The organism is Agromyces subbeticus DSM 16689, from assembly GCF_000421565.1.
GTDB lineage: Bacteria > Actinomycetota > Actinomycetes > Actinomycetales > Microbacteriaceae > Agromyces > Agromyces subbeticus.
In genome coordinates this window covers 57672-115342 of sequence record NZ_ATXG01000010.1, presented here as the reverse complement: position 1 = coordinate 115342, position 57671 = coordinate 57672, and the positions used below count along the sequence as shown (strand labels likewise).

Annotated in this window: 52 protein-coding genes (2 of these 52 cut by a window edge); 31 read left to right on the top strand and 21 right to left on the bottom strand. The window is 67.7% G+C overall.

Annotated features, from left to right (window positions below):
• The 4 genes in view from H521_RS0114005 to H521_RS0113990 are tightly spaced (at most 19 nt apart) and all read left to right on the top strand, a layout consistent with a single transcriptional unit that may run on beyond the window.
• Positions 1-439: the 3' end of a class I SAM-dependent RNA methyltransferase gene (locus tag H521_RS0114005; protein WP_022893658.1), read on the top strand. 815 nt of this gene lie to the left of the window's left edge; 439 of the gene's 1254 nt are visible here — the last part of the coding sequence; the start codon falls outside the window, past its left edge; its stop codon occupies positions 437-439.
• A 19-nt stretch (positions 440-458) separates the two neighbouring features.
• Positions 459-1148 carry a response regulator gene (locus tag H521_RS0114000; RefSeq protein WP_022893657.1) on the top strand — a complete coding sequence of 230 codons (690 nt, stop codon included), beginning with the start codon at positions 459-461 and terminating at the stop codon, positions 1146-1148.
• On the top strand, positions 1135-2367 hold the full coding sequence (locus tag H521_RS23465; RefSeq protein WP_156891461.1) for an ATP-binding protein: 1233 nt from the start codon (positions 1135-1137) through the stop codon (positions 2365-2367). The genes H521_RS0114000 and H521_RS23465 overlap by 14 nt, the downstream gene beginning before the upstream one ends.
• Positions 2364-3368, top strand: coding sequence for a hypothetical protein (locus tag H521_RS0113990; RefSeq protein WP_022893655.1), 1005 nt, complete (start codon positions 2364-2366; stop codon positions 3366-3368). The genes H521_RS23465 and H521_RS0113990 overlap by 4 nt, the downstream gene beginning before the upstream one ends.
• 335 nt (positions 3369-3703) lie before the next feature.
• Here H521_RS0113990 and H521_RS0113985 read toward each other — a convergent pair whose 3' ends face one another.
• Positions 3704-3934 (bottom strand): acyl-CoA carboxylase epsilon subunit, encoded by a 231-nt coding sequence (locus H521_RS0113985; RefSeq protein WP_022893654.1) that lies wholly within the window; start codon positions 3932-3934, stop codon positions 3704-3706.
• 8 nt (positions 3935-3942) lie between these two features.
• On the bottom strand, positions 3943-5550 hold the full coding sequence (locus H521_RS0113980) for an acyl-CoA carboxylase subunit beta (RefSeq protein ID WP_022893653.1): 1608 nt from the start codon (positions 5548-5550) through the stop codon (positions 3943-3945).
• A 113-nt stretch (positions 5551-5663) separates the two neighbouring features.
• Here H521_RS0113980 and H521_RS0113975 point away from each other — a divergent pair, with 113 nt between their 5' ends.
• The 3 genes from H521_RS0113975 (at position 5664) to H521_RS0113965 (ending at position 8109) form a co-directional block, all read left to right on the top strand.
• Positions 5664-6584, top strand: coding sequence for a biotin--[acetyl-CoA-carboxylase] ligase (locus H521_RS0113975; RefSeq protein ID WP_022893652.1), 921 nt, complete (start codon positions 5664-5666; stop codon positions 6582-6584).
• A 6-nt stretch (positions 6585-6590) separates the two neighbouring features.
• A complete protein-coding gene (locus tag H521_RS0113970) occupies positions 6591-7154 on the top strand; it encodes a PH domain-containing protein (RefSeq protein WP_022893651.1) in 564 nt (187 codons plus the stop codon).
• 118 nt (positions 7155-7272) lie between these two features.
• Positions 7273-8109, top strand: a complete 837-nt coding sequence (locus tag H521_RS0113965; protein ID WP_022893650.1) for a DarT ssDNA thymidine ADP-ribosyltransferase family protein — start codon at positions 7273-7275, stop codon at positions 8107-8109.
• A 54-nt stretch (positions 8110-8163) separates the two neighbouring features.
• Here H521_RS0113965 and H521_RS23460 read toward each other — a convergent pair whose 3' ends face one another.
• Positions 8164-8703 carry a GtrA family protein gene (locus tag H521_RS23460; protein ID WP_022893649.1) on the bottom strand — a complete coding sequence of 180 codons (540 nt, stop codon included), beginning with the start codon at positions 8701-8703 and terminating at the stop codon, positions 8164-8166.
• A gap of 49 nt (positions 8704-8752) precedes the next feature.
• On the opposite strand from H521_RS23460, the gene H521_RS0113955 reads away from it, so the two are divergent.
• The 3 genes from H521_RS0113955 (at position 8753) to H521_RS0113945 (ending at position 11870) form a co-directional block, all read left to right on the top strand.
• Positions 8753-9922 (top strand): 5-(carboxyamino)imidazole ribonucleotide synthase, encoded by a 1170-nt coding sequence (locus tag H521_RS0113955; RefSeq protein ID WP_022893648.1) that lies wholly within the window; start codon positions 8753-8755, stop codon positions 9920-9922.
• Positions 9923-10035: 113 nt separating this feature from the next.
• Positions 10036-10503: a 5-(carboxyamino)imidazole ribonucleotide mutase gene (purE, locus tag H521_RS0113950; RefSeq protein ID WP_051159313.1), complete on the top strand. Its 468-nt coding sequence runs from the start codon at positions 10036-10038 to the stop codon at positions 10501-10503.
• Complete coding sequence (locus H521_RS0113945) at positions 10500-11870, top strand: LCP family protein (protein ID WP_022893646.1); 1371 nt, start codon at positions 10500-10502, stop codon at positions 11868-11870. The genes purE and H521_RS0113945 overlap by 4 nt, the downstream gene beginning before the upstream one ends.
• 46 nt (positions 11871-11916) lie before the next feature.
• On the opposite strand, the gene H521_RS0113940 is transcribed toward H521_RS0113945, so the two are convergent.
• Positions 11917-13065, bottom strand: a complete 1149-nt coding sequence (locus tag H521_RS0113940) for a glycosyltransferase family 4 protein (protein WP_026482290.1) — start codon at positions 13063-13065, stop codon at positions 11917-11919.
• Positions 13066-13215: 150 nt separating this feature from the next.
• Here H521_RS0113940 and H521_RS0113935 point away from each other — a divergent pair, with 150 nt between their 5' ends.
• From H521_RS0113935 to H521_RS0113915, 5 genes are all read left to right on the top strand, one after another.
• On the top strand, positions 13216-14166 hold the full coding sequence (locus H521_RS0113935; RefSeq protein WP_026482289.1) for a glycosyltransferase: 951 nt from the start codon (positions 13216-13218) through the stop codon (positions 14164-14166).
• A complete protein-coding gene (locus H521_RS23455) occupies positions 14163-15002 on the top strand; it encodes a glycosyltransferase (RefSeq protein WP_040424711.1) in 840 nt (279 codons plus the stop codon). The genes H521_RS0113935 and H521_RS23455 overlap by 4 nt, the downstream gene beginning before the upstream one ends.
• Positions 15003-15132: 130 nt before the next feature.
• Positions 15133-17481 (top strand): FG-GAP repeat domain-containing protein, encoded by a 2349-nt coding sequence (locus tag H521_RS25100; RefSeq protein ID WP_156891457.1) that lies wholly within the window; start codon positions 15133-15135, stop codon positions 17479-17481.
• 104 nt (positions 17482-17585) lie between these two features.
• Positions 17586-18548 (top strand): UDP-glucose 4-epimerase GalE, encoded by a 963-nt coding sequence (gene galE / locus H521_RS0113920; protein WP_022893643.1) that lies wholly within the window; start codon positions 17586-17588, stop codon positions 18546-18548.
• 100 nt (positions 18549-18648) lie between these two features.
• Entirely contained in the window at positions 18649-20598 is a 1950-nt protein-coding gene (locus tag H521_RS0113915) for a DUF6541 family protein (RefSeq protein ID WP_022893642.1), read from the top strand.
• Here H521_RS0113915 and H521_RS23440 read toward each other — a convergent pair.
• Both H521_RS23440 and H521_RS0113905 read right to left on the bottom strand, forming a co-directional pair.
• Complete coding sequence (locus tag H521_RS23440) at positions 20595-20957, bottom strand: DUF2304 domain-containing protein (RefSeq protein ID WP_022893641.1); 363 nt, start codon at positions 20955-20957, stop codon at positions 20595-20597. The genes H521_RS0113915 and H521_RS23440 overlap by 4 nt on opposite strands.
• Positions 20954-21664, bottom strand: coding sequence for a glycosyltransferase family 2 protein (locus H521_RS0113905; RefSeq protein ID WP_022893640.1), 711 nt, complete (start codon positions 21662-21664; stop codon positions 20954-20956). The genes H521_RS23440 and H521_RS0113905 overlap by 4 nt, the downstream gene beginning before the upstream one ends.
• A 69-nt stretch (positions 21665-21733) precedes the next feature.
• Between H521_RS0113905 and H521_RS0113900 the strand changes: the two genes are divergently transcribed.
• Genes H521_RS0113900 through H521_RS0113885 form a run of 4 tightly spaced genes read left to right on the top strand, consistent with a single transcriptional unit; the run spans position 21734 to position 26240 of the window.
• Positions 21734-22345, top strand: a complete 612-nt coding sequence (locus H521_RS0113900; RefSeq protein WP_040424710.1) for an acyltransferase — start codon at positions 21734-21736, stop codon at positions 22343-22345.
• On the top strand, positions 22335-23438 hold the full coding sequence (locus H521_RS0113895) for a DegT/DnrJ/EryC1/StrS family aminotransferase (protein WP_022893638.1): 1104 nt from the start codon (positions 22335-22337) through the stop codon (positions 23436-23438). The genes H521_RS0113900 and H521_RS0113895 overlap by 11 nt, the downstream gene beginning before the upstream one ends.
• Entirely contained in the window at positions 23438-24424 is a 987-nt protein-coding gene (locus tag H521_RS0113890) for a Gfo/Idh/MocA family protein (protein WP_022893637.1), read from the top strand. Before H521_RS0113895 ends, H521_RS0113890 begins: the two co-directional genes overlap by 1 nt.
• 19 nt (positions 24425-24443) lie before the next feature.
• Complete coding sequence (locus tag H521_RS0113885; protein WP_022893636.1) at positions 24444-26240, top strand: ABC transporter ATP-binding protein; 1797 nt, start codon at positions 24444-24446, stop codon at positions 26238-26240.
• Positions 26241-26275: 35 nt separating this feature from the next.
• Here the strand turns inward: H521_RS0113885 and H521_RS0113880 are convergent, their stop codons facing one another.
• Both H521_RS0113880 and H521_RS25095 read right to left on the bottom strand, forming a co-directional pair.
• Positions 26276-27358, bottom strand: coding sequence for a glycosyltransferase (locus tag H521_RS0113880; RefSeq protein ID WP_022893635.1), 1083 nt, complete (start codon positions 27356-27358; stop codon positions 26276-26278).
• 35 nt (positions 27359-27393) lie between these two features.
• The gene (locus tag H521_RS25095) at positions 27394-28464 is read right to left on the bottom strand and encodes a glycosyltransferase family A protein (protein ID WP_022893634.1); all 1071 of its coding nucleotides are present in this window, start codon (positions 28462-28464) and stop codon (positions 27394-27396) included.
• Between the two features lie 117 nt (positions 28465-28581).
• Between H521_RS25095 and H521_RS0113870 the strand changes: the two genes are divergently transcribed.
• Complete coding sequence (locus H521_RS0113870; RefSeq protein WP_026482288.1) at positions 28582-29712, top strand: acyltransferase family protein; 1131 nt, start codon at positions 28582-28584, stop codon at positions 29710-29712.
• A gap of 24 nt (positions 29713-29736) precedes the next feature.
• On the opposite strand, the gene H521_RS0113865 is transcribed toward H521_RS0113870, so the two are convergent.
• The 4 genes from H521_RS0113865 to H521_RS23430 form a co-directional block, all read right to left on the bottom strand.
• Positions 29737-30912 (bottom strand): glycosyltransferase, encoded by a 1176-nt coding sequence (locus tag H521_RS0113865; protein ID WP_156891455.1) that lies wholly within the window; start codon positions 30910-30912, stop codon positions 29737-29739.
• 55 nt (positions 30913-30967) lie between these two features.
• Complete coding sequence (locus tag H521_RS0113860; protein WP_022893631.1) at positions 30968-32128, bottom strand: glycosyltransferase family 4 protein; 1161 nt, start codon at positions 32126-32128, stop codon at positions 30968-30970.
• Positions 32125-33186, bottom strand: a complete 1062-nt coding sequence (locus H521_RS0113855) for a glycosyltransferase family protein (RefSeq protein ID WP_022893630.1) — start codon at positions 33184-33186, stop codon at positions 32125-32127. Before H521_RS0113855 ends, H521_RS0113860 begins: the two co-directional genes overlap by 4 nt.
• A 100-nt stretch (positions 33187-33286) precedes the next feature.
• Positions 33287-34528 (bottom strand): glycosyltransferase family protein, encoded by a 1242-nt coding sequence (locus tag H521_RS23430; protein ID WP_022893629.1) that lies wholly within the window; start codon positions 34526-34528, stop codon positions 33287-33289.
• A gap of 244 nt (positions 34529-34772) precedes the next feature.
• Here H521_RS23430 and H521_RS23425 point away from each other — a divergent pair, with 244 nt between their 5' ends.
• The 4 genes from H521_RS23425 (at position 34773) to H521_RS0113825 (ending at position 39663) form a co-directional block, all read left to right on the top strand.
• Positions 34773-36008: a glycosyltransferase family protein gene (locus tag H521_RS23425; protein WP_156891454.1), complete on the top strand. Its 1236-nt coding sequence runs from the start codon at positions 34773-34775 to the stop codon at positions 36006-36008.
• The gene (gene wecB, locus H521_RS0113835) at positions 36005-37087 is read left to right on the top strand and encodes a non-hydrolyzing UDP-N-acetylglucosamine 2-epimerase (protein ID WP_022893626.1); all 1083 of its coding nucleotides are present in this window, start codon (positions 36005-36007) and stop codon (positions 37085-37087) included. The genes H521_RS23425 and wecB overlap by 4 nt, the downstream gene beginning before the upstream one ends.
• Positions 37088-37135: 48 nt before the next feature.
• Positions 37136-38440, top strand: coding sequence for a nucleotide sugar dehydrogenase (locus H521_RS0113830; RefSeq protein WP_022893625.1), 1305 nt, complete (start codon positions 37136-37138; stop codon positions 38438-38440).
• A 107-nt stretch (positions 38441-38547) separates the two neighbouring features.
• Positions 38548-39663 (top strand): hypothetical protein, encoded by a 1116-nt coding sequence (locus H521_RS0113825; RefSeq protein ID WP_156891452.1) that lies wholly within the window; start codon positions 38548-38550, stop codon positions 39661-39663.
• Here the strand turns inward: H521_RS0113825 and H521_RS0113820 are convergent.
• The 3 genes from H521_RS0113820 to rfbB form a co-directional block, all read right to left on the bottom strand.
• Positions 39653-40882: a lipopolysaccharide biosynthesis protein gene (locus tag H521_RS0113820; RefSeq protein WP_156891451.1), complete on the bottom strand. Its 1230-nt coding sequence runs from the start codon at positions 40880-40882 to the stop codon at positions 39653-39655. The genes H521_RS0113825 and H521_RS0113820 overlap by 11 nt on opposite strands.
• A 106-nt stretch (positions 40883-40988) precedes the next feature.
• The gene (rfbD, locus tag H521_RS0113815; RefSeq protein WP_022893622.1) at positions 40989-41840 is read right to left on the bottom strand and encodes a dTDP-4-dehydrorhamnose reductase; all 852 of its coding nucleotides are present in this window, start codon (positions 41838-41840) and stop codon (positions 40989-40991) included.
• A 10-nt stretch (positions 41841-41850) separates the two neighbouring features.
• Positions 41851-42846 carry a dTDP-glucose 4,6-dehydratase gene (gene rfbB, locus H521_RS0113810; RefSeq protein ID WP_022893621.1) on the bottom strand — a complete coding sequence of 332 codons (996 nt, stop codon included), beginning with the start codon at positions 42844-42846 and terminating at the stop codon, positions 41851-41853.
• 73 nt (positions 42847-42919) lie between these two features.
• Here rfbB and H521_RS0113805 point away from each other — a divergent pair, with 73 nt between their 5' ends.
• Both H521_RS0113805 and rfbA read left to right on the top strand, forming a co-directional pair.
• Positions 42920-43531, top strand: a complete 612-nt coding sequence (locus H521_RS0113805) for a dTDP-4-dehydrorhamnose 3,5-epimerase family protein (RefSeq protein ID WP_026482287.1) — start codon at positions 42920-42922, stop codon at positions 43529-43531.
• Between the two features lie 4 nt (positions 43532-43535).
• Complete coding sequence (rfbA, locus tag H521_RS0113800; protein WP_022893619.1) at positions 43536-44402, top strand: glucose-1-phosphate thymidylyltransferase RfbA; 867 nt, start codon at positions 43536-43538, stop codon at positions 44400-44402.
• Here the strand turns inward: rfbA and H521_RS0113795 are convergent.
• The 3 genes from H521_RS0113795 to H521_RS23420 are packed head-to-tail and all read right to left on the bottom strand — an operon-like array spanning position 44377 to position 47275.
• Positions 44377-45351, bottom strand: a complete 975-nt coding sequence (locus H521_RS0113795; protein WP_022893618.1) for an NAD-dependent epimerase/dehydratase family protein — start codon at positions 45349-45351, stop codon at positions 44377-44379. The genes rfbA and H521_RS0113795 overlap by 26 nt on opposite strands.
• Positions 45348-46415: a glycosyltransferase gene (locus H521_RS0113790; RefSeq protein WP_245560995.1), complete on the bottom strand. Its 1068-nt coding sequence runs from the start codon at positions 46413-46415 to the stop codon at positions 45348-45350. The genes H521_RS0113795 and H521_RS0113790 overlap by 4 nt, the downstream gene beginning before the upstream one ends.
• Positions 46412-47275 carry a glycosyltransferase family 2 protein gene (locus H521_RS23420; protein WP_040424726.1) on the bottom strand — a complete coding sequence of 288 codons (864 nt, stop codon included), beginning with the start codon at positions 47273-47275 and terminating at the stop codon, positions 46412-46414. Before H521_RS23420 ends, H521_RS0113790 begins: the two co-directional genes overlap by 4 nt.
• Positions 47276-47363: 88 nt before the next feature.
• Between H521_RS23420 and H521_RS23415 the strand changes: the two genes are divergently transcribed.
• The 3 genes from H521_RS23415 to H521_RS0113770 all read left to right on the top strand — a co-directional run bounded on the left by H521_RS23415 (position 47364) and on the right by H521_RS0113770 (position 52875).
• Positions 47364-49610: a glycosyltransferase family protein gene (locus H521_RS23415; protein ID WP_211215511.1), complete on the top strand. Its 2247-nt coding sequence runs from the start codon at positions 47364-47366 to the stop codon at positions 49608-49610.
• 64 nt (positions 49611-49674) lie between these two features.
• Positions 49675-50829 carry a UDP-galactopyranose mutase gene (gene glf, locus H521_RS0113775; protein ID WP_022893614.1) on the top strand — a complete coding sequence of 385 codons (1155 nt, stop codon included), beginning with the start codon at positions 49675-49677 and terminating at the stop codon, positions 50827-50829.
• Between the two features lie 60 nt (positions 50830-50889).
• Positions 50890-52875 (top strand): glycosyltransferase, encoded by a 1986-nt coding sequence (locus tag H521_RS0113770; RefSeq protein ID WP_022893613.1) that lies wholly within the window; start codon positions 50890-50892, stop codon positions 52873-52875.
• A 38-nt stretch (positions 52876-52913) separates the two neighbouring features.
• Here H521_RS0113770 and H521_RS0113765 read toward each other — a convergent pair whose 3' ends face one another.
• The 3 genes from H521_RS0113765 to H521_RS0113755 are packed head-to-tail and all read right to left on the bottom strand — an operon-like array spanning position 52914 to position 55792.
• Complete coding sequence (locus tag H521_RS0113765; RefSeq protein WP_022893612.1) at positions 52914-54176, bottom strand: polysaccharide biosynthesis protein; 1263 nt, start codon at positions 54174-54176, stop codon at positions 52914-52916.
• Positions 54177-54180: 4 nt separating this feature from the next.
• Complete coding sequence (locus H521_RS0113760) at positions 54181-54939, bottom strand: ABC transporter ATP-binding protein (RefSeq protein ID WP_022893611.1); 759 nt, start codon at positions 54937-54939, stop codon at positions 54181-54183.
• The gene (locus H521_RS0113755) at positions 54923-55792 is read right to left on the bottom strand and encodes an ABC transporter permease (RefSeq protein ID WP_022893610.1); all 870 of its coding nucleotides are present in this window, start codon (positions 55790-55792) and stop codon (positions 54923-54925) included. Before H521_RS0113755 ends, H521_RS0113760 begins: the two co-directional genes overlap by 17 nt.
• A gap of 298 nt (positions 55793-56090) precedes the next feature.
• Between H521_RS0113755 and H521_RS0113750 the strand changes: the two genes are divergently transcribed.
• The gene (locus H521_RS0113750; RefSeq protein WP_211215510.1) at positions 56091-56600 is read left to right on the top strand and encodes a class I SAM-dependent methyltransferase; all 510 of its coding nucleotides are present in this window, start codon (positions 56091-56093) and stop codon (positions 56598-56600) included.
• Positions 56597-57671: the 5' portion of a hypothetical protein gene (locus H521_RS0113745; protein ID WP_022893608.1), read on the top strand. It continues 728 nt past the right edge of the window; only the first 1075 of its 1803 coding nucleotides appear in the window; the start codon lies at positions 56597-56599; the stop codon falls past the right edge of the window. Before H521_RS0113750 ends, H521_RS0113745 begins: the two co-directional genes overlap by 4 nt.

The window sequence follows — 57671 nt, the reverse complement described above, 5'->3', positions numbered from 1 at the left end:
GCTCGCCGCGGCCGTGGGCGACCGCTTCGGCGACACCGTGCGCATCACGAGCGTCGAGTCCGATGGGCGGGCGACCGATCACGCCGGCGCGAACCTCTCCGACTGGCTCGGTGCCCGGGCCGTGACGGCCCGTGTCGACCGCTACCTCGACGAGCTCGTCGCCGGCGCGGCGGCAGGAGCGGCCGAGCGGGCGCGCCTGCGCGACGCCACGTTCGTGCTCGATCCACCTCGAGCCGGAGCCGGCCGCGAGGTGGTCGAACGGCTCGCCGAGCTTCGCCCGCGCCAGCTCGTCTACGTCGCCTGCGATCCCGTCGCCTTCGCCCGCGATGTCGGCCTGTTTCGCGAGCGCGGCTACGAGCTCGATGAGCTCCGGGCGTACGACCTGTTCCCGAACACGCATCACGTCGAGGCAGTGGCCCGGCTCCGCGCTATCGTGTGAACGTGGAATTGGGGGACAAGTGACCGCAGCACCTGCCGCAGCGAGGCACGCCGCGGCGACCGTCGCGATCGTCGACGACCATGAGGCTGTGCGTCTCGGCCTGCGCGCCGCGTGCCGTGAGGCCGGCTACGAGGTCGTCGTCGACGCCGCCAGCGTGCCAGAGCTGCTCAGCGGGCTTGCAGGGCGCTCGTGCGACGTCGTGGTGCTCGACCTCTCGCTCGGCGACGGCTCGTCGGTGACCGACAACGTGCGCGCCGTGCTCGCGACCGGCAGCGCCGTGCTCGTGCACAGCATCGCCGACCGGGTGGCGGCCGTGCGCGAGTCGCTCGCCGCCGGTGCAGCCGGCGTGATTCCGAAGGCCTCGCCCATGTCGGCCGTGATCGGGGCGATCGACATCGTCGCCCGCGGCGATGCGCTCACCAACGTCGAGTGGGCCAGCGCCATCGAGGCCGACCGCGATTTCGCGAAGGCGCAGCTGGGGCGCCGCGAGCACGATGTGCTGCACCTCTACGCGTCGGGCCTGCCGCTCAAGCTCGTTGCCGCGCAACTCGGCATCGCGCACTCCACCGCACGCGAGTACCTCGACCGCATCCGGGCCAAGTACATCGAGGTGGGCCGCCCGGCGCCGACCAAGGTCGACCTCCTGCGCCGCGCCGTCGAAGACGGGATCCTGCCGGGGCTCGACGATGGTGGAGATGCCCGCCGTTGATTGGCGGGTGACGCGCCTCGCGCGTCGCCGGGCCACGGTGACCCGCGCACAGGTCGAGACCGTGGCGGGCCGGGCGCTGGGCCTCTTCGGCCTCGTATTCGGCGCGCAGACCGTGCCGGTGGCGCTCGAACAGACGGCCGCGCTCGTGCCGGGTGCCGGGGCGGCCCTCATGGCGGTGCTCTACGGGGCGATCGTCGCGCTCGCCGTTGCCACCGTCACGAAGGTGGCGGTGCGGGCCGCGTGCCTCGGCTTCGCCGCGCTGTACGCGATCGCGCTCGTGGCGTGGCCGTTCCTCGTGGCCGATCCGGCCGCCCTCGACGGCAGTGCACCGTGGCTCTACTATCTCTGCACGGTCGCGACCACCGCGGCGGTCATCAGCCTCATTCCGGTCTGGGCGGCTGCGTACACCGTGGTCATCCCGGCCATGTACGGCGTGATCCGGCTGCTGCCCTCGGGTGGCGACGCCGGACCGTTGCTCGCGGTGCTCAACGCGCTGTACGCCGTCGTGCTCGGCGTCGTCGTGCTCGCGATCATCACGATGCTCCGGCAGGCCGCCGAGTCGGTGGACTCGGCACAGGAAGCGGCGCTGCAGCGATACGACGTCGCGGCGCGCCAGCATGCCAACGAGATCGAACGGGTGAAGATCGACGCGCTCGTGCACGACAGCGTGCTCACGACCCTGCTCTCGGCCGCCGCGGCGACGACCCCCGAGCAGGAGCAGCTCGCGGCTCGCATGGCGAGCGACGCCGTGCACCGGCTCGACGAGGTCGGGGCGACGGGCCCGCGATCGCTCGACCGCGTGGGCCTGCCGGTCCTGGTGCGTCGTCTGCGCGCGGCGCTCACCACCTTCAACACGCCGTTCACGGTGCGCGTGGTCAACGCCGGTGGCGTCGAGTTGCCGGTCGAGGCGATGGAGGCGCTCTACACCGCTGCCGTGCAGGCGATGGTCAACAGCCTGCAGCATGCCGACGAACCCGGTCTCTCGACGAGGCGCGAGCTCCGCATCCGTGGCGTGCGAGCCGGTGGCTGCGTCATCGAGATCGCCGACAACGGCCGCGGCTTCGACGTCGACCAGGTGCCGGAGGGCAGGCTCGGCCTCCGCATCTCGATCGAGGAGCGCATGGCCAATGCCGGGGGTGCCGCCGACATCGCGACCAGGGTCGGGCACGGCACGACCGTCACGCTCGCGTGGCCCCTCGGCGCCGGAGGTGCCGCATGATCGCCGTCCCCCGCTGGCTCCTGCTCGTGCTCGGCGCCCTGTTCTCGGTGTACCACGTCGTGCTCGGCATCTACTCGATCGACGTTCCGGCGTCGCCCTGGCCGACGGTGGCGGCACTGCTGCTGTATTCCGTCGCGACGACCCTCTGCCTCTGGCCCGCCAAGCGGGTGCGGATGCCCGACTGGCTCGCCGCCTTCGCCCTCGCGGTCTCGATCGTGCTGCCGCTCCTCGTGACGAGCCAGCTCGATCCAGCCGTCGAGAACGGCTACGCGACCTGGTACGTGGCCGCAGTGGGCACGCTCATGACCATCACTGCCGCGCGGCGCCAGCTCACCGCCGCCTGGCTCGGCGTCATCGTGCTCGCGGTGCAGAGCGTGGTGTGGGCGGGCCCGCTCTCGCTCGGCGGGCTCGGCGTCATCGGCAGCATCGTGTGGGTCGCGATCGCGCACATGCTCACGAGCGCACTCACGAACGCGGCTCGGGAGACCCGGCGCTACGCACAGGCGGAGCGCGAGGCGGCGGCCTGGCAGGCGGCGCAGGACGCGCACCTCTTCGAGGGTCGCATGCGACTGGCGCACACCAACAGGCTCGCCGCACCGATGCTGCGGCGCATCGCCGACCGCAATGGCGCACTCACCGACGCGCAACGTGCCGAGTGCCGAGTGCTCGAGGCGGCGATCCGAGATGAGATCCGTGGCCGGATGCTCCTGACCGACGCGGTTCGGGTCGAGGTGCAACGAGCCCGCGCGCGCGGCATCACGGTCACCCTGCTCGATGAGGGCGGCATCGACGATCTCGACGAGGCGGTGCGCGATCGCGTGCTCTCACGTCTCGCCGAAGCCGTTGCCGGCTCGACGGCCGATCGCATCATCGCGCGCACCGCGGCTGAGGGATCACCCGTCGCGGTCACCGTGGTCGGGCTGCGGGAGTCGGAACGCGACGCATCCGATTCGGATGAGGCCGAGGTCGAGCTCTGGCTCGAGATCCCTCGTCAACCCTGAGGCATCCGTCGTCGGCCCGATGGTGTTCATCGGGGCGAAATCACTCCGGACATGAATGTGGGGGGCCGATCTGAGATCGACCCCCCATCAAGCCCGAGCCACGGCGACAACCCGAATATCGCCCTGACTCGCCCCCAACTCTCATCGGTTACCCGACCGATGATGATGGCGACTCCTGTGGAGCCTGCATTGACAATATTGCTGCACCTGCCACGGAACGCAAAGTCGTCATTTCGGGGGACACGGTTGTCCCCCTTTTTCGACGGCGCCGCCTGATCACGAAAGGCAGCCTTCGGGCGGGCCTCCGCGCGGGTCGCAATCGGGGTACAGCGGGCTCAGCCGTCGGCGCGCGCCCACCGGCCGGGGCCGACGTCGAGCGGGCGACGCATCGCCCCACCACTGCGCACCCAGGCGCTGCGGCCCGGTTCGACGACGGATGCCGCAGCGTCGGCCTCCTCGTCGAGCGCGGCGAGCAGCACCGCCGTAACGGCCGCGGCGTCGTCGGCGGTGACTGCACGGGTCGCGAAACGCAGCGCGGTCGCGCGGTCGTCGATGTCGTGGCTCATGTCGCTCCCTACAGCGGGATGTTCCCGTGCTTCTTCGCCGGCAGGCTCGCGCGCTTCGTGCGAAGGGCCCGCAGCGCCTTCACGACCGAAACACGGGTCGCCGCGGGCTCGATCACACCGTCGAGCTCTCCGCGCTCAGCGGCGAGGAACGGGGAGGCCACGTTGTACGTGTACTCGTTCGCGAGCTGCGTGCGCACGGCCGCGACGTCTTCGCCGGCGAGCTCGGCGGCCTTGATCTCGGCCCGGTAGAGGATGTTCACCGCGCCCTGCCCGCCCATGACGGCGATCTCGGCCGTCGGCCAGGCGAGGTTGATGTCGGCGCCGAGCTGCTTGGAGCCCATGACGATGTAGGCGCCGCCGTAGGCCTTCCGGGTGATGATGGTGACGAGGGGCACCGTGGCCTCTGCGTAGGCGTACAGCAGCTTCGCGCCGCGGCGGATGACGCCGGTCCACTCCTGCTCGGTGCCGGGCAGGTAGCCGGGCACGTCGACGAGGGTGAGGATCGGGATCGAGAACGCGTCGCAGAACCGCACGAAGCGCGAGGCCTTCTCGCCGGCCGCGATGTTCAGCGTGCCGGCCATCTGGCTCGGCTGGTTGGCGATGATGCCGACCGATCGCCCCTCGACCCGTGCGAAGCCGACGATGATGTTCGGCGCGAACAGCGGCTGCACCTCGAGGAAGTCGGCGTGGTCGACGATGCCCTCGATGATCGAATGCATGTCGTAGGGCTGGTTCGGCGAATCGGGGATGACGGTGTTCAGCCGGCGGTCGTCGTCGGTGATCTCGAGCTCGGCCTCGGTGTCGTACACCGGGGCATCCGTCATGTTGTTGTCGGGCAGGAAGGAGATGAGCGTGCGGGCGTAGTCGAGCGCATCGGACTCGTCGCTCGCGAGGTAGTGGGCGACGCCGGAGACCGAGTTGTGCGTGAGGGCGCCGCCGAGCTCCTCCATGCCGACGTCTTCGCCGGTCACGGTCTTGATCACGTCGGGGCCGGTGACGAACATCTGGCTGGTCTTGTCGACCATGATCACGAAGTCGGTGAGCGCGGGGGAGTACACCGCGCCGCCTGCTGCGGGGCCGCAGACGATCGAGATCTGCGGGATCACGCCCGAGGCCTGGGTGTTGCGGCGGAAGATCTCGCCGTACTTGCCGAGGGCGACGACTCCCTCCTGGATGCGGGCGCCGCCGGAGTCGAGGATGCCGATGATCGGCACGCCCGTCTTCAGCGCGAGCTCCATGACCTTGATGATCTTCTCGCCGGCCACTTCGCCGAGGGACCCGCCGAAGATCGTGAAGTCCTGCGAGTAGACCGCGACCTGGCGGCCGTGGATGGTGCCCGTGCCCGTCACGACGGCGTCGCCGTAGGGGCGCTTGGCCTCCATGCCGAAGGCGTGCGTGCGGTGTCGCACGAACTCGTCGAGCTCGACGAACGAGCCGGGGTCGAGCAGTTCGGCGATGCGCTCGCGGGCGGTCATCTTGCCTTTGGCGTGCTGCTTCTCGATCGCCGCCTCACCCGAGGCCGTCACCGCTTCGTGGTAGCGCAGTTTGAGGTCGGCGAGCTTGCCCGCGGTGGTGGAGAGGTCGGGGCCGTCAGTCGCTTCGGTCACGTCGTTCACTCTACCGGCGAGCAAGTGGCCGACTTCCTTGACGGATTCCTACAAATACCCGGTCGGTGCTGGTGGCTATCGCCATGCGATCGAGCCCGAATCAGGCTGGGTAGGGTGTTGGCATGGATTGGGAGCGATCGCGAGCGGCCGTGCCGAGGTTCGAGTTCCTCGCCGAGGCGGGCTCGACGAACGACGAGCTCCGGGCCGCCGCGAGCGGGCCCGACGCCGCGTCATGGGCGCACGGCGCCGTGGTCGTGACCGACAACCAGACCCGTGGTCGCGGTCGCCTGGGGCGCACCTGGCTCGCCCCGACCGGCAAGACGCTCGCCATCTCGGTGCTGCTGCGACCTGAGCTCGCCGCCGGCGTGCCGTTCCCCGTCGACGCGTACGGATGGATCCCGCTCATCGCCGGTGCTGCGATGACCGAGGCGGTGCGTCGTGCCGTTCCCGAGCGCGGTGAGCCCGTCGACGACCGCGAGCCGATGCTGCCGCCACGTCGACGTCAGCGCGCGGCATCCGCCAGCGTCGACCGCCCTCGCGACGCTTCCGCGTCGCCCGAGCTCGACGGCGGCGTCGAGGTGCTGCTCAAGTGGCCGAACGACGTGCTGGTCTCGGGGTTCAAGATCTGCGGCATCCTCTCGGAGCTGCTGCCCGATTCGGGGGCCGTGATCGTCGGCGCCGGCCTCAATCTCACGCTCGACGAGCACGACCTGCCGACGTTGACCTCGACGTCGCTGCTGCTCGCGACCGGCGAGCAGCCCGATGCCGACGCCGTGCTCGCCGACTACCTCGGCACCTTCCTCGAGCTGTTCGACGGCTTCGCCCGCTCGGGTGCCGACGCAGCGACGAGCGGCATCGCCGAACGTGTCACCGCGCTGTGCGGCACGCTCGGCAGCGACGTGCGCGTCGAATTGCCCGGCGATCGCGAGATGCTCGGGCACGCGCAGCGGCTCGATGCCGACGGACGGTTGGTCGTGATCGACCGTGAGAACGGCGAGCCATGGTCTGTCGCCGCGGGCGACGTGACCCACCTGCGGTATTAATGGCCTATGAGGCCTGCCGCGACACCCGACACGGTCGTGCCACCGGCGCAACCGCCTGAGCGCGTCGTCGCGCGGGTGCGACGGAACGCCCGAGTGCTGACCCTTCCGGTCGTGCTGCTCGTCGCGGTGGCCGGCGCGACCGCCTACGGGCTCGGCGTCGCCACCGAACTCTGGCTGCAGCTCGCGATCGTCGGCGGCGCCGTGCTGCTCGTGCTGCTCGGGTGCTTCCTGCCGTTCCTCGGCTGGCTGACACGCCGCACGACCATCACCACGCGGCGCGTCATCGTGCGCAGCGGCATCTTCGTGCGCGTGCGCCAGGAACTGCTGCACAGCCGCGGCTACGACGTCACGGTGCGTCGCACGTGGGCGCAGAGCGCGTTCGGCTCGGGTGACGTGCGCATCAACACCGGTCACGAGCAGCCGTTCGTGCTGAAGGACGTGCCGAAACCCGAACTCGTGCAGGGCGCCCTGCAGGAGCTGATGGGCGAGGAGCACTCCCGGGTCGCCGAGCGTCGGCGCGCCGAGCAGTCGACGATCGACGGGGACACCGTCGCGTGGGGCGGGCGCTGAATTCGCCCGATTCGTGCCCTGCGTCCCGTGACGTGCAGCAGGACGCCTCCAAAGGACGTAACGTTGACAGGTGGTCTCGTGCGCCCCTGAGCGCGAGCCGCACGATGAAGGGTTCCTCTTGGCCGACGAATGCAAACACGGTTTCGATGACGGCCTCTGCGCCATCTGCTTCCCGCCACCCGAGCCCGAGCCGAAGCCGGCGCCGGCGCCGATCGCCCGTTCGGCCCGCACCTCGACGACCCGCAACGGCCGCCCGCCGGCCCGCGTTCCCGGCGCCTCGCGGCCCGCGATCGCCTCGGATGCGCCCCGCCTCGACCTGAAGGCGCTGCGCATCTACCACGTGACGCACATCGACAACCTGCCGCCGATCCTCGACGCCGGCGCACTGCTCGCGGATGCCGCGGGCGCCGTGCCGATCGTCGATCTCGCCGCTCCCCACGCCCGTGAGTACCGGCGCAGTGCCGCGGTCGCCGACACCGACGCCGTGGTCGCCGACTACGTGCCGTTCCTGCTCACCACCGACGCCCACGTGTGGAACTCGGTGCGCACGGCGACGCCCGACCCCCGTCTGCACGAGGACGCGGTCAAGCGCGCCCCCGCCGACTTCGTCATCTTCGTCAGCTCGCTCGCGAGCGCCCAGGCCGGCAACGCCGAGGTGCCGGGCACGATCGTCGTGAACGAATCGGATGCCGCGGCCGGCGGCTCCGCCGTCGCGTCCGAGTGGAACGACGTGCAGCGGCTGCTGCAGCGCCTGCACCGTGACGAAGAGGGCGCCGGCCTCGACGGGGCCGAGCTCCTCGTGCGCGAGTGCCTGCCGCTCGACAGCGTCGCGCTCATCGCAGTGGCGAACGATCCCGTGCGCGATCGCGTGCGTGCCGCGCTCGCCGCAGCCGGCGTTCGCGCCCGCGTCGCGGTCTACCCGCCGTGGTTCCAGCCGACGACCGAGGGCGAGTGATTCGCAACAGCGAGTGATTCGCACAGCGGCGATGTGATGGAACCCGCCCCGGGCTCAGTTGGCTGAGCCGTCGGGTTCCTCGAAGATCGTGCGCTGCGCCTCTTCGGCGCGCGCCAGGTTCGACAGCCCGTCGGCGCGGTGGTGTCCGTAGACCCAGTACCGGTAGAGCACGAAGCGGAACGCCGTGCCGAGGGCGAGGCCGACCACGTTCGTCGCGATGTTGTCGGCCACGAGACTCGTGTAGCCGAGTGCGTGATGGCTCACCCAGAGGCATCCGAGTGCGATCGCCATGCCGCCGAGCGAGACGATCACGTACTCGGCGAACTCCCGCAGGTAGTTGCGACGCCGGTGCTTCCGGAAGGTCCAGTACCGGTTGCCGAGCCAGTTGAAGATGATCGCGACGCTCGTCGAGATCGTCTTCGCGCCGATCGCCGATTGCGCCCAGTGGTCGTCGCCGAAGACGCCGAGGCGCAGCAGGTTGAAGAGCGTGACGTCGATCACGAGGCCGATCAGGCCGACGACGCCGAACTTCACCGCGTAGGCGAGCAGGCCGTTCCAGAGGCGTGCGATGGCGCTCGCGAGGCGGGAGGACACCGGCACATCCTATGCGCTCGGCTGCGGCCTAGACTGAACTGGGCGCCGGATGCAGGCGCCGAAGACGGCGGTGAACGGAGTGCATGGCGTGCGGGTCGGAGTGATCGGTGGTGGCCAGCTGGCCCGGATGATGATCCCCGCGGCGATCGAGCTCGGAGTCGATCTCCGAGTGCTCGCCGAGGCTCCCGGTATGTCGGCGGCGCTCGCCGCCGATCGCGTCGGCGACTACACCGACATCGCGACGGTGCTCGAGTTCGCCCGCGAGGTCGACGTCGTGACGTTCGACCACGAGCACGTGCCGCAAGACGTGCTGCACGCGCTCGTCGACGCGGGAGTGCCGGTGCACCCCGGCCCTGATGCGCTCCGCTTCGCTCAAGACAAGCTGCTCATGCGCGAGCGCCTCTCGGAGCTCGGCCTTCCGGTGCCCGACTGGGCCCGTGTCGAGACGCTCGCCGAGCTCGACGAGTTCATCGCCGACCACGGCGGTGTCGCGGTGGTCAAGACCCCGCGCGGCGGCTACGACGGCAAGGGCGTTCGCGTCGTGCGCGGCGCGGCCGAGGTCGCCGAGTGGTTCGGCACCATCGCCGAAGACGGCCGCGGAGGCGCCCTGCTCGTCGAGGAGCTCGTCGACTTCCGTCGCGAGCTCGCCCAGCTCGTCGCGCGCCGGCCCTCCGGCGAGATCGCGGCGTGGCCGGTCGTCGAGACCGTGCAAGTGGGCGGCGTGTGCAGCGAGGTCATCGCGCCGGCGCCCCGATCGGCAGGCAGGCTCGCGGATGTCGCGGCCGACGTCGCCATCACGATCGCCGAGGGCATCGGGGTCACCGGCGTGCTCGCGGTCGAGCTCTTCGAGACGAGCGACGACCGCATCCTGGTGAACGAGCTGGCGATGCGGCCGCACAACAGCGGGCACTGGTCGATGGACGGCTCGACGACCGGCCAGTTCGAGCAGCACCTGCGCGCCGTGCTCGACCTGCCGCTCGGCGGCACCGGCACCCACGACGACTGGTCGGTCATGGTCAACGTGCTGGGCGGCCCCGTCGAGGGTTCGCTCGCCGATCGTTACGCCGAGGCGCTCGCGGGGCATCCGACCGTGAAGATCCACAACTACGGCAAGGCCCCGCGGCCTGGACGCAAGGTCGGGCATGTCACGGCGATCGGCGACGACCTCGATGACGTCGTCTACGAGGCGCGGGCCGCGGCCGCGGTCTTCCAGGACTGACTCCGGCACGGGCTCTCAGCGGGTGCCGCGCGCCCTGCGGAGATCTCCCAGCACCCGGCCCTACACTCGTTCGAGTGACTGAGACGAACACCGCCCCGCTCGTCGGCGTCGTGATGGGATCCGACTCCGACTGGAACGTGATGCGCGAGGCATCCGCTCTGCTCGACGAATTCGGCATCGCCCACGAGGTCGAGGTCGTGTCGGCGCACCGCACGCCCGAGAAGATGATCGCCTACGGCAAGCAGGCTGCGGCGCGCGGCCTGAAGGTCATCATCGCCGGAGCCGGCGGGGCGGCGCACCTGCCCGGCATGCTCGCCTCGGTCACCACGCTGCCCGTCGTCGGCGTGCCGGTGCCCCTGTCACGCCTCGACGGCCTCGACTCGCTGCTCTCCATCGTGCAGATGCCGGCGGGCGTGCCGGTCGCGACGGTGTCGATCGGCGGCGCGAAGAACGCCGGCCTGATCGCCGTCAAGATCCTCGCAACCGCCGACGACTCCCTCACGTCTGCCCTCGCCGACTACGCCACGGCCCTCGCCGACCTCGTCGAAGAGAAGAACGAACGGCTCAAACAGAACCGATGACGCTCGCCGCCAGCCCGATCCGCTATCCGGACGTCGCCTCGCGCACGGTCATGACTCGCCGCGCGTGGTGGCTCGTCGTGCTCAACTTCCTGATCCCGGGTGCACCGCAAGTGCTCGCGGGCAGTCGTAAGCTGGGCCGATTCGGGCTCGGGGCGACACTGACGCTCTGGAGCCTCGCGATCATCGCCTTCGTCGTCTGGCTGCTCTGGCCCGCGACCCTCTACACGGTCTTCTCGACCTCGATCACGCTGTGGGTGGTCGCCGCGGTGCTCGCCTTCTACGCCGTGCTCTGGGTCATCCTGACCTTCGACACACTGCGCCTCGTGCGCCTCGTGAAGACGGCGCCGTCGGCGCGCGCGTGGGTGGCCGCGGTGTCGGTGCTGCTCATGGCGGGCGTCTCGGGCACCGCTGCCTACGGCGCGTACTTCGCCACCACCACCAGCGGATTCCTCGCCTCGGTGTTCCCGACCGGCCCGAGCGAGCCGCCCGTCGACGGCCGGTACAACATCCTGCTGCTCGGCGGCGACTCCGGCCCCGATCGCGAGGGCATGCGGCCCGACAGCATGACCGTCGTCTCGATCGATGCCGAGACCGGCCAGGCCGTCACGATCGGGCTCCCGCGCGACCTCGAGTACGTGCCGTTCCCCGATGACTCGCCGCTCGCGGCCGTCTACCCCGAGGGCTACGGTGCGATCGACGGCTGCGAGGTCGACGTCTGCCAGCTCAACTCGATCTACACCGAGGTGGAGCTGAAGAGCCCCGAGATGTACCCGAACGCCGTCGCCGAGGGCAGTGAGCCCGGCATCGAGGGCGTCAGGGACGCCGCGGAGGGCATCACCGGCCTCGAGATCCAGTACTACGCGCTCATCGACATGCAGGGCTTCCAACAGCTCATCGATGCGCTCGGCGGCGTCGACATCAACGTCGACGTCCGCATCCCGATCGGCGGCGACGAGAACAACGAGGGCGTCGACGGGTGGATCGAGCCGGGGCAGCAGCACCTCGACGGCTACCACGCGCTCTGGTACGGCCGCGCACGCTACGGCACCGCCGGCGGCGACTACGAGCGGATGGCCCGTCAGCGCGTGCTGCAGGAGGCCGTGCTGCACCAGTTCACGCCGACGAATGTGCTCTCGAAGTTCCAGGAGGTCGCCGCCGCCGGCGCCGACACCGTCAAGACCGACATCCCGCAGTCGATGCTCGGTTACTTCGTGAACCTCTCGATGAAGACCAAGGAACTGCCGGTCACGACCGTCGAGCTCGTTCCCGAGAACGGCGTCGACCCGACCGAGCCCGATTACGAGTACATCCGCTCGCTCATCGCGCCGGCGATCGCCCCGGCCACCGAGGAGCCGGCCGAGGAGTGAGCCGATGGTGAACGGATGCCGCGGCATCCGTTCACCCGAAGTCGAATCAGAGGTCGGCGTGCAGCTGCCAGATGCGTTCGGCGGAGTCGCGCCAGCTGAACGCGTGCGCCCGATCGCTCGCGGTCACCGAGAGCCGCTCGGCGACGCTCGGCTGCTCGACGACCGTGCTGATGGCTGCCGCGAGTCGTTCGACGTAGCCGCCGCCGATGCCGATCGGCACGGTCAAGCCGCCCTCTGCGGCGACTTCGACATACGCGGCGGTATCGGAGTGGATGACGGGCAGGCCGAGGCTGAACGCCTCGATGAGCGAGGTGCCCGACCCCTCTTCGTGGCTCGGGGCGACGAAGGCCGTTGCGCCCGCGAGCACGACGGCGAGGTCGGCGGGGTCGTCGACCTCGATGGCGTGCACACGGCGAGGGTCGACCCCTGACTCTTCGGCGACGGTCGCGAGATGCAGCTCACCCCAAGTCGCCGGTCCGACGACGACGAGGTCGATGTCGGGCACTCCGGGGCGGCCGAGCGCTTCGAGCAGGTCGACGATTCCCTTGCGCGGCTCGAGTGTGCCCGTGGCGGCCAGGTACGCGGGCGGAAGCGCCAGTCGGGCAGCTCGCGCGGCCGCCTCGGCGCCATCGGCCGGAACGGTGAGGCCGGGTCGCGGCGCCGTGCCGACGACCCGCACGCGGTCACCGAAATCGATGACGTTGGCGAGGCGCTCCGCGAGCGCGTGGGTGGGCACCACGACCGCGTCGGCGTGCTTGCGGGCTCGCTTCAGCATGCCCTTGTGCCAGGCGACCGATGCCGTGGTCAGCGTCTCGGGATGGGTCCAGGCGAGCAGATCGTGCACCGTGACGACGACCTGGTCGCCGCTCTGGGTACGGTCATGGCGGCGCAGGGGAGCGAAGAGCCCGGGTGCGTGGATCATGCCCCCGCCGGGCGAGGTGGTGAGGCCGAGCTGCCATGCCGCCGCGAGTTCGCGCCGGGCGAGGGTGGTCTTGTAGAGGGTCGAGAGGCCGGGGAACATCGACTCCAGCCGGTCGTAGTCGGCGGGCGCCGAGGAGGAGACGATGCCTTCGACCTCGCAACCGCGCGGCACACTCTCGAGGAGCGCCCTGGTGAGTGCCTCGGTGTACACGCCGACCGGGCCGGGCACCGGCGCGATGACCTGATCGACGATCATCCGGAGGGTCGTGGGCATTGGGCTCCTTCGTGCGGCAGGTGCTCGGCACCTCGACCAATCTATCGTTCGATGGGCCGCGTATCTGCCGCGAGATCACGGTCGGTGCAGGGAAGCACGGCCGCGACAGGGCATGATGGAGTGTTCCCCGTCATCGAACCCAGAGGGTCTATGAGTTCGCCAACCGTCCGTCCGCGCGTGGTCGCCGTCGTCGTCGCCTACAACCGTCGTGACCTGCTCGCCGAGGTGCTCGATGCACTCGCCGGGCAACGACATGCCCTCGAGCGCATCGTGGTCGTCGACAACGCGTCGACCGACGATTCGGCTGGCGTCGCGCGGGCCGCAGGCGAGCTGGTCGACCTCGTCTCCCTCTCGCGCAATACGGGCGGCGCCGGGGGCTTCGCCGCCGGCATGGCCGTGGCCGTCGATCGGCATGCGCCCGACTGGCTCTGGCTCATGGACGACGACACTGTGCCCACCCCTGACGCGCTCGCGGAGTTGTTGCGCGCCGTCGACGGAACCGAACTCGTCGCCGCCGGCTCGCGAGTGGTCTGGACCGACGGCACCGAGCATCCCATGAACACCCCTCGCACCAAGCCGTTCGTCTCGAAGGCCGAACGCGTCGCCGCTGCACGTCGTGGCGGAATCGCCATCCGCAGCACATCGTTCGTCTCCATGCTCGTTCGTGCCGACGTCGTGCGCGACGTGGGGCTGCCGATCTCCGACTACTTCATCTGGAACGACGACTTCGAGTACTCGACGCGGGTTCTTCGCGGACGGCGCGGGCTCCACGTACCGGCGTCGGTGGTCGTGCACAAGACGAAGGTGCTCGGCGCGACCGACGCCGACCCGGGGCCGCGCTTCTACTACGAAGTGCGGAACAAGCTCTGGATGTTCCGCCGATCGCAGAGCCTTTCGCCGCTCGAGAAGGCGGTGTACGGGGCTTCCAGTGTGCGGCGCTGGATCAAGACGTTCGTGCGTTCCTCGGATCGTGCCGTGCTTCGCGACGGCTGGCGTCGTGGCTACCGCGACGGAACCAGGACTCGACCCCGACCGAATTCGATGTCGCTCGCGGGGCTCGGCGAGGCGAGTGAGGCGATCGCGCGGGTGGAGGGCCGATGAGCGAACCGTTCACACTGCTCATGCCCGTCTACCGCGGCGATGACGCGGCGCACTTCACGAAGGCGTTCACGTCGAGTGTGACGGCGCAGGCGCGGCGGCCCGACGAAGTCGTGCTCGTTCAGGACGGGCCCGTCGGCGAGGCACTCGACGCGGCGATCGGTGCAGCCATCGAGTCGTCACCGGTGCCCGTCGTGCACCACAGGATTCCCGAGAACGTCGGTCTCGCCCGCGCACTCACCGAGGGGCTCGAGCATGGCTCGCACGACATCGTCGCGCGCATGGACGCCGACGACATCTCCTTGCCCGAGCGCTTCGCGAAGCAGCTCCCGCTCATCGAAGACGGCCTCGAGCTCGTCGGCACCGGCATGCTCGAGTTCCTCGACGATGTGGGCTCGATCGTCGGTCGACGTGTGCCGCGGACCGATCCCGTGGAGATTGCGCGGTATGCCAGGTTCCACGATCCGTTCAGCCACCCCACCGTCGTCTACCGTCGGTCGGCTGTCGATCGGGCGGGTGGCTACCAGCCGCTCGGACTCATGGAGGACTACTGGCTGTTCGCGCGCATGATCGCCGCGGGCGCCTCCGTCGGCAACCTCGCCGAACCGCTCGTGATGTACCGCGTCGGTGCCGGTGCGTATGCCCGCCGCGGGGGCAGCGAGCAGTGGCGCAGCGAACTCGCGCTGCAGCGCGCCATGCGCGGCATCCGCTTCACGACGCGAACCGAATTCCTGCGAAACGTGGGTGTTCGCGGACTCTATCGATTCGTTCCCGAGCCGATTCGTCGAATCGCCTATCGACGCTTCATCGCCGGGGGCGCAGCCACCGATCGACGCTGAGGCGCGCGACGATGGATCCTTTCATGATCGCCGCCGCCACTCCGTGCGCACAACACGACCACTCCGCGGCCTGCCAATAGCATGAGAGCGCTGCGGCGCCTCGTGCCGCGGTGTTCGGGGGATGTGTTTCGTGAAGCTCAGTGGGAAGTGGATCGGTGCGGCGCTGGCAGCGGTGCTCGTCGTGTCGGCGGTACAGGTCGGTTCGGCCGCCAGCGTGTCGCCGACGGGCTCGGCCGCGGCGGCGAACGGAGCCGACTTCGATCCCGGAATGATCATCTCCGACGAGGTCTTCTACAACAGCGGGACGATGTCGGCCTCTGACGTGCAGGGTTTCCTGAACGCTCGCGTGCCCTCGTGCCGAGCCGGGTACGTCTGCCTGAAGGACTACCGGCAGGCCACCACCAGCCAGCCCGCCAGGTCCGAGGGATGCGCGCCGTACACGGGGCAGGCCAGCGAATCCGCGGCGCAGATCATCGCCAAGGTCGCGGCAGCATGCGGCATCAACCCGCAGGCGCTCATCGTGCTGCTCGAGAAGGAGCAGGGACTGGTCAGCGACGACTGGCCGACCACTCGGCAGTACCGGTCGGCCACCGGCTACGGGTGCCCCGACACCGCCGATTGCGACGCGAACTACTACGGCTTCTTCAACCAGCTGTACCACGCCGCGTGGCAGTTCAAGAAGTACCGCGCCAACCCGTCGATTCGCGGCTACCAGGCCGGACGCTACAACACGATCCTGTGGCATCCGAACGCCGCGTGCGGGTCGTCGCAGGTGTACATCGCCAATCAGGCGACCGCTGGACTCTACGTCTACACGCCCTACCGACCGAATGCCGCGGCACTTGCGAATCTCTACGGCACGGGCGACGGCTGCTCGAGTTATGGCAACCGGAACTTCTGGCGCATGTTCACGGACTGGTTCGGATCGACCCGATCGCCGTCGCCCGAGCGGCCGGTCAACACCACGCCGGTCGTCTACACGGTCGGCTCGAACGGTGCGCTGACCGTCTACCCCGGCGATGGTCGCGGTGGTTGGACCACCCCTTATCAGACTGGCGTCGGATGGAACGGGATGCGCTTCGTCGTCGGTGCCGGCGACCTCGACGGCGATGGCAACCGGGATGTGCTCGCGCTCGCCGCCGATTCGCTCTGGATCTACCGCACCGACGGGCTCGGCAGGTTCATCGGAACGATGAAGGTCGGCGACGGGTTCAGCGGTGCCACGGCGCTCCTCAGCGCCGGCGATTTCAACACGGACGGCACGCAGGACTTCATAGTCCGCGATGCCGCCGGCAATCTGCAGCTCTACGCCAACAACGGCAGCGCGCAGTTCGCGCCGCCCAAGCAGATCGGCAACGGCTGGACCGGGTTCACTGCTCTCCTCGGTGGTGAGGACTTCAACGGCGACGGCAACGAGGACGTGATCGCCCGAGCACCGAACGGCGATCTGATGCTGTACCCGGGCAACGGTCGTGCGAGCTGGGGAGCACCGATGCGAATCGGCAACGGCTGGCAGGGAATGTCGACCATCCAGTCCCCGGGGGACTTCGACGGCAACGGACGTCCGGATCTCCTGGTGATCAACTCGACTGCCAACCTCTGGCTCTATCCGATGGTCGGACCCGGGATCTTCGGCGCTCCGAGGCAGGTCGGCACCGCATGGGGCGGGGTCCGCCTGCTGGTGGGCCCGGGGCAGCCGGCACGGGGAGTCGTCCCCATCCGCGCGGGGCTCGGCGACCTCAATGGCGACGGGTCATCCGATGTGATCGCTGCGACCAAGGGCGGTCTGGCGACGCTCTACGCATCGAACGGCGCCGGTGGTTGGCTGTCGTCGGCGCAGCTCTCGTTCGGCGCCGTTACCCCGACGGCGATCTTCGGCGCGGGTGATTTCGACCGCGATGGGCGCCGCGATGTCTTCGTTCGCGACACAGCCGGCAACCTCTGGAGGTATCCGAGCGATGGGCGGGGCGGCTTCGCCAGCCCCATCCTCGCAGGCAACGGTTGGTCTGCATTCACTGCATTGTTGAGTCCCGGCGATATGAATGGCGACAGGGCATCGGACGTCGTCGCCCGGGACGGCAATGGCGCCCTCTGGCTCTACGCGGGCAACGGCGCGGGCCAGTTCCATGATCCGATCCAGATCGGGAACGGATGGCAGGGCATGAAGTCGGTGTTCAGCCCGGGCGATTTCAACGGCGACGGCCGGAGCGACGTGATCGCGATCGACGTGCATGGCAGGATCTTCCTGTATCCGGGCAACGGCGGTGGCGGAGTCATGGACGGCGTGCAGATCGGTCAGGGATGGACCGGTATGAACCACGTCTTCAGCCCCGGCGACTTCGATGGCGACCTGAAGTCCGACGTGCTCGCCCGATCGACCGACGGCACGCTCTGGCTCTTCCAGGGCAATGGGGCAGGTGGTTGGGGCTCCGTCCGACAGATCGGCTGGGGCTGGTCCGGACTGGACCTCATATCCTGATCCCAACCGGGAGCGTCGTGCATGTCGCCTAGGATCGAGTCCGGCCCGATCCGGATCGAAGCGACCGTTGCTTCGACCGCTCGTCGCCGGGAAGCAGGTACCAGATGACGACGCTCGTGACCGGCGGTGCGGGGTACATCGGTTCGCACGTGGCGCGCCTGCTGCAGGATCGAGGCGAGCGCGTCGTGATCGTCGACGAGCGCTCGCCGCGATCGGGGGAGAGGGCCGCGCTCGCGTTCCATGAACTCGATCTGCTCGCGCCCGGTGCGGATCAGGAGCTCGGATCGATCATCCGCGACGAGGGCGTGGACGCGATCATCCACTTCGCCGCACGGAAGCGCGTGGATGAATCCGTCGCACGACCCGGTTGGTACTACCAGCAGAACGTGGGCGGCCTCACGGCGCTGCTCGGGGCACTCCACGGCACCGAGGTGCGGCGAGTGGTCTTCTCGTCGTCGGCTGCCGTATACGGGGACGTCGACGGGGGGCAGGTCGCCGAGGATGCGCCGACTCGACCCGTCAACCCGTACGGGCGAACCAAGCTCATCGGCGAGTGGATGCTCGCCGACACCGCCAACGTGGAACCCATCGCGGCGGCGAGCCTGCGGTACTTCAACGTCGCCGGTGCCGGATGGCCGGATCTCGGCGACCCCGAGAGCCTGAACCTCGTGACCATCGTGCTCGATCGCATCCGGCGCGGACTCCCGCCGGTCGTTTACGGCGACGACTACGACACGCCCGACGGTTCCGCCATCCGCGACTACGTGCACGTCCTCGATCTGGCGCAGGCCCATGTCGCCGCGCTCGACCATCTCGTCGGACGCACAGGCCATCGGGTCTTCAATGTCGGCACCGGCGTCGGCACCTCCGTGATCGAAGTGCTCGACATGATCTCCGAGGTCACGGGCATCGCATTCGAGCCCGAGATCGCCTCGCGCCGTGCCGGAGACCCGGCTGCCGTGGTCGCTCGAGTCGAGCGGATCACCGAGGAGCTCGGCTGGCGGGCGCAGCACGATCTCCGCGACATCATCGCATCGGCCTGGGAGGCGCATCGCTTCTCTCGTTGAGGCGATCGAGTCGAATGCCTGCGGATACACTGGAGCCCGTGTCGCACGAGCCCGCTGTCGCTGAAGATCGCTGTACCGAGTCCCTGCGTCGGCACACGGCATGACCTGGCTGGAGTTCGCGCCGGTCCTGCTCGCGGCGATCGCCTGGCTCGTCGTGCCCGGTGCGCTCGCGCTCTGGCTCCTCGGCGTGCGCGGACTGCTGCTGTATGCGGGTTCCGGACCCGTCTCGATCGCGTTCCTCGCCGCGCTGGCGATCGGCTACGGCAACCTCGGCATCGCGTGGACGCCGTGGGCGGTCGCCGCGGCGGTTGCGACGGCGGCCGCGGTGCTCGCGATCATCCGGCTCGTGCTCCGCGGGCGGTGGCCGTGGCGGGCTCGCCTCGACGTGCGTCCACCCTGGCGATGGTCGGTGTTCGCCGCCTGCGGGTTCGCGGTCCTCGCGATCGGCGCACCGTTGCTGTTCGCGTTCGGCGCCCCTGACGCGATCTCCCAGACGTTCGACAGCGGCTTCCACCTGAACGCGGTGCGATTCGTGCTCGACACCGGGAACGCGTCGACCTTCGCCATCGCGGGCGTGACCGGGTCCGGAGCGATCTATCCTGCCGCATGGCACGATCTGACCTCGCTGGTCGCCATGGCTCCCGGAAACGGGTCGATCCCCGCCGCCGCCAACGCGGTCGATCTCGCGGTCTCGACGATCGTGTGGTCGAGCGGCGTGCTGATGCTCGCACGAGTGATCTCAGCCCACCGCGTCACCGCGATCTGGATCGCGGCCGTCGTGAGCGCCTCGCTCCCGTGGTTCCCGCTGCTCCCGCTCACGTTCGGGGTCCTGTTCCCGTACTTCCTCGCCTTGGCCTGCCTGCCCCTCGCGCTCGCGCTCGTCGTGTCCGTCCTCGGACGGGGCGATGCCCTCACCGCGCCGACCCCGATCAGGGTCCTGCTGTTGGCCGCCGTGTGCGCAGCGATGCTGCTCTCGCAGCCGTCGGTCGTGCTCGGCCTGGTCGCCGCATCGCTGCCCGTCGTGGCTGCGGCCCTCATCGGGGTCTTCCGGGCGACGTCGAAGACGTGGCACCGGGTGGCGATCCTCGCAGGCGCACTCGCTGTGCTGGTCGTCTTCGCCGTCGCTTGGCGCCAGCTCGGCGCGATCGGCTACACCTCGCCGTGGGATGCCGAGGCGTCGCCCGGGCGGGGAGCGCTCGAGGTCCTGACGTACACCTTCGAGGGCGGACCTCCGGCGATCGGACTCGCGCTCCTGGTCGCGATCGGCGTCGTGGTGTCGGCGATCAGGCCGGGTCGCCGGTGGATCGCCGGGATGTGGTTCATCGGGGCACTGCTGTACTTCGCTTCAGTCGTGCTGCCGGCCTCAGACCTTCGGAACGTGCTCCTCGGCGTCTTCTACAAGGACATCCCGAGGCTCGCGAGCTTCTACGCCGTCCTCAGCATCCCGGCGGCGCTACTGGGTGGTCTCGCGGTCTGGACCTGGCTCTCGCGACTCCTCGCCCGGCACCGGCCCGGCCGTCGAGTCGCGGCGACCGTTACCGCGGTCGTCGCGCTCGCAGCGTACTCGGGGATGCAGGCGCCGGCGATGACCTCGGCGATCGAGACGGCGCGGATGACCTACGCGCTGACCGATCGCTCTCCGATCCTCTCGATCGATGAACGCGCGTTGATCGAACGGCTCCCGCAGGCGACCGGTGGCGATGGGCTCATCGCGGGCAACCCGTGGACCGGCACGAACTTCGCCTATGCGCTGGTCGGACAGCCGGTGCTCAATCCGCACTTCAACTCCGTCCCGTTCGACGCACGCACGATCGTCAACAGCCGTCTCGACGAGGCCGCGCAGGACGCCGAGGTGTGCGATGCGGTGCGTGCACTCGGCATCGAGTGGATGCTCGATTTCGGCACGTTCTTCGAGGACGCGGCCGACGAACTCCGCTTCCCGAGCTGGGTCGGGTACGAGGGATTCCTCGGCCTCGATCGCGCGGACGGATTCGTCGAGGTCGACCGTGAGGGAGACGCCGTGCTCTATCGCGTGGACGCCTGCGACTAGGCGGCGTCGCCTCGACCCGCGTCTTCGGCGGCGGCCCGGGCGAGCGTGATCTCCCTGGCCAGAAGGGTGAGCTTGCGGTTCGTCGCGACGTTGTGGCGATAGCTCGTCGCGACAGTCACCAGGAAGGCGAGCACGAGCGCGTAGAGCAGCAGGTCGGCGCCCCGGCCCACTCCGACGAGATTGGCGAGCCAGGTGAGCCACTGCGGGACCATGATCGACACGACCGCAACGATCACGAACAGCAGCATGAAGAGTCTGCGTAACGCCAGGTGGCTGTCGCCACGAGCAGGGCGGGCGAGGAAGATGCCGGCGAGGATGACGCCGACGACGAGAAGGATCTGGATCCACATCATGGTCATCGCACCAGCAGATCGACGAGGATGTTCACGGAGTTCAGCACGGACTGGCCCTTCGCCTTCGAATAGTCGGTGTAGAGCAATTCGACGGGGTATTCGCGCCACGGGAGCCCGGTACGCCCGAGCTTGAGAACGATCTCGGTTGCGTGCGCCATGCGATCCTGATCGAGGTGGATGCGTTCCACGGCATCGCTGCGGATGACGCGGAGGCCGTTGTGTGCATCCGTCAAGCGCAGGCCGGTCGTGAGGTTCGTGACCGAGACCGCGGTCTTCAGGATGATGCGCTTGAGGACACCGGGATCCGTCCGCGTGTCGAGGAAGCGTGAGCCGAACACGATCGCGGCGTCCTCGGACTTGGCGAGGTCGAGCATTCCCAGTGCATCCTCGATGCGGTGCTGTCCATCGGCGTCGAAGGTCACCACGAATCGTGCCTCGGGCTTCGTTGCGACGTAGGAGAACCCGGTCTGCAGCGCCGCGCCCTGACCGAGGTTGATGGGGTGGTGAAGCACACGGGCGCCCGCCCTGAGCGCGACTTCGGCGCTGCCGTCGGTGCTCCCGTCATCGATGCAGACCACGTGATCGAACGAGCGGAGCAGCCCTCGGACGACCTCGCCGATGACGGTCGATTCATTGAACAGCGGAACAACCACCCAGGTGTCGGGCGCGTGCCGCTTCGGGTCCGCGGTGGTCTGCTGTGAGGGGGGCTGCATGCATCCATTCTGACAGAGCGGGTTAGACTGATCGGCAGTGCCTCGATCGTCCGACCCCCAGGAGCACCCGTGAATTCAAGCCCCGGCGTGCGTATCGTCGACTCTGCCGATGTCGCCGCCGACGCCGAAATCGGCGAGGGGAGTTCGGTCTGGCATCTCGCGCAGGTGCGCGAGGGCGCCGTGCTGGGCGTGAACTGCGTCATCGGGCGCGGTGCCTACATCGGAACCGGGGTCGAGCTCGGCGATAACTGCAAGGTGCAGAACTACGCGCTCGTGTACGAGCCGGCGAAACTGGCCGACGGCGTCTTCATCGGTCCTGGTGTCGTGCTCACGAACGACACCTTTCCACGTGCCGTGAACCCCGACGGTTCGCTCAAGAGCGCACACGACTGGCAGCCGGTCGGGGTCGATATCGCGAGGGGCGCATCGATCGGCGCGCGGGCCGTGTGCGTCGCCCCCGTGCACATCGGCGAGTGGGCGACCGTCGCGGCCGGTTCCGTGGTGACTCGCGACGTTCCGAACTTCGCACTGGTGGCAGGTGTACCCGCTCGTCGCATCGGGTGGGTCGGACGATCCGGCCAGCGCCTCGTCGAGTCGGACGGCCTGTGGATCTGCCCCGAAACGAGCGCCCGCTACGCGGAGCGCAACGGAGAACTGATGGAGTTGAACGATGTCGAATGAAACATTCATTCCCGCGGCGAAGCCGATCATCGGTGACGATGAGCGAGCTGCAGTCGACCGGGTGATGCGCTCCGGAATGGTCGCCCAGGGGCCCGAGGTTGCTGCGTTCGAAGCGGAGTTCGCTGACGTGATGGTCGCGGGGCGCCCCTCGGTCGCCGTGAACTCCGGCACCTCCGGCCTTCACTTGGGGCTGCTCGCCGCCGGGATCGGCCCCGGAGACGAGGTCATCGTTCCGTCGTTCACGTTCGCTGCCACCGGCAATTCCGTCGCCCTGACCGGTGCCACACCGGTGTTCGTCGACATCGAACCCGAACAGTTCTCGCTCGACCCGGTCGCCGTCGAGGCCGCGATCACTTCGAAGACCCGGGCGATCATGCCCGTGCACCTCTACGGCCACCCGGCACGCATGACCGAGCTGGCCGCCATCGCCGACAAGCACGGCATCCTCCTCTTCGAGGACGCCGCGCAGGCGCATGCAGCCGAACTCGATGGACGCCGGGTCGGAACCTTCGGCACGTTCGCGATGTTCAGCCTGTACCCCACCAAGAACATGACGAGCGGTGAGGGTGGAATGGTCACGTGCGCCACGCCCGAACTGGTGCGCAACGTCAAGTTGCTGCGCAATCAGGGCATGGAACGTCAGTACGAGAACGAGGTCATCGGCTTCAACGCCCGTATGACGGACATTCATGCAGCCATCGGCCGCGTGCAGCTCACCAAGGTCATGGACTGGACGGCTCGGCGGCAGGCGAACGCCGCGTTCCTCGACGCGAACCTCCGCGGTGTGACCGTTCCGCCGGTGGCCGCGGGAGCAGTGCACGTCTACCACCAGTACACGATTCGAGTGGCCGAGGATCGCGACGGGTTCGTCGCCGCGCTCAAGAACGAGCACAACATCGGCAGCGGTGTGTACTATCCGATCCCGAATCACCGCCTTCCGTCTCTGGCGCACTACGCCCCGGGACTCGATCTGCCCGAGACCGAGCGCGCCGCACAGCAGGTCGTCTCCCTTCCCGTGCACCCGTCGCTCTCGCAAGACGATCTCGACCGCATCGTGGCCGGGGTCAACGCACTCACCGGGGCCGGTTCGTGATGACGACGCTTCGTGCTGGACTGCTCGGCGTCGGCATGATGGGGCGCAACCACGCCCGCGTCCTGCGCGAGGTCGATGGCATCGACCTCGTCGCGATCGCCGATCCCGGCGGCGACCCCCACGGCGTGGCCGGCGACCTCGAGGTGCTTCCCGACATCGAGGCCCTGATCGAGGTCGGCGTCGACATCGCCGTCGTCGCCGTGCCCACGCGTTTCCACGAGGACGCCGCGTTGAAGCTGGCGGAAGCAGGCATCCACACGCTCGTCGAGAAGCCGATCGCGCACTCGGTCGAAGCCGGTCGTCGGATGACCGACGCCTTCGCCGCCAAGGGACTCATCGGTGCCGTCGGACATGTCGAACGCTTCAACCCGGCACTCCAAGAGATGCGTCGACGCCTGGAGAACGGTGAGATCGGCGACGTCTACCAGATCGCCACCCGACGACAGAGCACGTTCCCGGCCCGCATCGCGGATGTCGGCGTCGCGAAGGACCTCGCGTCGCATGACATCGACCTGACCAGCTGGGTCGCTCAGAGCGACTATTCGACGGTGTTCGCGCAGACAGCGCACAAGAGCGGTCGTGAGTTCGAGGACATGATCGCCGTCACCGGACGACTGGCGAACGGCATCATCGTCAACCACCTCGTCAACTGGCTGAGCCCGATGAAGGAACGTGTCACCGTGGTCAGTGGAGACCGTGGCGCGTTCATCGCGGACACCAGCACCGGCGACCTGACGTTCTACGCGAACGGCACGATCCCGCTGGAATGGGACACCATCTCGTCCTTCCGTGGGGTCTCCGAGGGCGACATCACCAGGTACGCGTTCGCGAAGCGCGAGCCGTTGCGCCTCGAGCACGAGTCGTTCCGCGACGCGGTGCTCGGATTGCCGAGCGACGTGGTCACCATGGAGCAGGGCTTGCATACCCTCGCGGTCGTCGAAGGTGCCGTGGAGTCAGCGGTCAGCGGCGTTCCGGTGAAGTTCTGAACGGCGAGCGGGGCCGACGATGAAGCGCGTCTGGCCCGTCCTCAAAGACCTCCTTCCCCTCCTTCCGAGCGGGGCCCAGCGGTACTTCATGGGGTACATGGTGGCGACGACCTTGATCACGGCGCTCGACGTCGTGGCCATGTCGCTCCTCGCCGTGATCCTCGGACCTGCGCTCACCGGTGCTCCTCTTCGGCTTCCCCTGATCGGCGAGGTGCCGATCACGATCGTGCCGGCCCTCGCGCTCGCGGCCTGCATCCTGATCATCACCAAGTCCGTCCTCTCGCTCATCCTTCACTGGTTCGCCACGCGGCGGTTCGCGAAGTACGAACTGGAGATCGGCGATCGGATGTTCAAGGCGTACATCAACTCCAGTTGGGAGGAGCGCTCCAAGCGCTCGGTCGCCGAGATCACGCGAATCGCCGATGGCGGCATCGCCAACACGATGGCGGGATTCCTCCTCCCGCTCATGCGGGTTCCGAGCTCCATCTTCACGTTCGTCCTCGTGCTCGGCGTGCTCGTGTTCGTCGACCCGGTCACGTCGGTGATCGCACTGGTGTACCTCACGACCGTCGCGCTCGTCGTGCACCAGGTCGTCACGAAGCGGGCGCTGGAGGCGGCGCAGGTCAACCTCCTGTTCAGCTACCGCGTGGCCATCCTCATGACCGAGATGATGGAGGCGCTGAAGGAACTCAGCCTCCGCAACCGTCTCAACGAGGTCGCCGACCTCGTCGGGGCCAACCGCCATCGATCGGTCCGCGCTCGCGCGAACGGGTCGTTCCTCGGCATCATCCCCGGATTCGCCTTCGAGGCGGCACTGATCGGCGGCGTCATCCTCATCGGAGGATTCTCCTTCGCCCAGGGTGGAATGACGGCCGCGTTGTCGTCGGTCGCGCTGTTCGCGGCGACGGGCTTCAGGCTGATCCCCGCGATCACGGGCATCCAGGGCGGCATCGTGCAGGCCGTGGCCAGCACGCCGTCGGCCAAGGACGTCATCGGCGACCTCACGGCCGCGGAGAAGGACATGGAGGTCTCCCAGACCCCTGCCGACACCGCCGTGCTCGCGGAGAGCCCGAAGGAGATCCGCCTCGACGACATCCGATTCCGCTATCCCAAGGCGGACGAGGACGTGATCCGCGGGATGTCGCTGACCATTCCGCTGGGAAGCTCATTGGGAATCGTCGGGCCGTCAGGCGCCGGAAAGTCGACGCTGATCGACCTCCTGCTCGGGCTCAGCCTCCCGTCCTCGGGCGAGATCACGATCGACGGGGAGCCACTCGGCTCCGTTCTGCGCCAGTGGCGCGGACGTGTCGGGTACGTCCCGCAGCGTGTCGCACTCTTCGACGGAACCATCGCGCAGAACGTGGCACTCACGTGGGGCGATGAGGTCGACCGGGAGCGTGTCGAGCACGCATTGGAGCGGGCCCAGCTCGGTTCGCTCATCGCCTCGCGTGCCGGCGGCATCGACGAGCGCATCGGCGAGCGAGGCGTCTCGCTGTCGGGCGGGCAACAGCAACGACTCGGCATCGCCCGGGCGCTCTACACGGATCCGCTCGTGCTGGTGCTCGACGAGGCGACGAGCTCGCTCGACACGAAGACCGAAGACGAGGTGACGAAGTCCATCCGTGCGCTGCAAGGCGAGGTGACGCTCATCTCGGTTGCGCACCGCCTCTCGACGATCAAGGACTACGACCGGATCTGCTACGTCGACGATGGCGTCATCGTCGCCGAAGGCACGTTCCGTCAGGTCGCAGCGACCCTGCCGTCGTTCGCGGAGCAGGTGCTGCTCGCCGGACTCGCCAGCGAACTCGACCGCTGAGGACGACCCGGCCCGGTCGTGGAGAGACCGGGCCGCTAGCCGCGGGTCATGGCGCGAAGACCTGCGAAGAGCGTCCGGAACGGCGCCTGCCGGTGGAGGACCGACAGGGGATTCGTGGGAATGAGCGCACCAGGGGTTCGGTAATTCCACCGGGCGTCGAGGAGTGCCAGGATCCGCTCGGGGTCTGGCGCCGGCGAGCGCACCTCGTCGATCACCCGGCCGTCGACCCGCGCGAGCAGGCTCAGGACGCCGGGCGCCATGCGTTCCAGACGATCGATCACCCCATCGAGGCCATCGCGGTGCGCCTGGATCCCCGCGGGTGAGTTGACGCGCGCCAATACCGCATCGAAGAAATGGACGCGCAGGATCTTGACCGCGAGCGCCTTCCGATCAGAGCGGCCGAGCGTGTCGAACCAGGGCATGGCCTCGATCGCATCGAGGAACGCGAAGTCCTCGGCGACCGTTCGCTCGCTGAAGGTCACGCGGTCGCCGGCGTCGTCGTGGACGACGTACGGCGGCCCCTGGAGGTCGTAGGCGATGTCGACGCCGGTGAACCAGAGCGTCGCCGAATACGCGAGGTCCTCGCCCGAGGGCAGGCCCTCCGTGAAGCGGAGGTCGCCGTGCCGGGCGCGATCGATGAGGCCGAGCGGCGCGCTGCGGTAGGCGAGACGGTCCTTTCGGGCGTCGAGGCGTCGGACGCGGCGACCCATCCGCACCGGGGGATAGGGGTCGGTGCCCCGGCCGGTGATCTGGATCCGGGCGAGCACGGTCGACGCCCCGGTCTCGTGCTGCACGGCGAGCCAGGAGTCGATGGCTCCGGGAGCCAATTCGTCATCCGACCCCATGACGGCGATGAACGGGCCGTCTGAGTGCGCGAGACCGTGGTTCATCGGGCCCGCCGGGGAGCGGATGCCGTCCTGCAGCTCGAGGAGGCGCACATTCGAGTACTCCGCATACGCGCCGAGGTTCGCACGAATCAGGTCGGGCCGGATGTTGTGCGCAACGACGTTGACGCGAACGGCAGCCGCGGTGTGGTCGACGATGGACGCAACTGCCCGGGCGATCGGCCGACTCTCGGAGTGCACTGGAATCGTGATGTCGACGAGGGGAGCGGTCACCTCTCGATGCTACCCGCCGACATCCGGCGGGCGATTCATCCGCTCGAGACCATGGATCGCAGCGTGCGATACGGCGCCTGCCTGTGGAGGGCGAGCAGCGGGTTGCGGGTCATCAAGGTCCCGAGCGGCCCGCCCTGCCATCGGGCCGCGAGCAGCGAGCGGATGAGTTCGGGGTCGGGATCCGGAGAACGGATCGCATCGATGATCTTGCGATCGACGCGGGCGAGCAGTGCGCCGGAGCCGGGCGCCATCCGCTCGACCCTGGTGATCACGAGGTCGAGCGCCTCACGGTGCGCAGCGATGCCGCCGGGGCCGCCCAAGCGGTTGGCGACCGCGTCGAAGTAGTGGACCCGGAGGGTCTTGACGCCCAACGCAGTGCGCTCGGCCCGGCTGAGCGATGCGAACCAGGGAGCTCGCTGGATCGCATCGAGGAAGGCGAAGTCGTCGGCGACGGTTGCGGTCGCGTCGGTGACGCGGTCCTCCGCGTCTTCATGGGCGATGTACGCCGGGCCGCCGCGATCGTAGGCGAGACGCGCGCCGGTGAACCAGAGCGCTGCGGTGAACTCGAGATCCTCGCCGGATCGGAGTCCGGGCGTGAATCGGAGTCCACCGAACTCGGCGCGACGCACGAGTCCGAGCGGTGCGCTTCGGTATGCGAGACGATCCTTCACCGCGTCGAGGTCCCTCGTGCGCCCGCGGCGGACGGGCGGGTACGGGTCGGTGCCGGAGACGGCCCGGTCGATGCGTGCGAGCACCGTCGTCGCGCCGGTCGCGCGAGCGGTCGCGAGCCACGCATCGATCGCGCCCGGCGCGAGTTCGTCATCGGAGCCCAGGAGGGCGAAGTACGGCGCGGTCGCCTCGTCGAGGCCGAGATTCATCGGCCCGGCGGGCGAGGGGATGCCGTCGGAGAGCGAGAGCAGACGGACGCCATCGTGGGCGGCGTACTCGGCGAGGTTTGGCCGGATCACCTCGGCGTCGATGTTGTGTGCGACGACGCTCACGCGCACGGCGCTCGCGGTGTGGTCGAGAACGGAGGCGACGGCACGGTGGATGGGGCGCGAAGCCGTGTGGACCGCGATGATCACATCGACGTCGTACTCGCTCATTCGATGAAGTCTATCGAGCCGACCCGGCGGCTGCTCCGCGCCGAGGCAGCCACACGGTATCCTTGAGACCGCCCGTGCCGCTCCGGCTCCGTCACGCCGTCCCAGGAAGATCTCCCGCTGGCCACGTCCACCCTCACTCAGCCCACACCACGACTGGATGCGCTCACCGGTCTGCGGTGGTGGGCGGCGTTCATGGTCTTCCTGTATCACATGATGGTCTTCGCCCCTCTGCCCGGGCCGATCTCCGCCGTGTTCAATCAGGGATACCTCGGCGTGACGTTCTTCTTCGTCCTGTCCGGATTCGTGCTCACCTGGTCGGCTCGGCCGAGGGTGCCCGTCTCGACGTTCTACTGGCGCAGGTTCGCTCGGATCTACCCGTCGCATTTCGTCGCGCTCCTGCTCGCGATCCCGGTCTTCTACACGTTCGCGGCCGTACCGCCCGACAGCATCCTGAAGCCGTTCGACCCGGCGGTCCTCTCCCTGTCGGTCCTCGTGATCCAGGGCTGGTGGCTGGCCCCGGCGATCCTGTTCTCCGGCAACCCGGCGGCATGGACTCTCACATGCGAGTTCTTCTTCTATGCGCTGCATCCGCTGATCTCGAAGGTCCTGGTTCCGCACGGCCGTCGGATCGCGCTGTGCGTCGCCGTCGGGATCGTGCTCGTGGCGTTCACGTACCGTGCACTCGTCGTCGCGTCGCCGAGTGCGTGGTACGCCGCGCTCCCGATCCCCGTGTTCCGACTGCCCGAGTTCATCCTCGGCATGGCGCTGGCGTGGGCGATCCGTTCGGGATGGCGTGTCCGCATCCATCCGCTCGTCGGTGTCGGCTCGCTCGTGGCGGTCGTGCTCGCGATCGTCGCGATCGCCGGCTTTGCTCCGACCGCTCCGGTGCTGTCGCTGGTTCCCCAGTTCGGAAACGAACTGTTCACCGTGGCCTGCGCGCTCGCGATTATCGCGATCACGCAGTGTGCGGTCGACGGCAGACGGACCGGCTTCGAGTCCGCGTCCCAGGTGAAGCTCGGAGAGTGGTCGTTCGCGTTCTATCTGGTGCACGCCACGTTCATCTACCTTGCGCTCAGGATCTTCGGCTTTCAGCCCGCGTCGTGGACCAACCTCGGTTGGTTCGTCGCGCTGCTGGCCGTCGACCTCGCTGCGGCGTGGGCACTGCACCGCCTCATCGAGCGGCCGTTCGAGCGGCGGATGCGGCGCTGGAAGGACGTGAAGGACGCGGATCGGCGGGTCGCCGTGTAGCGAGTCGCCCTCGCATGCGAACGCTCAACCGAGCTTCGGCGATATCCAGTGATCGATGAGCGCGCGCGCGCTCGCCGGCCCGGAGTGCACGGCGGCGACGTAGTCGACGCCCGCAGCCGCGATCGCCTGCGCCGCCGGTCGATCCTCGGCCAGCCGTCGCACCGTCTCGGCCAACGTGTCGGGTGTCGCCTCGACGATCGGCAGCGGGATGCCGAACTCCGCCTCGACGCGGTCGCGTACGAACGGCAGCACATGGCCGATGACGACGCGTCCGGCAGCCATCGCCTCGCACGCGGCGACGCCGTACGATCCCGCACGGAACTGGTCGATGACGACGTCCGCTTCGGCGAAGACGGCGGGCATCCGGGATGCTGCGGTGCCGGTCACGAGGCTGAACTCGACGACGCCCGATCGGATGAGCGGGTCGATGGCGGGTTCGATGTAGTGGCTGCCCTTCACCAACGGTGCGCTGGCGGCGTGCACGATGCGGACCCGGTCGGATGCGAACGGGGTCACGTCGTTCGCGAACGCGGCGGGATCGACGACGACGGGACACCACGTCGCCCACGGCACGTCGAGCAGCAGGTCGGGTGTCGAGACGAACGTGGGTCGCCTGAGGGTGCTGAGGAGTGCGAGATTCGCCTCGGCATCTGCGCGCAGCACATCGGTGCGCGGATCCTCGGGATACATGGACCACGGAGTCAGGGTTGAATGCCGATCGGGGTTGCGGATGTCGGTGCCGTGGCAGAGGTAGGCCACGGAAACATCGTTCGACTCGAACGCGGCGATTTCACGGGCCACGTCGCGACCGAACTTCGACCCGAAGATCGGTCGTTCCGCTTCGATGAGCACGTGCGAGTACGACTGCGCGGCCGCCCATTCCGCCGACTGCCATTCGGCCGAGGAATTGACCACCGCGACCGGGACCAGGGTGTCCGCGGTGAAGGAGAAGCCGCCCGGCAACTCGACGGCCATGTTTCGTGCGCCGATGCGCGGATCCGCGGATTCGAGCGCCCTCGCCCACCGGTATCCCTGACCGGAGTAGTTGGTCGGCGCGATGTAGACGCGGACGGGGGCGTCGGGCACCTCGGTGACGGGGCCGGTGCGACCGCCGCCCAACAGGCGCGACGCCAGGCGGCCCGCGACCCCGTCGGGATTCCGTGCCGCCGACTCGATCACACGGTCGATCCATGTCGGCATCGACGAACGATGCCGGACCAACCAACCGGCGGTCGCCGCGAAGATGCCCGCCACGTCAACGACCGCCCGTGCGGACGACGTCCTCGATGACGGCCGCCACCCGGCGTCCGACCGCGGCCATCGAGTGCTCGGAGACCGTCCACGACGCGAGCGCCGTCCGCTCGGTTGCGGAGAGCGGGCCATCGGCGAATTCGCGCATCGCCCCGGCGATCGCCGAGGGGTCGTACGGAAGTGCGACGCCCGCGCGGACGCTCTCGTTGGCGGACTCGAGGAACGGAGCGGTCGGTCCGGGGCCGGCGAAGATCACCGGGCATCCGGACGCGAGTGACGAATACGCCTTCGAGGTGAACGCGTAGTCGTAGCCGGTTCCGGGCTTCAGCGTGGCGAGACTGGCCGTCGCCGCAGACAACTGGGGCGCGAGCTCCGCGGGCGGCACGAACTCGGCGAACTCCACGGAGTCCGCGATGCCGAGCTCACGCGCCCTCGCTTCGAGGGCGGCACGTTCACTACCGTTGCCGACGAATCGCAGCGTGTATCCGGAGTGAGTGGTCGCGAACTCCGAGAACGCATCGACGAGCACTTCGGCCCCATGCCACGCGGAGAACGTGCCGGCATAGACGAAGACCCGCTGGACGGGGGCTTCCATCACGGAGAAGGCGCTCGTGTCGGCGCCGAAGCCGGTCACGGTGATCGACCGGCCGACCCCGAGCTCGCGGACCCGCTCCGCGACGCCCTGCGAGATCGTGACCAGGTGCGCCGCCCCGTTCATGGCGAAGCGCTCGAACGAACGGAGGACCCGGATGACCGTGCGCGACCCGGTCGCCATGTCGGCCGCATCCGACCAGACGTCGGCGGCGTCGTAGACGTACGGGATCCTCCGGAGCGCGCACACGATGCGCACGACGACGCCGGTCGTCGGGGGTGGTTCGACGAACACGGCCGCGGGGCGGCGGGTGAACAGCAGGCGGAAGACGAGGGGCACGTCGAAGCTCATGTACTGGAGGTACCCGCGGACGTATCCGGTCCGGTCTCGCAGCACGGGGAAGGTTCGCACCCGCTCGCCGCGTGATTCGACCGCCATTCCCGCCGGCGGACGAACCGTGATGACGTCCACAGCATGACCGCCGGCGAGCAGCGCTTCGGCGACCGAGGTCAGGAAGAAGGACGCGGCGGCCGGCTCCGGGCGATAGATCCTGGAGACGATCGTGACTCTCACGCTCGCACCATCAGGAAGTGCTCCATGAGCACCGCGCTCGAGAAGTCGCCGTTATGCAGGCGGCGGACGAACTCGGGTCCTTGGGCGGCGACAGCGCGATAGTGGTCACGTCGCGCGACGATGTCGCGGAGGACCTCTTCGACCGTGTCGATCGTCGTCTCGGGGATCGGCAGGGCCATGCCGGCATTCTGCTCGACGACGCCGCGAACCTGATCGGTCACATGTGCGAGCACGATTCGGCCGGAGGCCATCGTCTCGCACGCCCCGACTCCGTAGTCGCCGATGCGGAACTGATCGAGGACCACGTCGGCGTCGGCGAACACGCGAGGCATCTCGTGATTCGGGATGCCGCTCAACTCGACGTACTCGATGAGGCCCTCGTCATGGAGACGACGCGCGATCGGCGCCACCTCCAGAGTCCCCTTCACGTTCGGGTTCGTCGGCGCGTGCACCACCTTGATCCGGTCTCGCTCGAGCAGGGGCTCGTCGTTCGCCCACTTCGCCGGATCGACGATGACGCCGAGGAAGTGCGCCTTCGGCAGGTCGATCAGGAGGCCGGCGGTCGAGACGAAGGTCGGCACGTCGAGATCGGCGATGAGCTCGAGGTTCTCGGCGACGACGGTTTCGACGAGGTCGGCCGAGACCCAGACATCGTTGTGGAAGAAGGACCACGGCTCATGCGCCTTGTGCGTCGACGGGAGGCGCACGTCGGTGCCGTGGCCGACGATTCCCACGGTGATGTCCGCGTCCTGCATCAGGGCCACCTGTCGGCGCATGTCGCCCTTGTACAGGCCGCCGAGCACCGGGAAGCACGCCTCGATGAGCACATGGGTGTACTCGCTCGCGATGACGTCGATCATGTCCTTCTGCCATGCACGGGAGTGCTCAGCGGTACGCCAGGCGACGTGGTAGTCGGCGTCGTACTGCAGCACGTTGTTCTCGGTGTGCACGAAGTTCCGGGCGGAGACCTCGCCGGTCTCCTCGACCGCTCGAGACCACCGATATCCCTGCCCGGCGTAGTTCACCGGTCCGACGAGCATGCGGTGCGGCTTGCTCATGTCGGGCCGCGGCGGTGGTGGCGGCGTAACGCCGCGGGCGCGATCCACGCCGGAGGCGATGGCGTCCTGCACGGGTTTGGGTACGAGCTTCCAAGCGCGCTCAACTGCGGGTTGCACGGGAGCGGTCCTTCCGGTCATGGGGCGTGGCGGGGGCGATCCAGTGCTCGAGCAGTGCCCGAGCCGAGCGCCGGCCGTCGTGGACGTCGCCGACGAACTCGGTCATGTCGGCGCGCCGGGCATCGAGGTCGGGATCGGCGGCGAGATCGCGGAGCATCCGCTCGAGCGTGTCGGGGGACGCCTCGAGGATGGGGACTTCGAGCCCGGTCTGCGCGCGCACCTCTTCGCGCACCTGCTGGGAGACGCTGCCGACGACGATGCATCCGGCCGCCATCGCCTCGCAGGCGGCGACGCCGTACGAACCGGCGCGGAACTGATCCAGCACGACGTCGGCTGCCGCGAAGGCCGGCGGCATCTCCGCGGAGGGGACGCCGCTGATCAGGTCGAGGCGGATGACTCCCTCGGCCTCGAGGCGCTCGAGTGCCGGCATGATGAGCGCGGTGCCCTTCGCCGCCGCCACAGATGGGGCGTGCGCGACGCGGAGCGGCGTGCCCTGGGCACGGGGCACGCGGTCGACGGCCCACCGTCGCAGGTCGACGACGACCGGGCACCAGGTCGCGCCGGGCAGGTCGAGGAGCAGATCGGGAGTGGACACGAAGGCCGGTCGGCCGCTGTCCTCGACCAACGCGATGTTCCGAGCGGCGAGTGCTTCGGCCCGGGGGACGTAGATCGACGGATCGGCGTAGTACGACGAGCTGTTCGCCGCCATGTGCCGTGAGGGCAGTCGGACGTCGGTGCCATGCGCGAGGTATGCGACATTCACGCCGCGGTTCATCAGCGCGCGGGCCTGCGCCCCGACCGATCGACCCAGAAGCCTTCCGAACGGCGGCTCCTCGGCCTCGATGAGCACGTGGGTCGCTCGGGAGGCGGCCTCGAACTGCCGCTCCTGCCAGTCGGCGTCGTTGTGATAGCTACCGACGGGGACGACCAGGTCCGCGTCGAACGAGAATCCGCCGGGAACGTCGATCGCCATGTTCCGTGCGGAGAGGTCGGGATCCGCACGCTCGAGCGCGCGGGCCCATGCCGTGCCCTGCCCCGAATAGTTGACGGGCGCGATGAGCACGCGTCGGGGGCGGTCATCGAACCGCGTCGCCGCCACGCTGCCCCGTGGGGCGGGCCTGCCCAGACGGCGCGCCGCGATTCTGCCGATCGCACTCATCGGCGCATCTGCGATCGCATCGATCGCGGCGTTCACGACGCGCGGAAGGTCGTTCCGATTCACCATTCCCGATGGTCGTCCCGTCGTGCGCGTGTCATGCGGCAAGTCTACTGAAGCCCGCGGCCGGATTCCCTGGGTGCGCGGCGCCGGCCGGCGGCATCCGCGCGGACTGCAGGCACGGATGTCCCACCCGTAAACTCGACGGCATGAGAGCCCGAATCGCAGCCATCGAGTGCCGCCTGCCCGCGGCCGTCCTCGAGCACGGCGCCGCTGGCCGAGACCTCGCGTGGCGAGGGCTGGGCGTCGCGTGGTGAGCGCCGGTACCGCCACCGAGCCGGCGGTGGCCTCCCGACGACGGCCCCGGGTGCTGATCCTCTCCTACGAGGACATCAGCGTCGACCCGAGGGTGATGAAGCAGGTCCGCCTGCTGACTCCCCAGTACGAGGTGACGACGTGCGGTCCCGGCCCCCAGCCGCACCCCGACGTCGTGCACGTCGAACTCGATGCGGAAACGGTGCGGCCTCGTGGTCGCGTCGGCCACCTCCTCGACGACATCGCCCGGGAACGCGAGTGGTTCTCCTGGACCTATCGACACGGGGAGCTCGTGCAGCAGACCGCGGAACGGCTCGAGGGTCGTTCCTTCGATGCGGCGATCGCGAACGACGCGGGAACGGTCGGGGTGGCGAACCGCATCGTCGGGGCTCGCCGTGTGCACGCCGATCTCCACGAGTTCTTCCCCGGACTGCCGGTGGCGGACAACGCCTCCGGACGACGGCAGGTGCGGTACTGGAAGTGGCTGACGAGGGTGCACGCCGCGAAGGCGCGTTCCTCGACCACCGTCGGGTGGGAGATCGCGAAGCGATATCGGGAGTTCGGCTTGAACCCGGGCGTCGTGACCAATGCTCCGCCGTACCGGGAGCTGGACGTCGCTCCGACGAGTCGTCCGATCAGGATCGTGCACAGCGGCAACCCCTTCCGGGAACGGGGGCTCGCCGAGATCATGCGGGCGGTCGCCGCCGTCCCGGCGGAGATGACCCTCGACCTCTACCTCACGCACAACGGCACCGCTGATCGGGCCTACCTGGTGGACCTCGCCGAGTCACTCGGTCAGCGGATCTCCATCCACGAGCCGGTCTCCCAAGCAGTGCTCGTCGAGACGCTCCATCAGTACGATGTCGGCATCCACGTGCTGCCTCCGACGAGCGAGAACAACGCCCTGGCGCTGCCGAACAAGTTCTTCGACTTCGTCCAGGCACGACTCGCGGTCGTCGTGGGCCCGTCGGCGGAGATGGCGCGGCTCGTCCGCGAGCGCGGCCTCGGCGTGGTGACGGGGTCGTTCGAGGAATCGGCGATCGTCGACGCACTCGACTCGCTGACCGTGGACCAGGTCGACGCTTTCAAGTCGGCTTCGGACTCTGCAGCGGTCGAACTCGCGGCCGAGACCCAGGTCGCGGTCTGGGATGAGGCGATCCGATCCATCGTCGGGAGCGAACCCGACGATCGATCGCGCCGACGATCCGTGCGGCGACGGGGGGCGGCGCGATGAAGCTGGTCAGCGTCGTCGGCGCACGTCCGCAGTTCGTCAAGCTCGCTCCCATCCACAAGGCGGCCGTGGCCGCGGGAATCGAGCATGTCATCGTGCACACGGGGCAGCACTACGACCCCATGCTCTCCGATGTCTTCTTCGCCGACCTCGGCATCGACGATCCCGACGTGCACCTCGGCGTCGGCAGCGGCTCGCACGGCGTGCAGACGGGTGCCATGCTCGCGGCACTCGATGCCGTCTTCGACGAGCACCGGCCGGACTGGGTCCTCGTCTACGGAGACACGAACTCCACGCTCGCGGCGGCGCTCAGCGCGGTGAAGCTGCACGTGCCCGTCGCGCATCTCGAGGCCGGGCTCCGGAGCTTCAACCGGCGGATGCCCGAGGAGCTCAATCGGGTGATGACCGACCACGCAGCCGATCTGCTGCTCGCACCGACCCTCGTCGCCGTCGATCACCTCACCGCCGAAGGCCTCGCCGACCGCACGGTCATGGTCGGCGACGTCATGACCGACGTACTCTTCGAGGTTCGCGACCGGAACGCGGGCGCGGTCTCGTCGTTGCTGGGCGAGCTCGGGCTCGAGGCGGGCGGGTACTACCTCGCGACGATCCACCGGGCCGAGAACACCGATGACCCCGTGCGCCTCGCCGAGGTCGTCGAGGGGCTCTCGGGCCTGGATCGACCGGTGGTGCTGCTCGCGCATCCGCGGCTGATCGCCCGGGCGGCAGCGCACGGGATCGTGCTGACCAGCGGTTCCCTCGTCGCGCATGCGCCGCTGTCGTATCCCGAGCTCATCGCCGCCGCGATGTCGAGCGCGGGGATCGTCACCGATTCCGGCGGACTGCAGAAGGAGGCGTTCCTGCTCCGAGTGTCGTGCACGACCGTCCGCCGCGAGACGGAGTGGGTCGAGACGGTGCAACTCGGCTGGAACGTGCTCGCCGATTCGGCGGAGGAGATCGCGGCCGCCGTCGCCCGTCCACGGCCCGCCCGCACCGACGCCGCGCCCTACGGGGACGGGAATGCCGCGGGCCGGGTCATCGCGGAGCTGCTCGGGTCGGCGGATCGCTCCGTCGCCCGGTGAATTCGACCCGGAACCGCCATCGGTTTCCGCGGACCTACTATTGAACCCATGCGTATCGCGGTAGCCGCCCTCGGAAAGATCGGTCTCCCACTGGCCGTCCAGTTCGCCGGATCGGGGCACGAGGTCGTCGGCATCGACGTCAACGCCGGTCTCGTCGACTCGGTCAATGCCGCGCGGGAGCCGTTCCCGGGCGAGGCGGGTCTGCAGGAGAAGCTCGAGGCGGCCATCTCCAGCGGCCGGCTGCGGGCGACGACGCGGTACGCCGACGCGATCCCGGATGCGGAGGTCGTCGTCGTGGTGGTCCCGCTCGTCGTCGACGACGTCACGTGGGAACCGGACTTCTCGTGGATGGATGCCGCGACGGCCTCGATCGCCGAGCATCTGCGCCCCGGCACCCTGGTCATCTACGAGACGACCCTCCCCGTCGGCACCACCCGCGAGCGGTGGAAGCCGATGCTCGAGACGCGGTCGGGGCTCATCGAAGGCGTGGACTTCGATCTCGTGTTCTCGCCGGAACGTGTCTTCTCGGGCCGGATCTTCTCCGATCTGCGCCGGTATCCGAAACTCATCGGGGCGCTCTCAGTGGGAGGCGCACATCGTGCGAAGGCGTTCTACGAGAGCGCCCTGTCGTTCGACGACCGCGACGACCTCGCACGGCCGAACGGCGTGTGGGACCTCGGTTCGGCGGAGGCCGCCGAGATGGCCAAACTCGCCGAGACCACCTACCGGGACGTCAACATCGGGCTCGCGAACCAGTTCGCCCTGTTCGCCAGCGACAACGGCGTCGACGTGTACCAGGTGATCGAGGCCTGCAACTCGCAGCCGTACAGTCACATCCATCGCCCCGGCATCGCAGTCGGAGGGCACTGCATCCCGGTCTATCCGCGCCTCTACCTCTCCACCGATCCCGATGCCGACATCGTCCGTGCTGCCCGGGTGTTCAACGCCTCGATGCCGGAACGACTCGTCGCCAGGGCGGAGGAGCTGCTCGGTTCGCTCCACGGCCTGCGCACGGTGGTGCTCGGGGCCGCCTATCGCGGAGGCGTGAAGGAGACCGCGTTCTCGGGAGTCTTCCCGACGGTCGACGCGCTGCGTTCGCGAGGCGCGGCCGTGCGGGTGCACGATCCGCTCTACACCGACGACGAGCTGCGGGACCTCGGATTCGATCCGTATTCCTTCGGCGACGACGTGGACGTGGTGATCGTGCAGACCGATCACCCCGAGTATCGTGACCTCGCGCCCGCGGCGCTGCCCGCCGTGAAGCTGCTCGTCGACGGCAGGGCGGTGACGGATGCCGCCCTCTGGTCCGGCGTGCCCCGTATCGTCATCGGGACGCCGTCCGCGAAGGTCTGATCCGGATGTCGGCCGTGCGTCGCGCCGCAGGGCGCCTCTTCGATCGGATGCCCCGGTCCGTCCAGGTCCGATTGCTGCCGCGTGCGTTCGGATTCTCGCGACGCGACGTGCCCGCACCCATCGTGGCGCCGCAGGGCGGACGCCGGCTCTACATCGCGCCCGCGAACTACGCCGGGGCGGCGACATCCTGGGCCCGCGCCGCCGAGGCCATCGCAGACGTCGGCGCCCGGAACATGGTCCTCCGGGCTGCGGGCGGATTCGCGTTCCCAGCGGACTACGAGGTCCCCGCCGCCGTCTACGCGTATTCGAAGCGGTGGCAGCGGGGCCAGTTCCGCGCGGTGTCCGGCGGGTTCAGCCACGTGATCGTCGAGGCGCAGCGGCCGCTGTTCGGAACGCTGTTCGCCGGCGATCCATCCGACACCTGCGCCACGGTCCTCGCCGAGGTCCGTGCACTTCGCGCTCGAGGCGTCGAGATCGCGATGCTCTGCCACGGTTCCGATATCCGGCTTCCGAGCCGCCACGCGGAGCTCGAGCCGGACTCGCCGTTCACCTCGCGCCCCGGCGGTCAGCCTGCCTACGGCGACACGGCGTTGCTCGAGGAGTACGCGTCCGCGAACCGATCGTTGCTGAGCGACGTCGGCGCGCCCGTCTTCGTCTCGACGCCCGACCTGCTGATCGACGTGCCGGAGGCCTCCTGGCTGCCCCTCGTCATCCCGCCGTCGTGGTTCGGGCTGAACTCCGGTCCTCCGCTCGTGCGCGAACGCCCCGTGGTGGTGCATGTGCCGAGCCGTGCCGGGCTGAAGGGTTCCGACCTCATCGAAGCGACGATGCGGCGGCTGCACGATGAGGGGCTGGTCACCTACGAACGTCGGGAGAACCTGCGGTCGGCGGAGATGCCGGCGGTCTACGGCGCCGCGGACATCGTGCTCGATCAGTTCGCGATCGGCAACTACGGGGTGGCGGCCGGCGAGGCGATGGCGGCAGGGAGGCTCGTCGTCTCGCATGTCAGCACTCAGGTCCGGGATCACGTCGCGTCACTCGGCCGCGGCGCGCTCCCGATCGTCGAGACCCGTGCTCGAGACCTCGAGCGGACGCTCCGCGACATCCTCGTGCACCGGGACTGCTTCCGCGCGGTCGCAGCCGACGGTCCGGCATTCGTCGGCGCCGTGCACGACGGGCGGCTCGCGCGCGACGTGTTGGAGCGCGATCTCCTCAGGCGGTGACGTGTCGCTGCGCCGACGTTGCCGATCGGAGCGCGAGCAGCTGCACTGCGAGCACGCTCACCTCCGAGATGGCGAGACCCCACGCGAGGCCGACGACGCCGAACCAGATGGTGAACGGGAGCATGAGCACGATGCCCACCACCGCTCCGACGATCGTGCTGCGGGCGAGCACGCGAGCCAGGTCGAGCGCGGTCAGGCAGGCGAATCCCGTGAGCTGCGACGCCAGGAGCGCCGCGAGGTTCACGCCCATCGCGATGGCGAGTGCGGAGGCGATCGCGATGGTGCCGCCCGACAGGAGCGCGCCCATCCACGGCGCGAGCAGCGCATACGCCCAACCGCCGAGTATGCCGAGACTCAGCGCGAGGAGGATGACGCGACGGGCTCGCGCGACGGTCTCCGCACGATCGGCGTTCGGCACGTAGCCCTGTGCGACCTGCACCACGGGCCTCGTCGAATAGAGCGCGAGGCGCACGATCCGCTCGGCGAGCGCGTAGACGGCGGTCGCGCTCGGGATGATGAGCTGCACGAGCACGATCGGCACGTTCACGTACAACGACGTCGTCACGGCCATCGTGACGGGAGCACCCTGGCCCGAGAGATTCGAAACCGCTCGCACCGGTGAGATGGTGAAGGACCACCCGTCGTACCGTCGCAGGATGTCGACGCTGCTCGCCGCGGCCGCGGCGAGTACGCCCGCCAGCTGCAGTCCCGCGAACAGCCGCGCATCGCCGGTTGCGACGAGTGCGACGGCGCCGATCATCGTGCCGGCGATACGGGGGAGCGTGTCGAGCAAGAGGAACCGGATCGGGCTCTTCTCACCGACGAAGAACCAGCCTGCACCGAGCGCCACGAGGATTCCGCTCGAGACGGTGAGACCTGCAAGCCACGGATCGCCATCCGAGAGGGAGATCGCGAGCACCACGGCGATCGGTACGACGAGCACGGTCAACCAGGTCCGGCTGAGAAGTGAGTCGAAGAAGAAGCCGCCGCGCTCTGCCACCGGCATTGCTGCGACATCTGTCGGGCCGGTCACGCCCCAGCCGAAGACCGCGACGACGAAAGCGAAACCGGCGACCGCCTGGGCGACGGCGATCGTCGTCCACGCCGCCTCTCCGGCCGCGATGATGACGGCGGGGATGACGGCGATGCTCACGATCCCGCTGATCACGACCGAGAGACCGTAGCCGCTCGTCGCTCGCATCGCCACGCGCCGCTTCACCGATCCCACTCCTGTCTCCGGCGACTGGTCGCCACTCGGCGTGCGCGGGTTCGCGGGTTCGCGGGTTCGCGCTAAGGTATCGCTCCGGTCTGTGCGGCGCCAAGTCTCAAACCGGCCGCAGGACGCCGTGGCGCGCGGCATCCTCGAGCGCAGCCCGCCACGGCCTCATCGGCTCGATACCTGCCGCCGTCCACGATTCGTGTCCGAGCACCGAACTGGCGGGCCGTGGTGCCGGTCGGACGAAGGCGGTGCTGTCGGTTCTGGTGATCCGGTCGGGATCGAAACCGGCGGCCTCGAGGACCGCTCGGGCGAACTCGAACCACGTCGCCTGGCCGGCATTCGTGCCATGGTAGATGCCGGCGGGGGCGGCCGCATCCATCAGCTCGACGATCTTCGTCGCGAGGTCGCGGGTCCACGTCGGCTGTCCAAGCTGGTCGTCGACCACGGCCCACGTCTCACGGGACCCTGCGAGAGAAAGCATGGTGCGCGCGAAGTTCGGACCATGTGCTCCGTAGAGCCATGCGGTGCGGACGATGAAGCCGCGGTCCGGCAGGAGATCCTGCACGAATGCTTCGCCTGCTGCCTTCGTGCGGCCGTACGCGGAGATGGGCGCGCGTGCTGCGTCCTCCGGATAGGGTGTCGACGCCGACCCGTCGAAGACGTAGTCGGTCGAGAGCTGCACCATCCTGGCCCCCGAGCGCGCGGCGGCGGCGGCCAGGTTCCTGGCGCCGACCGCGTTCACGGCGTACGCGGCGTCCTCGTTCGATTCCGCCTCGTCGACGCGAGTGTACGCCGCGGTGTTGATGATGACGTCGACACCGGCGCAGGCCGCGTCCACCGCCGCTTCGTCGCGGATGTCGAGGTCCGTCCGGCCGAGGGACACGACCTCACGGTCTCGCAGCGCGTGCTGGAGATCGTGGCCGAGCATGCCGGTGGCGCCGGTGATGAGGTATCGCATCGCCTCGTGCCTACTGGCCCTGTTCGAGGTAGCGGGCCTCGGTCGCGTCCTTCTGCGGCGCCCACCACGCCTCGTTGTCGCGGTACCAGGCGATGGTGTCGGAGAGGCCCGCGGCGAAGTCCGCGAACCGCGGCGACCAGCCGAGTTCGCGACGGAGCTTCGAGGAGTCGATCGCGTATCGCAGGTCGTGCCCCGGTCGGTCGGTGACGAGGTCGTAGGCGTCGGCCGGCTGGCCGAGACCTTGAAGGATGAGCTCGACGACGTCCTTGTTGTTCCTCTCGCCGTCAGCCCCGATCAGGTAGGTCTCGCCGAGGCGGCCGCGTTCGAGAATCCTCAGCACAGCCGAGGAGTGATCATCGGCGTGGATCCAGTCGCGTACGTTCTCGCCGCTGCCGTAGAGCTTCGGCCGTGCTCCACGCAGCACGTTGGTGATCTGCCGCGGAATGAACTTCTCGACGTGCTGGTACGGGCCGTAGTTGTTGGAGCAATTCGAGATCGTCGCCTGCACTCCGAACGACCGAACCCAGGCGCGTACGAGCAGGTCGCTCCCAGCCTTGGTCGAGGAGTACGGACTCGACGGGTTGTACGGCGTCTGCTCCGTGAATCTCGCGGGATCATCGAGCTCGAGGTCCCCGTACACCTCATCGGTGGAGATGTGGTGGAATCGGGTATCGTGGCGCCGCGCCGCTTCGAGGAGGGTGTACGTGCCGATGATGTTCGTCTCGAGGAACGGCCGAGGGTCGTCGAGCGAGTTGTCGTTGTGACTCTCGGCGGCGAAGTGCACCACCGCGTCGTGGGCGGAGAAGAGCCCGTCAACGAGGTCGGCGTCGGCGATGTCGCCGCGCACGAAGCTGAATCGGTCTTCGGGCAGTCCATCGAGCGAAGCGCGATTGCCGGCGTAGGTGAGCTTGTCGAGCACGGTTACCGTGTGGTCGGACTCCGCGAGCACGTGGCGCACGAAGTTGGAGCCGATGAACCCGGCGCCGCCGGTGACGAGGATCTTCATAGAGGTGGGTACCGTCCTATAGCTGGGTGACCCCGGAATTCTACCGGTGACGCAGCTTGGTAAGCTTCTCGTCGTGCAGATCCGCGAGCTGAACATCCCCGACAGCTATGAAATCACTCCGAAGTCGTTCGAGGACGACCGCGGGCTGTTCCTCGAGTGGTATCGGTTCGATCATCTCGAACGCGCGGTCGGCCACGCTCTCGATCTTCGCCAGGGAAACCTCTCAGTGTCGCGCCGAGGCACGTTGCGCGGTGTGCATTTCGCCGATACTCCGCCGGGACAGGCGAAGTACGTGACGGCGGTTGCGGGTGCGGTGCTCGACTTCGTTGTCGATGTCCGGGTCGGGTCGCCCACCTTCGGCGAATGGGACTCCGTGTTGCTCGATTCGACTGATCGTCGGGCGGTCTATCTCGGCGAGGGTCTCGGCCACGCGTTTCTCGCACTCACTGACGACGCCACGGTCACCTACCTCGTATCGGATGTCTATCGTCCCGACCGCGAGCGCGGCATCAACCCACTCGATCCCGAGCTGGGCTTGCGGTTCCCCCCGGGCATCGATGCTCCGTTGCTCTCGCCGAAGGATGACGAGGCTCCGACTCTCGCCGAGGCGGCGGAGCGCGGCATCCTTCCCACCTGGCAGGCGGCCCGCGCCCACTACACCTCACTCGATCACAGGGTAGGCTGACGCGATGCGCGGAATCATCCTGGCCGGCGGCTCAGGCACAAGGCTCTGGCCGATTACCAAGGGCATCTCGAAGCAGCTGATGCCGATCTTCGATAAGCCGATGATCTACTACCCGCTATCGACGCTCATGATGGCTGGTATCGACGAGATCCTGGTCATCACGACGCCCGAGTACCGCGACCAGTTCGCGGCGTTGCTCGGCGACGGATCGCAGCTCGGCATTCGCATCGAATACGCCGTGCAACCGTCGCCAGACGGCTTGGCGCAGGCGTTCATCATCGGCGAGGAGTTCATCGGTGAAGAGCCGGTTGCACTCGTGCTCGGTGACAACATCTTCCACGGTGCAGGGCTTGGCACTGCACTGCGCTCGAACTCGACAGTCGACGGTGCACGAATCTTCGCCTACCACGTGTCCAACCCGCGTTCCTACGGCGTCGTCGAGTTCGATGACGAGTTCACCGCAGTCTCCATCGAAGAGAAACCGACTGATCCGAAGAGCAACTACGCCGTTCCGGGACTCTACTTCTACGATAACGAGGTCGTCCGGATCGCGAAGTCGATCGAGCCGAGCGCACGAGGCGAGCTCGAGATCAGTTCGATCAACGAACGCTACCTGCAGCAAGGCACGCTCAGTGTCCAAGTCCTCGACCGCGGCACGGCGTGGCTCGACACCGGAACGTTCGAGTCGATGATGCAGGCGAGCGACTACGTGCGTGTCATCGAGGAGCGACAGGGCTTCAAGATCGGTTGCATCGAGGAGATCGCGTGGCGAGCCGGTTGGATCGACGACGCGCAGCTGCAGTCGTTGGCCGAACCGCTCGTGAAGAGCGGGTACGGCGCTTACCTCATGCGGCTGCTGGGGCGGGCATAGGGCGACCTCGCTGCACGCCGAGCAGGATGTCGTCGATCGTCGCCCGGATACCGACGACGAGCGGAGTCATCGTTCGCGCATCGAGCTCCGGCCAGAACACTGACCCGATCCTCAGATCGTGTGATTGCAGCGCTGCCGCGGCCGACGTGCCGAGGAGGACCTGCGGAGGACGCTTGAGGATGATCCGGAACTGTCCGATGAGGTCGGCGATGGTCACCGCCCGTCCGGAGGCGAGGTTCTTCACCGCGTATGGGAGTTGTGAGGCGCGAAGCCGGTCGACTGCGTCGAGGATGAGCTCGGCGCAGTCCTCGACGTAGATATAGTCGCGCATCGTGTCGAGCGAAACGTAGATCGAGACCGTTGCGGGGGAGATCTGCGCGCGTGCCAGGTGAGAGATGAGGCCCTGCATCTTGTCGAGTCGCTGCCCGGGGCCGTAGAGATTTGCGATGCGACCCGAGAGTCCGGCTACCCCGTAGTCGGCGGTGAACGTCTCGAGCGCGCGCTCGGCGGCGAGCTTGAATCGACCATACGGTGAGATCGGGGCGGTCGCACTCGTCTCGACGAACGGCGGATGCACCGAGCCTGAGTACACGCCGCCCGCGGACGACGCGTAGAAGACCGCTCCGCTCGTCGAGGCCTTCGCCGCCGTCGCTTCTGCGCCGACGATATCGAGGAAGCGTCGGAACTGATCGAGTTCGCCGTCGAGCTCGGGTTGCGGGGTCGCAGTGACTGCGGCGCCTGCGACCCAGAGCACGGCCCACGGTTCATCCGGGCCGCGATCCTGCAGCAGGCGACGGATGCCCCGGCGTGCCATGTCGGGAAACGCCGATTCATCACCCCACGGCAAAGGCTCGATGGCGACGCGATGCCAGCCCTCGCGGCGATCGACCGCTGTCGCGACAGCGCGGCCGAGCAGGCCGCCGGCGCCGACGATCCAGGTCGAGGTCATCGGGAGCGTTGCGGACCGCGGCCGAGCGGACCGTTGGCGGGGTCCGAAGTGATCAGATATGGGGGGCGACCCATCGCCATGTTGACGTTGATACCGATGTACTCGGCGATGATGCCCAAGGAGAACAGGATCGCTCCGGAGCTCAGCAGGATCACGATCATGGTCGAGGACCAACCCTCGATCGCGATGTCACCCACGAGGCGCTGGACGAGCACGATGATGGCGACGACCACGCCGATGGCGGCGACGAGGATGCCGAGGAGCCCGACGAGGCGAAGCCCCCTGGTACCACTCGTGAGCACCATGCGAAGGAAGTGGCCGAACAAACGCCGTGGTGAGTAGCCGGAGCGTCGGTCACCTTCGTCGCGCAGCTTCACCGGCGACGTCACGATGCGACCGGCAACCCACCCCAGCGCGACATCGAGATACACACCGGATCCCGCATACGCGGCAACGCTCCGGCCGATGCTGCCGAGAACGAGCCGGAAGCTCTGGTAGTCGCTGGCGCCGGTCGTACCGGTGAACCGTTCGAGGATCCGTTTCGCGAGTCGAGAGGCGCTATTGCGCACGACACCGTGGGGAGCCTCGTTCGTCGGCTTGGCGTAAACCACCGACGCATGTTCGCGCATGGCAGTGTCGAGAAGGCCGGCCATTTCGGCGGGGTCGTGCTGGCCATCCTCGTCGAGAGTGATGATCCAGTCGGAACCCGCGGAAGCCATACCGGCGAGTGTCGCCGCATGCTGACCGAAGTTGCGGCTCAGCCAGATGCCGCGAGCGTACGGGTAGCGCTGCTCCAGCTCACGGATGACGCGGTCGGACGCATCAGGCCCGTTGTCATACACGAACAGCACCTCGTCAACCACGAAGCTGTAGCCGTCAGCAGTGGTCTGCATGTGCGTGAGGGGATCGATCTCGGCGATCAGCGCTGCGAGTGTCTTCTCACCCTGATAGACCGGTACGACCACAGAGACTGTGTGCGGGAACCGGCCGCCGTTGTCATCGCTGCCGCTCACGAGAGGTGAATTTACCACAGGGGCTCCGTCATCTGGCTTCACGCCGGTCACGCGGCATCCGTTGTCGATTCGAGGTTCGATCGTCTCATGCGGCGACCGAGATACGCGTAGGTGAGCTGCCGCGCACGGGCCATGGCACGCGCGCGCAGGTTTCCGTATCGCCGGTCGCTGCTGCGGACGACCGCCGGGTGCTCTTCGGCGAGCCAGTCGTGGAAGCCGATGGTCTGCCGCGCCTGATCGCGGACGAGCCGTACGCTCCACTGGCTCGAAGACACGCGGAACGCCGCGAGAGACTGGTCGACTCCAACGAAATCGCCTTGGAGGAGAACGCGCACGTACGTCGCTTCGTCGATGAGATACGGAAAGCGGGAGTCCCACCAGCCCGTTCGTTCGAGCACGTCGCGGCGCATCGTCACACAGGCGGGCTCGCCGAAGATGTTGGTGCCGCTGCGTACTGTGCGTCGGACTGCTTCAGTGCCAGAGTGCACTCCCCTCAGCCCGGCGAGTCCCCGTTTCGTGATGAACGGCTTTCCGTCAGCGTCGACGATGTCACGTGGCGATGCAGCGAGCACCGTCGTCGGGTTCGTCTCGAGAGCAGCCACCTGCTTGGCGACGATGTCACGGGCGATGAGATCATCGCCGCACACGAGCTTCAGATAGATGCCCGTTGCCGCTTGGCTGACCCGATTCCAGTTGGCGAGCGCACCGCCGCCGGCCTCGGTCCGGAGCAGCGTGACTCGAGGATCATCGACATACCGCTGCATGACGTCCCATGTGGCGTCGGTCGAGGCATGGTCGGCGACGATCACCTCGAGGTCGCGGTAGGTCTGGTTGAGCACGGAGTCGAGCGTTTCTCCCAGGTAGTCGGCGTTGTTGTACGCCGGAATCACGATCGAGACGAGTGGTGGCATGGTCACCATTCTCGCTCATGCGGCGCGGACGCCCGGCACCAGGCTCATCGCGCGTCGATCGAGAGCAGACGTGGGGCATAATTCTCCAATGCGAACGAAGCTGGTTTGGCCGATGATCGCGGTCGTGGTGGCCGTTTGCGGTGCGGCGATCCCGCTCCTCTTCAATCCGACGTTCTACTTCGTCGATGACTCGCAATCGGGCGCGCTCGGCCAGTGGTACGAGATCGGACGCCGTGTTCTCGAGGGTGACTGGTCCGTGATCAACCCGACCGTCTGGCAGGCGGGACACTATCTCGCTGAGGGCGCATGGGGCGTCTTCTCCCCGGTGTTGTGGGTCATCGGCATCGGACTGCATGCGTTTGCAGACGGTGCGGTGTACATGACGATCGTCAAACTCTGCTTCTTCGGGATCGCGGCATACGGCGCTTGGTTGCTGGCACGGACGTTCGGTGTCGCCACGCACTGGGCGACTGCGGTCGCGATCGCCGCCGCACTGAGCGGCTTCACCATTTATATGGATGCCGCGTCGTGGGTGAATGGGTTCATGGCGTGGGCATTGTGGCCGCTCGCATGGGCACTCATCCGTCGCGCCGTCTTCGAAGCGAAGTCTCCCCTTCTCGCATTCGTCGCGTGTGCCTCGATGATCGGCATCGGTTACGTCCACGGCACCTTGGCGCTCGCGTTCACGTTCGTTGCGACCATCGTGGAGGCCATCGGTCGCCGCCATCGGCCGACCATCGTGCGAGCGTTCGCGGCCTCGACGGTCGCGGGGCTCTTCGCCGTGATCGTGCATCTGCCCGGTCTGCTCATCTCTCCGGTGACCGGGCGTGCAACAGGGATCGGCAACTCCGGTCTCATGACGGTCGATCTCAGCGGACTCGCAGCCTCCGCGACCCCGGTCGGCGGTCCCGAGATGGTGTTCTTCGGCACCACGTTCCCGAACGCGCCGCTCCTGTACATTGCATGGTTCCTGCCGGCCCTCGCGTTCGTTGACTGGCGTCGGCTCGGCGGTGCCCTTCGTGCTCGGATCAGCATCGTCATCGTGCTCGGCGTCGCACTCTTCGCCACCCTCCTCCCGAGCGACTTCGGGCCATTGCGGTTCCCTGTGCGGTTGATGCCGTACGTCTCGGTGGGTGTGCTGTTGGTCGTGGGCGTCGGCCTGTCGTCGGCACTGGCCGCGCCACTGTCCCGCCGGCGGCTCTGGGGTGGTCTGGCGCTGACTGCTGCGTCAGCATATTTCGCTTTCGCCGCCGCGCCAGATCGGTGGCGCGGACTCGCTGTGGTGCTCGTCATCGGACTCGCTGCGATCTGGCTGGTGTTCCTGCTCCTCGGCGGACGTCGTCGGCGTGAGTCAGTCGATGCCCAGTCGCGGAATCTTCGACCCATCGCAGCCGCGTCGGTGCTCGCGGGAATCACGATCGTGATGCTCGTGCCGCAGCACTTCGTCGCGAAGGGGTCGCCGTTGCAGGACTACGGCAGCCCCACTGCGATCGCCGACTATCGGACTCAGTTCACCGAGGCCGAGGGGGACCTGCTGGTCATCGGGGGTGTGGACAACGGTCGCGGCCAGCCTGGATACTGGCTCGAGACGCTCGCCGGCAACATGTTCTACATCAATCCCGCAGCCGCGCAGAACTCGTACTCCTCGGTGTACTACCCGCCCTTCCAAGCCTTGACGTGCATGTACTACAACGGTTCCACGTGCAGTTCGGCATACACGATGCTCTTCAGCGAGCAACCCACCACCGGCCTCCCGGTGGTGGACCTCCTCGGCGTGAGCACCGTTCAATCCATCAAGCAGGGCATCCCAGAGGCCGATTGGACAGCGGTTCCCGATGGCTGGCACGTCGTCGAAGACACGACGCTCACACGAATGATCGTGCGCGACGAGCCCATCGATGGTGCTGGAAGCGTGGCATGGTCGTCCGCTGGGACCTCGGTATCGGTTGTCGACCGCGACGAGATGGGAGTGACGTTCCGAGTCGTCGACGTGCCGTCCGATGGCGGCACGGTGGCGCTCAGTCGAATTCCTTGGCCTGGCTACGCGGTGGACGGAGCCACGCTCACCGAGGAACCAGTCGACACGCTCCTGCTCGGCGTCCAGATTCCCGGCGATGCGGCAGGAACGACGGTCACCGTCTCCTATTGGTCGCCTGGCTGGCAGGTGCAGATCGCTGCCGCGGTGCTGATCGTAGTGCTGCTCGGAGCATGGGTCATCGTCCGGAGGCTTCGGGTTCGTGGCGACCGCCGCATCGACGGATGGATCGCAGGCGCTCGATCCCAGGCAGAGCCGGGATGGATGGCATCGACGACGCGTTCAGCACGGGCGGGCTAGAATCGAACTTTGGCTCGCACCGGCGGGTCAGTGATTCTCCGGTTGAAACGGAATGGGTGGATATATGACGGATGTCGACCTCGTCGTCGTCGGTTCAGGCTTCTTCGGGCTCACGGTTGCTGAGCGGGTCGCCGAAGAGCTCGGGCTGAAGGTGCTCGTCATCGACCGGCGTGACCACATCGGTGGAAACGCCTACAGCGAGGCCGATGCAGAGACCGGCATCGAAGTGCACCGGTACGGCGCACACCTCTTCCATACGTCGAACCCGAGTGTGTGGGAATACGTCAACCGATTCACGTCGTTCACCGACTACGTTCATCGCGTGTACACGACCCACAAGGGCGAGGTGTACCCGTTGCCGATCAACCTCGGCACGATCAACCAGTTCTTCCGCTCGGCACTGGGCCCCGCTGAGGCGCGCGCTCTCGTCGCAGAGCAGGCGGCCGAGCACGAAACCGGTGAGGTGCAGGATCTCGAGGAGAAGGCGATCTCGCTCATCGGGCGACCGCTGTACGAGGCGTTCATCAGGGACTACACCGCGAAGCAGTGGCAGACAGACCCGCGCGAGCTGCCGGCTGAGGTGATCAGCCGTCTTCCGGTTCGCTACACCTACGACAATCGCTACTTCAACGACCGATTCGAGGGACTGCCGACCGACGGCTACACCGCCTGGATCGAGCGCATGGCCGACCATGACAACATCGAGGTTCGGCTCTCGACTGACTTCTTCGACGAATCACAGCCCGTGAACAAGTCGGCGATCGTCGGCCAGGTGCCGGTGGTCTACACCGGGCCCATCGACCGGTACTTCGAGTACTCCGCGGGCGAGCTCGCCTGGCGAACCCTCGATTTCGAGCGTGAGGTGCTGCCCATCGGCGACTTCCAGGGCACTCCGGTCATGAACTACGCCGACCTCGATACGCCGTACACGCGGATCCATGAGTTCCGCCACTTCCACCCTGAACGCGAGTACCCCGACGACAAGACCGTCATCATGCGCGAGTTCTCGCGCTTCGCCGAGCGGGGCGACGAGCCCTACTACCCCGTCAACACGGCCGAGGACCGCGAGCGGCTCCTGGCATACCGGGAACTCGGAAAGCAGGAGTCGCGCGTGCACTTCGGCGGACGCCTCGGCACGTATCAGTACCTCGACATGCATATGGCGATCGGCTCGGCACTCTCGATGTACGAGAACAAGCTGAAGCCGGCGTTGGGCTGAGCCACCGCACCGACCGAGTCGACGCCGTCGACCTGGCCTACGACCACGAAGCATCCGACCATGATTGAGCAGCAGATGGCAGAGTCGATCGTTCTCCAACGTGTGATCTTTCCAGAGCACGGCGACCCCCAGTCGTTGCCGCTCTATCTCGACCCCGAAACGTGGACGTGGCAGGTGGCGGGTGAACGGGACGACGAGTTTCGGCTCGCTCAGGCCCGAGGCATCGCCGATGAGTCGCTCACCCGCAAGGCGGTTCGCCTCACGAACCGCAACGGACTCGCCTGGCTCGAGGGGCGTCGCGGTCTCCGCGTTCCGGCCGCGAAGTCGGTGTCCCTCGCGAGTTACTTCAACGCGTTCCCCGCCAGCTACTGGAATTCGTGGACCTCACTCTCGGGCGTCAGACTCCGCGTCTCCACGACCGGGGCCGGACGTATCGTCGTCTTCCGATCGAACGCACGCGGCGTCATCCAGCGCATCGATGGCGTCGAGGTGACGGGAACGAGGACGACCGAGTTCGACCTGCCGTTCACCTCGTTCATCGATGGCGGCTGGCTGTGGTTCGATCTGATCGCCGGCGACGAACCCCTTCACCTTGTGCAGGCGGACTGGCTCGCTCCTGAGGATGCGAGCCCTCGAGTCAACGGCACGGCAACGGTCTCGATCACGACGCTGAACCGAGGCGACTACTGCACGAAGCTCCTCGAGGCGATCGGCACTGACGAGGATGCTCGTGCCAGCCTCGATCGGGTGCTCGTCGTCGACCAGGGCTCCGAACGCATCATGGAGAACGCCGGATTCGCCGCAGCCGAGGCCGCCCTCGATGGCCGGCTGCAGGTCATCGAGCAGCGAAACCTCGGCGGTTCCGGCGGATTCTCGCGCGGAATGCTCGAAACGCTCCGAGCGGGAGAATCCGAATACATCATTCTGCTCGACGACGATGTCGAAATCGAGCCCGAGAGTCTGCGGCGTGCCGTCACGTTCGCGAACTTCTGCATCAAGCCCACCATCGTGGGCGGACACATGCTCGACATGTACGACAAGTCGAAGCTGCACGCCTACGCCGAGGGCATTCGATGGAGCCCGTTCATCTGGGGGCCGTTCACGCCGCATCGACACGACTTCGCGGAGTCGAATCTGCGGCAGACACCCTGGTTGCATCGTCGATTCGACGTCGACTACAACGGGTGGTGGATGTCGCTCATCCCGGTGCGGGTTCTCGACGAGATCGGCCTTTCGTTGCCGGTCTTCATCAAGTGGGACGACGCCGAGTACTCCCTCAGGGCGCGCGCCGCCGGGTACGCCACCGTGAGTCTTCCCGGCGCAGCGGTCTGGCATGTCTCATGGGTCGATAAAGACGACTCCCACGACTGGCAAGCGTTCTTCCATGCTCGCAACCGTCTCGTCGCTGCGCTCCTGCACTCGCCGCTGAGGCGTGGCGGCAGGCTGTGGCGTGCGAACCTGGCGGCTGACGTCAAGAACCTGCTGACCATGGACTACTACACGGTGGCGATGCGTCATGAGGCCGTCAGGAATGTGTTCGAAGGCCCGCATCAACTGCACACCGACATGGTCGACCGTCTGCCGAGAGTGCGGGCGCTCGGCACGGAGTTCAGAGAGGCGAAGCTGATTCGGAGCGCGGCCGACCGTCCGCATTTTCCTGCGAGAGAGATCATGAGCGTCACAACCGGTCGCGTCGAGCCAGGACCCCGCGGTCTCGGATTCGTGCGATGGATCGCGGCGCAGACTTGGCGGCATGCGTTCGTGCGGCCCAAGGGCATCGATGCGCCGCACGCGCATCTCGCCTATCAGGACGCACGGTGGTTCGAGGTCCCCGAGTACGACAGCGTGCTCATCACCAACGCCGAAGGGTCGGGTGCGACGTGGCACGTCAGGAACCCCAAGCTCTTCCGCAAGATGCTCCGAGACACAGTCCGGCTCAATCTCGCGTACCGCCGCAGGTGGCGCGAACTGCGAGAGCAGTACCGCAGTGCGCTCCCCGAGATCACCTCTTCAACTACATGGGCGAAGTCGCTGGATCAGGAGTGATGCGCGACGCGCGCTCCTGAACAGAGCATCGCGGGCTGTCAGCGTCGACGCTCCGCCAACGGCAGACCGACGGATTGCACGAGGAGCCCAGCCGCCGGACCGCCGATCAACGACGCCACTGCGCGAGTCTCGAGGTCGAGCGGCAGGAGCAGCACCGCAATGGTAACGACCGCCGCGAGAACCCACCCGACGGTGAAAAGGGTGTGATGTGATCTCGCCAGCGTCGCCGGCGCCATCACGCAGAGGCCTCCGAGGAGTGCCGACGATGCAGCCAGCGCTGCGATCAGCGTGGCCGACGGCACGGCTTCTTGAGGGAAGAGGAACGCGAACACGGCTGGGCCCAGCCACCAGCCGAGGGCCGTCACGACGATTCCCGCGACAAGCACCAGGAGTTCCAAGCGCAGGACCGTCGCCCAGAAGCGGTCGGCGCTGTTCCGGAACAGAACGACGAAATAGCTCTGCAACGCCATGCCCACGACGATGAGCGGTGCTCGCACGAGCACGGTGAGCAGGATGAGCACGCCCAGCGCGGCGCCGCCTGAGGCGGGTGTGGTGATTTCGAGAAGAAGCGGGAAACCACTGACGAGCATGCCCATCGAGATGGCCGCCAAGATGGTTCGTGCGACGTTCCACGTGAGCGCGCGGTAGCCGACGTCCAAGCGGGTTCGTCCTGCCAACCGACGCCGGTACACCAGCCAGATGATCACGAACGTCGTGGGGAACGGGGCAGCGACCGCCCACGCGAGAGCGACGACGTCGTGCGTGAAGAACAGAACGATCGCGATCAGCGCGAGACGGAGCACGCCTTCGACGAGGATGGCCCAGAACAGTGCGGTCCAGTGCGAGACGCCGTAGAGCGTTCCGGTGAGCACGGCGAGCAATACGTACGAGCACGCCCCGACCACGAGCGGCCACACGAGGGCGAGTCCGAGGTCAGGGAAGACGAGACTTCCCCAGAATGGAGCAGAGACGAGAAGGACCACTGCAACGATGACGGTCGCGACCACGGCGAACCGCGTGACCTGGGAGAGCTCTGTCGCCGGGGGAGCGACTGGCTGTTCAATGACGTGGGTCGCCCTGGTGATCTCCTGTTGGATGCCGGAGAGGCCTGCTGCGAGGAGGAACGTGAACGACCAGAACACTGCGAACGTCGAGTACGCGGCAGCGCCGATGGTCCACGGTACGAGCCAGGTGATGACGTATCCGGCGATGCCGATCACCCCGGTCGCCACCAACACACGGAGGAAGCCCCCACGGTCGGCGTCGGGGGCGGGTGTCGCGTACTCCTCGACGGTCGACATCGATCTACTTCGACGATCCTCGGGAGATCATTTCGCCGATGGCGGTCTTCACATCGCCGTCGTACACCTTGCGGCCGCGTTCGAGCACGATTCCTCGCTGGCACAGCTCGGCGACCATGTCGAGGTCGTGACTGACGACGAGCATGGTCTTGTTCTGCGACGACAGCTCGGCGATCTTCGCCTTGCACTTCTCGCGGAATGGCGCATCTCCGACGGCGAGCACCTCATCGACGAGCAGGATGTCGAGTTCGGTATGAATGGCGACGGAGAACGCGAGTCGGACGAACATCCCAGAGGAGTAGTGCTTCACTTCCGTGTCGATGAACTCGCCGATCTCCGCGAACTCGACGATACGGTCGAAGTTCGCGTCCACTTCCTTCCTCGTCATTCCGAGGATGGCGGCGTTCAGGTAGACGTTCTCGCGGCCGGAAAGATCGGGGTGAAAACCGGCCCCGACCTCGATCAGCCCTGCGACGCGTCCCCGGGTCAGCACCATGCCTCCGTTCGGTCGCAGGACGCCTGAGATCAGCTTCAGCAGCGTCGACTTGCCAGAGCCGTTGTATCCGAGGAGGGCCACCGACTCGCCCTCGCCGATGGTGAAACTCACATCATCGAGTGCTGAGAACACGGTCGTCAGCTTCTTACGTCGAAGCCAAGCGATGAATGCCTCTTTGAAGGAGTGCGTGTGTCGCAGCACGAACGTCTTGCGGATGTCGTTGACCACGATCCGCGGGACGCCGGTGAGCTCAGAGGTCTTGGGCAAAGCGACCCTCCAGCCGTCGGAAAGCGAACTGCCCGACGAACAGCAGCACGATGGCGAGGCCGAGGGCGAGGAATGCGTTGAGCCAGAGTGAGTCGGGCCGCTCGACCGCCTCGCTGATCGTCGGTAGCCAGAAGCCCTCGTGGAACAACTCCACGGCGGCGGTCAAAGGATTCAGCATGTAGATCTCGAGAACCCATGCTGGAACGGTGTCGCGCACCATCGTCCAGGAGTACAGGACCGGCGATGTCCACGTGGCGAAGAGGAGCACGAGCTCGACGAAGTTCTGTGCGTCACGGAACGAGACGTTCACTGCGCCGAACAGCAGACCGAGCCCTGTCGAGATGATGACGACGATCAGGGCACCGAGCAGAATGCCCGCGATACCGATCCAGGTCGGTGCCCATCCCACCCAGAGACACACCAGCAGGAGGATGAGGACCTGCGGGAGAAAGTGCACGAAGGCCACGATGACGGTTGCGACCGGGAACAGCTCACGGGGAAGGAAGATCTTCTTCACGAGCGGAGCGTTGTCGACAATCGACTTCGTGGCGTTGCTGAAGGCCTCATTGAAGAGATTGATGACGATGATGCCCGAGAACAGGTAGACCGGGAAACCGGGGATGCCCCGATTCAGATCGAGGAAGATGCCGAACACGAGATAGAAGACGATGAACTGCGCGGCCGGCTTGACGTAGGACCACGTCCAGCCGAGTACCGACCCGTGGTAGCGGGTGAGAATGCCCTTGCGCACGAGCAGCCGGAGCAGATAGCGGTACCCGAATACATCGAGGAGGCCACGGCTGCGACCGGGGACGCTGAAGCCGGCGACATCGGTCGGCTGGGATCCGGTCACGTCAGATTCGATCCTTCTATTGGGGCGGTGCTCGGGGTGTACCGCAGGTGCGCGCCTTGGGCGCGCACCGAATGATTCTATGTCGCGAATACCGTTGAGGCGAACCTGCCGGTCGTCCTGCGAGTGAGCTGCAGCGACGCCACCGGCAGCATCCGATGGCGGCACTTGATACCGTCAGAGGATGCCACAGTCAGCCCGTTCAGACGCAGCCGGCGAGGGTTCGCCGCAAACGAAGAGCCTCGCGTACGCTGAACGACTCCGTCGGCGTCAGTCGAAGTGGTGGAAGAAGATCCTTCCCGTGCAAGCGCCGTATCGCTGGAATCTCCGTCGCCTCCACCTCGGTCACACCCTCGACGTCGGTTGCGGCATCGGGCGTAACCTCGCAAACCTCGATGATGCCGTCGGCGTCGATCACAATGCGACGTCAGTGTCGATCGCGCGTGAACGCGGCCATGTCGCCTACTCTGTCGAGGGCTTCCGGGAGTCGCCGCACGCGATTGTCGGAGGCTTCGACACTCTGCTCTTCGCGCACGTACTGGAGCACATGAAGCGCGATGAGGCCACCGAACTGGTTCGCGCGTATCGCCCGTACCTCCGCGCCGGTGGGCGACTGTGTTTCATCACCCCTCAGGAACGCGGATTCAAGTCCGATCCGACACATGTGGAATTCGTCGATTTCGTTGCACTTCGTGAGATCTGCGCGGACCTCGGGCTCGATATCGAGCGCTCCTACTCCTTTCCGTTCCCTCGCTGGGCCGGATCGATCTTCATCTACAACGAGTTCGTCGTAGTGGCCCGCGTTCGATGAGCATCTCGAACCACACCACGAGGAGTACCTGGAGAACCGTCGTGGCCGTCGCGACGAGCGTCGCCGTCGTGCTCGGGAGCCAACTGCTCCCGCTCGCACTGCATGGCGGTCTTCGTCTGGACCGCATGCGGACGTTCTTCTCATTCGACCAGTGGGGATACCTCGCGATCGTGCGCAACGTCGCCGACGGGCTGTTCTCAGACGTCGAGCCCGACACGGAAACGGGCAGCAACTTCTATCCGCATGGGTACTACACCTTGCTCGGACTCGTCGCGAGAGCGACGGGCATCCCATCGATTGTTGCGTGGAACGTGGTGGGCCTTCTGGTCCTCGGCTCCCTCGTTGCCGTTCTCGCCACGGTTCTCGTTCGTTTCGGTGGGCGCGTTCGGTACGCGTTCCTGGCCCCCGTCCCCTTCCTCATCGGCACGTACGCCTGGGTATGGGCAGATGACTGGCGGGTGCCGCTCGAGTCCCACGCCGTACTGTGGGCACCGTTCGCGGTGCTCCACTCCGGCAACGGCGAGATGGCAGGACTCTCGGCTGCAGGGGCGGCGCTGCTCTGCCTGATCGCCGTCTGGTTCCGGCCGACCGCGCGAGGGTGGCGGATCAGCGTCACGATCGGGTCGGCAGCCGTGCTCGGCGCGCTGGCGAATGTGCAGACGTACTCGTTCCTGACCGGGGTCTACCTCGCAGCGTTCGTAGCTGCGAGCTGGGCGATAGTCGCTCGACGGCAATGGATCGTCGCCGGGGTGTCCGCGGCGCTCATTCCCGTCGTCTTCGTGCTCGGTCCCGTGGTCCACGACGCCGGCGGGCAGCTTCCCACGCTCGTGTTCGGACTCCTCCCCGCGATTCCCGGGCTCGTCCTCGTGGTCATCACGTCTCGCGGTCTTGTGGCGATCGCCGGACTCGTGGCCGTGCTCGCGGCGTCACCTCAGGTCGTTCGCACCCTGGTCGGCATCTCGAGCGGGGACCCGTTCCTGAGCTATCGGGTCGATTCCAACTCGAACCTCGGCGTGCCGTTCTGGTTGATTCTCGGAGCGGGAATCGTGATGTGGGGTGCGCTCGCCGCGA

Excerpts from the sequence above, each read along its gene's own strand:
- H521_RS23465 (WP_156891461.1), top strand. The coding sequence starts at position 1,135 with ATGCCCGCCGTTGATTGGCGGGTGACGCGCCTCGCGCGTCGCCGGGCC.
- H521_RS0113990 (WP_022893655.1), top strand. The coding sequence starts at position 2,364 with ATGATCGCCGTCCCCCGCTGGCTCCTGCTCGTGCTCGGCGCCCTGTTC.
- H521_RS0113985 (WP_022893654.1), bottom strand. The coding sequence starts at position 3,934 with ATGAGCCACGACATCGACGACCGCGCGACCGCGCTGCGTTTCGCGACC.
- H521_RS0113975 (WP_022893652.1), top strand. The coding sequence starts at position 5,664 with ATGGATTGGGAGCGATCGCGAGCGGCCGTGCCGAGGTTCGAGTTCCTC.
- H521_RS0113970 (WP_022893651.1), top strand. The coding sequence starts at position 6,591 with ATGAGGCCTGCCGCGACACCCGACACGGTCGTGCCACCGGCGCAACCG.
- H521_RS0113955 (WP_022893648.1), top strand. The coding sequence starts at position 8,753 with ATGCAGGCGCCGAAGACGGCGGTGAACGGAGTGCATGGCGTGCGGGTC.
- purE (WP_051159313.1), top strand. The coding sequence starts at position 10,036 with ATGGGATCCGACTCCGACTGGAACGTGATGCGCGAGGCATCCGCTCTG.
- H521_RS0113945 (WP_022893646.1), top strand. The coding sequence starts at position 10,500 with ATGACGCTCGCCGCCAGCCCGATCCGCTATCCGGACGTCGCCTCGCGC.
- H521_RS0113940 (WP_026482290.1), bottom strand. The coding sequence starts at position 13,065 with ATGCCCACGACCCTCCGGATGATCGTCGATCAGGTCATCGCGCCGGTG.
- H521_RS0113935 (WP_026482289.1), top strand. The coding sequence starts at position 13,216 with ATGAGTTCGCCAACCGTCCGTCCGCGCGTGGTCGCCGTCGTCGTCGCC.
- H521_RS23455 (WP_040424711.1), top strand. The coding sequence starts at position 14,163 with ATGAGCGAACCGTTCACACTGCTCATGCCCGTCTACCGCGGCGATGAC.
- galE (WP_022893643.1), top strand. The coding sequence starts at position 17,586 with ATGACGACGCTCGTGACCGGCGGTGCGGGGTACATCGGTTCGCACGTG.
- H521_RS0113915 (WP_022893642.1), top strand. The coding sequence starts at position 18,649 with ATGACCTGGCTGGAGTTCGCGCCGGTCCTGCTCGCGGCGATCGCCTGG.
- H521_RS23440 (WP_022893641.1), bottom strand. The coding sequence starts at position 20,957 with ATGACCATGATGTGGATCCAGATCCTTCTCGTCGTCGGCGTCATCCTC.
- H521_RS0113905 (WP_022893640.1), bottom strand. The coding sequence starts at position 21,664 with ATGCAGCCCCCCTCACAGCAGACCACCGCGGACCCGAAGCGGCACGCG.
- H521_RS0113895 (WP_022893638.1), top strand. The coding sequence starts at position 22,335 with ATGTCGAATGAAACATTCATTCCCGCGGCGAAGCCGATCATCGGTGAC.
- H521_RS0113890 (WP_022893637.1), top strand. The coding sequence starts at position 23,438 with ATGACGACGCTTCGTGCTGGACTGCTCGGCGTCGGCATGATGGGGCGC.
- H521_RS0113885 (WP_022893636.1), top strand. The coding sequence starts at position 24,444 with ATGAAGCGCGTCTGGCCCGTCCTCAAAGACCTCCTTCCCCTCCTTCCG.
- H521_RS25095 (WP_022893634.1), bottom strand. The coding sequence starts at position 28,464 with ATGAGCGAGTACGACGTCGATGTGATCATCGCGGTCCACACGGCTTCG.
- H521_RS0113865 (WP_156891455.1), bottom strand. The coding sequence starts at position 30,912 with ATGCCGACATGGATCGACCGTGTGATCGAGTCGGCGGCACGGAATCCC.
- H521_RS0113855 (WP_022893630.1), bottom strand. The coding sequence starts at position 33,186 with ATGAGCAAGCCGCACCGCATGCTCGTCGGACCGGTGAACTACGCCGGG.
- H521_RS23430 (WP_022893629.1), bottom strand. The coding sequence starts at position 34,528 with ATGGTGAATCGGAACGACCTTCCGCGCGTCGTGAACGCCGCGATCGAT.
- wecB (WP_022893626.1), top strand. The coding sequence starts at position 36,005 with ATGAAGCTGGTCAGCGTCGTCGGCGCACGTCCGCAGTTCGTCAAGCTC.
- H521_RS0113830 (WP_022893625.1), top strand. The coding sequence starts at position 37,136 with ATGCGTATCGCGGTAGCCGCCCTCGGAAAGATCGGTCTCCCACTGGCC.
- rfbD (WP_022893622.1), bottom strand. The coding sequence starts at position 41,840 with ATGCGATACCTCATCACCGGCGCCACCGGCATGCTCGGCCACGATCTC.
- rfbB (WP_022893621.1), bottom strand. The coding sequence starts at position 42,846 with ATGAAGATCCTCGTCACCGGCGGCGCCGGGTTCATCGGCTCCAACTTC.
- rfbA (WP_022893619.1), top strand. The coding sequence starts at position 43,536 with ATGCGCGGAATCATCCTGGCCGGCGGCTCAGGCACAAGGCTCTGGCCG.
- H521_RS0113795 (WP_022893618.1), bottom strand. The coding sequence starts at position 45,351 with ATGACCTCGACCTGGATCGTCGGCGCCGGCGGCCTGCTCGGCCGCGCT.
- H521_RS23420 (WP_040424726.1), bottom strand. The coding sequence starts at position 47,275 with ATGCCACCACTCGTCTCGATCGTGATTCCGGCGTACAACAACGCCGAC.
- H521_RS23415 (WP_211215511.1), top strand. The coding sequence starts at position 47,364 with ATGCGAACGAAGCTGGTTTGGCCGATGATCGCGGTCGTGGTGGCCGTT.
- glf (WP_022893614.1), top strand. The coding sequence starts at position 49,675 with ATGACGGATGTCGACCTCGTCGTCGTCGGTTCAGGCTTCTTCGGGCTC.
- H521_RS0113770 (WP_022893613.1), top strand. The coding sequence starts at position 50,890 with ATGATTGAGCAGCAGATGGCAGAGTCGATCGTTCTCCAACGTGTGATC.
- H521_RS0113765 (WP_022893612.1), bottom strand. The coding sequence starts at position 54,176 with ATGTCGACCGTCGAGGAGTACGCGACACCCGCCCCCGACGCCGACCGT.